Below are 47,935 nucleotides of genomic sequence, written 5' to 3'. Positions count from 1 at the left end.
TACTGTAATGTCAAGTCGATGTTTACAGTAAGTACATTTGCTTCAACATATTTGTACTTACTGTTTTTTTTCTTACATAAGATCGTCACTCTTATACTCAATCAAAATTATATATTAATTTAAATAATGTCAACTATATTCTTATTAAATAAGAATATTTATAGGTTATAGTAAAACTGTGTCAGTTGTACAAAATATAAGGAAATTTTTACAAACTAAGTTTGAAATGGATGCTTCGCTTAGACAAAAATTAATCAAAGATGGTGGCGTCCCTCCCTCAGTAGTGTCAGGGTTAATAAATGAAAGAAAAGTTAACCCTCACTTGATAAGTATAGTGAAAATAGCAGACTATTTTAACTGTTCAATAGCAATGGTGTTAGGTAGTGATAAAAATAATAATAAAAGGTTTGTATATAAGAAGCTTACACAAGATCAAATATCGAATAATTTAAAAGATAATATAAGGGAGCTAATCAAACACAAACAAATTAAGCCTGTTGATTTATCGAAAAACATAGGAATAGCAGAAAATAGTATAAAGGAGTTAATTCAAGTAAACTCCAGTAAGAAACTACTTAGTTTAAAAAGCGTAATTGGTCTATCTAACTATTTAGAAACAACAATAGATGAACTAATAGGAAGAAAGTAGTGCAAATACACACTACAATTGTAGTGCATTATTATACTACAAACTATCTTTTAAAACCCTTATTAACTTATCATTACTAAGATCTTTAGAGTGCAATATTAATGCCTTAATAAGCCTTGACTCACTAATTTTTCTTCCTAATGTAGAACTAATACGATTTTGAGTTCCTTTTAATATATCTAGTGTACATTGGTCTAATCTATAACTCCTAGGATATTCTTTAAAATTTGTCTGTCTAACAATACTTTCATTATATTGAATACTATCTATTTGTTTAATACTAGATAGCTTACTATGTTGTGCTCTATCTACTAACTTAGTCATTGTATATTTATAACCTCATGTGCTAAAGAACTATAATCAGATACTGCTTTACAGGTAGGGTCATATATATGAATTGGTATTTGTGCAATACGAGACTGATTGATAACTTCAAATTTTCTAATCCTTGTTTGTAAAACCTTGTCTTTGAATGTAGATAATTCATTTTCTATGTAATAATTAGTCTGTTTATTACGTACATCATACATGTTACGAACTATGTAATAATTAATATTAGTTCCTTCTTTTATTTCTCTAGCTGTATGTATTAAATCAGCAGTACCATCTAGTGCTGCTTTATCATAAGTTATTGGTATTATTATAATATTAGCAGAATATATTGCATTCACTGTAATAACACCTAAATTAGGAGGACAATCTAAAATAACATATTCATATTTATGCAAATTTTTAATACTATTTATTAAGATTTTTTCACGATGATTACGAAAAGTCACTGATTCTGATGCTTTAGAAAAAAGAATATTGCTATGAATTACGTCAAGATTTTTTATAAATACATCTTTGATTTTGGCTGGATATATAATTTGTTCAATATTAGTAGAAGGCTGAGAAAAAAGATCCTTGATAGTATATTTAATATGTAAATCACTTTTAAAAATCTCGCAACTATGAGCCTGCGGATCCATATCTATAATAAGTGTACTATAATTCAAATATGCAATTGAATATGCTAAGTTTGCACTAATAGTAGACTTTCCAACTCCTCCTTTCTGATTAATTACAGCAATAATTTTCATATTAAATCATTTTATGTTAATACAAATATAGTGCAAAATATACTACATTTGTATTAATATATATTACTACAAAAAATAAAACAAATTAAAAATAAATTCCTATTTAATAAGAATTTTTATTGACATACTTATTCAATAAGTTTACATTATATACATGTAAGTACAAATATGTTGAAGCAAATGTACTTACTGTAAACATCGACTTGACATTACACATATGACACAGAAAAACAAACTAACATGCTCTAGAGGAGCATTCACAGAAGTATTTGAAAAATACAATGTTTTTAACAGCACCCCCCAATACCTAACTCCCGACTACTTCCTATCTAGCAATAGGAGGGAGAGCTACTACAGCAGAAAATATAGCGTCAACAATCTTAAGCCTCAATCTAAACACAGCAAAATAGCACAAGTAGCATCAATAGTATTAGTATCACTAGGTCTTCTTGCGACCGCAGTAGAAGTAGAGGCATCAGATAGTATTGAGTTACAAAAAGAGGCATCATCAGGTAAGAAGAAAGAATCAACATTTGAAGCTATTCACTTAAGTAGCTCTTTACTGGATGTAGTGCCACAACTTCCTCTAGGTGTAGTACCAAATCCTCCGTTGATGCCGTCAGCTCCACCACCGCCACCTACCTTTCAACCTATGCCTGATTTACTAGGGGATAATATTATAAAGCACAATACAGACTTTATGCAGGCAATGAAAGATATAATAAAAGGTAATTTCAAGTTAAATAAAGTAAAGAAAAAGCCAGAACAAGGATTATTAAAACTTAAGGTGAATTTATATGGGGGTCTGCTATGAATCAGGAAAAATGCATATATGCAAAAAGATTAATAGATAAGCTGGTTAGATTTAATAGAAGAGCTACAAAACAAGGAAAAACCCTGGTGGATATTAAGCAAATCAAAGAGGCTATTTTTTTTGCTCAAAAGTATCATGAAGGACAGTTAAGGCATTCAGGAGAGCCATTTTATAGCCATCCGTTAGAAGTGGCATATATGGTATCAGATTACTTATTTAGGACGGACATGATAGTAACTAGCATACTGCATGACACATTAGAAGATACAGAACTAACTTATGAGGAAATAGCAGCAATATTTGGCAGAAATATAGCAGATAATGTGGAGTCTTTAACGAGGATTAAAGAGGATGGTAGCAAAATCAGCAGTTCAGAAATAGTAGAAAGTCTACGTACAAGTGGTAGGGATGAAATATTGCTAATTAAGCTATTTGATCGATTAGACAACATCAGAACTATTTATTACAAGCCAAAATTAAAGATCAGAAAGGCAATAAAAGAAACACGGGAATATTTTGTACCTGCAGCTAGTTATCTAGGAGTAAATGCGGTGTACGGAGAATTATCGTACATCTGCAATAGTTATTAAAGTAATTAAAAAATAAAATTAATCATAGGAGTATCAGAAGATAAAAAAGCAAGAAAAAGAACTTAGAAGAAATGAAGAAGTGTCAGAGTATTACAACGAAGGCAATAGCCTATACGATCTCGGAAAATACGAAGAAGCAATCGGTGTGCCAGGAGAAATCTGGTTGAATAAGGAGGTGATATGTCTCTTTAGCCAAGGAGTAACTAACCGGCTAGAATCGAGTTTTGCAGGTAGCAAAGTAATGTATTAACTGAAGCGTAAACAGGGTGAATGTAGGCCGAAACGAAAGTGAACGACAAGAGAGCCTCGAGAACTTTGATTAATGCCGGAAGCTGACACTGTCGATGATGTGTTAAGCGATATGGTGAGTTTAATACTATTATCCGGCGGGGTATGGGTCGTCAGCATACATGAAACTGTTCAATCAAGGAACCTGGGAGATCCTAAATACAAGGAGTTTGAGCCGTATATCAGAAAAACGGCAGAGCAGCATATTAAGTTACACCATCAGACATATTTAGAAGAAGCAGACGGCGGAAAGGCTTTAAAGGAGCTTGCTGAAATCATGAAGAATATAGGCTGTAAGGGGTTCGAAGCAGAAAATAGTAAGAATAGTGCTAAGTCCACAATGGGAAAAATTAAAGGTGTCTTAATAGCAGGTGGAAAATTTGGTTTTAATGTTGTGTTAGAAAGTTTAAAGCAAGGTGTTTTTAAGAATTATGTAAAACAGCAGGCAATAGAGCAATCTAAAAAAGTAGGCAGATACGTTACGCACTGTATAGCGGATAGATTTAAGAAGCAAGCTAAGTGGTAAGACTGCAAACTGTGACAACAATAGCATTGCTGCTGAAACATTAAAACAAAATGTGATTGGCACTAATAGCACTAAGCCAAAATCTTCAGGGATGGGGCGGTAAATAATAGTCAGAGATTAAACTTCAGTAATTATAAATGTATCAAACAATAGATCATAAGATACACGGAATAATATTTACGACGCGAGAAATAGATATTATTGCGTGTATTATGAATGTTAATGGTCGGAAGAGAATTGCTGACATTTTAAATATATCGCCACGTACTGTAGAAGTGCACATTAAAAATATTCTTATTAAGATAGATGGTAATTCTCAAGATGCCATTAAAGATTTTGTAGGTAAATCAGATAAGTTAGCATTAATACAGCAACATTATATTAGTTTATTACTGAGGAAATTATTTTTAGTACAGATTGCAAAAGTAGCATCGCAGATACAATTTAGAGAAATATTATGCCAAGTAAAATGTGAGGATATAAAGTTTTTAGAAGATATCATTCATTATTTAAAATTAGCAAAAATTAAGATTAGCAATATTGCTGATAATCATGATGCACACAAAAAGCTAACTATAGTAGTTTTAAGGGAAGAACACTTGTTAGAATTAACGAGCGGCAAGAGTTTACATAATAGAATATTTGTATGTTTTGATAAGGGATTAAGGGATAAGTTTTTAGAAAAATTTACTAGCATTAAAATCATAGATTGTTTTGAACCAAATCAAACATATAGTGCAATATTTAAGATAATACAGGTACTAGCACCAGATATTAATTTAAATCAAGATGTTGAGAATTTTAATAAACAAAGTAAGCAAATTATCAATTTAAAAATAGCTTTATCATATGAGGAGTTACAAGAAAATAGGAAACTAGGGAAGAAAACATTAAATAATACTCGGATTATAATTGGAATTTTAATTGTTGCATTAAGTATAGGGATAATATTTGCAATGTTCACACATAAACACAATGTATCAACAGCCATGAGTATCAATTTTTTTCTTCCGGATCAGAAAGTATTACTTAGTAGGAGGACCATAGACAAGCAATTAGAGAATATTTTATCAAGATCCGATGGCATCAATGTAGCTGTGTTGTTAGGGATTGGCGGTGCAGGAAAGAGCACTATAGCAAGACAATATGGCAAGGGTCGTAAAGCCTCTATAATATGGGAAATCAACGCAGAGACAAAGCATAGTATATTATCCTCATTTGAGGCTCTGGCATACGCATTATGTAACAATAATAATGATCGGCAAGAGTTACGTAATATTTTAGATATCAAAGATTTTGTAAAGCAAGAGGAGCAATTATTGCTATTTACGCAGAAGCAGTTAAAGCAATTAGGAAGATGGATAGTTATTTATGATAATGTTCAGTTATTAAAGGATATTTTGGTTTATTTACCATTGAGTCAGGAGTCTTGGGGCGAGGGTAAAGTAATTATTACGACTAGAGACAGTAATATAGTTAATAATGACTTCATAGATGAGAATAATGTTATTAATGTTGGTGAGATAAGTACGTCAGAGAAGATAGAGTTATTTTATAAGGTAATTGGCACTCCATCTATGATATATACTTTTAATGAAAGAGAAATAGAACAATTTTTAGCTGCAATACCATCATTTCCTTTAGATGTGACAACAGCAGCACATTATATAAAATCAACAAATATAGGATTTGCTGAATATTTAGAAGAAATAAAGCTATCAAACGCTGAATTTAATGAGTTGCAAGCTTCAGTATTAGATGAGGTGAGTCAATATAGCAAAACACGTTATAGTATAATAACGCTAGCACTACATGAAATACTGAGATCACATGAAGAATTTAAGGAACTAGTATTATTAATATCTTTACTTGATTCGCAAGAGATTCCAAAAGAGTTATTATTTTGGAATAAAGACAAATATATCACTAATCATTTTATACAGAATTTAAGGAAACAGTCTTTAATTATCAGCACGCATTTTGAAGTACCGGATAATATTCGAAGCTTTTCTATGCATCGTAGTACACAAAATAATATATTAGTAGAAATGATAAATTTGCTAAGTAGAAGTCAAAGAGAAGAATATATAAAGAATATCTTATATAACATCCAGTCATATATATTACATCAAATTGATTTAGAAAACACTGCACGTTTAAAAAATATCATAAGACATTGTAAGGCTTTATTAAGCAAAGAGAATTTACTAAGTACAATATCTATTACTTCACTAAGGAATGATTTGGGTATTATTAGTTACTATTTAGGGCAAGATCAGGAAGCAAGAGAAATATTAGAGGGCAATTTAAGTTTAAATAATAGTTTAGAAGACAGAGCATTTATATTAACTCATTTAGGAGCGATATATAGGAAGTTAGGTCAAAATTATGACAAAGCTATATCATATTTGCAGGAAGCAATAAGGATCTATGAGAGCAGTGTGATAGCGGATACAAGAATAGGTTTAGCATTAATGCATTTGGGTAATACGCATAGGACCCTGGGGAATTTATCTGAAGCAATAAAGATCTTAGGAAGGAGTGTTGCTATTTACCATCAGCACGAAGCGGTATCAGTAGGAGAAATAAGAGCATTGGGATATTTAGGAGTAGCATATCGTGAGGCAGGGGATCTTATTAAGGCAAGAGAATGTTTAGAGGAAGCAAAGAGACTGTATGATCGTTTTAAGTATCCTAAATATAATTCGGTATATGCCGGGACTTTAGCACATTTAGCGATCACTGATAGAATGATGGGACAGTATCATACGGCAAAAGGGTTATTAGAAGAGAGTATAGAAATTTATAAAAATATCAGACCTATAGATCATCCTGATATAGGTAGGAATGTAATGAATTTAGGGATAATTTATGGTGAGTTGCAAGATAATAAAAGATCACAAGAGTTATTAGAGAAAAGTCTTATAGATTATGAACGTAATTATGGCAATGAGCACATAGAGACGGGTAAAGTACTAAATCATTTAGGTCGATTATACATATTGACCAAAGACTTTAACAGAGCAGAAGAGGTATTAACAAGAGCCAGTAATATTTTAGTACGAAATATGCATCCAGAAAGTTATCGGTCTTTTGAATTAATGGGTGATTTAAAGATGCTATTAAGTGAGGATAAAGCTGCCATAAGCAATTATCACAGAGCATTGGAGCTTGCCATGCAATCTTTTTCTAAAAAATCTATGCATATTATTAGAATCAAAGAAAAAATTAATAACATCACTCAATATTTAGAATCTTCCTAACCTTTGTATTGTATCAAACTCTTATTTAAACTGGGATTGCAGGATATAGCGATGCACTAAAAACACATCTTTATATGTAATCTGAAATATAATAAGAATAGCATAATACTACTAAAACGTGTGACGTACGTCATAAAAAAAGCTACGTACGTCGTTATGACGTATATGAAAAATATGGCAAATATGTGATAAGGAATGCAAAGCAAGTAATGGTGTATAAAAAATGATGATATACACACAGAAATGCTAATTAATTTATTGTGGTATGAGTAGAGCAATAAAATATGAAAAATAATTTTAATCAAAAAAGAGTAAAAATTATGCAGAGATTAGATAATAAGAGCAACAAAGGTGCAGTAATAAAATATATGTTAATAGCTGGAGCAGTGATATTAATAGGATTTGATGCAAATGCAGCATGGGATCTAAGTAAGCAGATTGGGGACAGTATCATAACCCCTGTAGCTAAGGCATTTAAAGATTGGGTGTCAGTGATTATCGGTATAGCAGCAGGAGGAGGTTTAGCACTTGGAACACAAGGTGATTTAAGAGAGCGATCAAAAGTAGCCGGTATTGGATTCTTAGGGGGATATGGGGTGATTGAAGTTATTAAAGCTATGAGCGGCATCTAAGATGTGAAGTGGCATTAGGAGTATAAGCTATGAGTGCGCCAAGGAAAGTGCGTAAAAATCAGTTGGTGAAAATCCCACCTATGCAAAGTCTAACCAACAGCATAGAAGCAACTATTGCATTACAGGAGGCGACAAATGTGATGAAGCCAGTAGAAGCGACATACCAGGCTGCAACGCAAGTGAAGGTGTTGAGCCCCGAAATATCCAACATTATAGAGGCCGACGTTTTTCATAGTGCGGAAGGCAGCATGAAGGGTGACGTAATGGTAAGTCACAACTCACTCTATCGGGGTCGGAGTCCGGTGGCATGGTATGAGATGGAGTTTACGTAAACTTGGGAGATCTTCTGTATTCTCGAAAGAGTATGTTGGGACAAGTCAAAATAGGCAAGAACTGACAAATGATACAGAAGAAGTCGGACTGACTGATAGTACTCGGAGTATAGGAAAGCTATGTACATGGGGAAGCGGTCAGCAATGGAAAGCTTGGTTGAGTACCGTTCAAGATAACACGCTGAGGTTATTATAGTGATGCAGGTTAAACTCAATCAAATAGCTAAAAGAGCGAAGCAAGATAAAAGGCTAAAATTCACATCATTAATACATCATGTTAATGAGGCTAATCTTGCAGAATGCTATCAAGTGCTCAAGCGTAATAAAGCTTGTGGGATTGATGGTGAGACAGTGGAAGCATACGGTATTAATCTAGAAGATAGGCTTAATCAATTAGTGGAATCGATAAAGTTGAAGCAATATCGTCCTAAACCAGTAAAGAGGGTATATATCCCAAAAGCTGGTAAGAATGAGAAGCGTGGCCTTGGTATACCATCAGTTGAAGATAAGTTAGTTCAAATTATGCTAAAGCAAATCTTAGAACAGATTTATGAAGCTGAGTTTTTGGATATGTCTTATGGATTCAGACCTAAGTTAAGCTGTCACGATGCAATAAGAGCATTACACAAAACGGTTATGACTAAGCCAATTAATTACATTGTGGAAGTAGATATTAAAGGGTTCTTTGATAATGTTAATCACTATTGGCTACAACGTTGCTTAGAGGAGAAAATTGTTGATCGTAATTTATTGTGGTTAGTAAGAAAATTCTTAAAAGCTGGAGTAGTTGAGGATGGAAAGCAGTTAGTAACGGAGGTAGGCACTCCTCAAGGAGGAGTGATTAGTCCATTACTTGCAAACATCTATCTTCATTATGTACTAGACTTATGGTTTAAGAAAGTTAAATCACAAGCAAAAGGACACATGGAGCTAATACGCTACTGTGATGACTTTGTAGTATGTTGTGAAAGTGAGAAAGATGCAAAGAATTTTCTAGATCTGCTACATGTAAGGTTAGAAAAGTTTGGTCTACAGGTATCAGAAGATAAGACTAGAGTTCTTAAATTTGGACGAAAAGTTTGGAAACATGCTCAGGGAAGTAAAGAAAAAGTAGAAACTTTTACCTTTCTTGGGTTTACGCATTATTGCGGTAAGAGTAGACAAGGGTATTTCGTTATGGGTCATAAGACGAGTAAGGAGAATCTTTGTCAGAAGCTTAAGGAAACTAAGGAATGGTTAAAGAATATACGTAATAAATTGTGTCTTAAAGCATGGTGGCCAGTACTTAAATCTAAATTAACGGGCCATTATAATTATTTTGGAGTGAGTGGTAATTATCGCTGTCTCTATAAATTTTATAAGTCGATCTTTTGGATAGTATTCAAGTGGATAAATCGTCGCAGTCAGAAAAAGAGTATGAATGTCAAAGAGTATCAAAATTATCTACAGTGGAATCCACTACCAACACCGAGGATATGTAATGCAATGTATTAATTCTAGCTTTATAGTAAATGTTTCATTGAGGAGCCGTGTGCGGGAAAATCGCAAGCACGGTTCTGTGGGGGTTACCATAGCATGGAACTAATTTAATTAAAATATGGAGTAAATGTTATGGTTTCTACCCGACCGGAGAGCAATGAGATGAAAGAGCAAGCACAGGAAGAGGATATACTAAGTAGCATTGATGTGGCTAAGTATTTCTCAATTTTGGTGAATAGAGAAGCAGATGATTTAATAACAGTAAAAAAGTTACATAAGCTAATAAATATATGTTATAGATTTTTATAGGTCTGTCAGAAACTTTATGTATTGCCAAAGTAGCTTTTGTTCTAATTTATCTTACATCAACTTAGAAAAACTAAAAATAATTATTTAAGGGAAGAAACTTTTTAATGGACTGTTGCGAGATGAAAAATTTTTGATAATATTATAAAATACATACCCTGAAACCATGATATTTTCGTTCTAAAATTAGAAAATTTTAAACAAAAAATTCACCTCGCAACAGTCCCTTTACTAATGAAATATTACCAGTTAATTGTTGCATAATTTCTCCAGTGACTAAAATTAATTAGTAATTATAATTAATAACACTTAACAAGGAAAATATTATTTAGTTATACTAAATAAGTAAGAAATAATTTACGACAAGTTGATGTCGTTTTTAATGTGGGTATTTACAAATTAAAAGATAATTAAACTTAAGAATTTTATATTCATTAAATAAAACTAGGAGAATGCGAATGAAGAGAATAAGTATAGAGGATTTGAAAAAAGAGCAAGCTGCAAATAAGTTATATAAAGAAGCCAAACAGATATCGCATGAAGCATGGAAATTAGCAATAGCTAAAGCTGATGATAAATATAATAAGGAAGTAGAAGCAAAATTTCAGGAGGTAAAGAATAAATTAGCTGAAGCAGATGCACTCATTCCTAGTAATAGTGAATATCAGAAGTGGACTGTAGTCGAAAGGTTTTTGGCAAGTTCTGTAGCAGATAATGATTCATATTGTGACGTAAAACGTTTTGAAATAAAGAAATGGTTTGAATATCATACACGTTTTCTTAATAAACAGATAAAACACCCAAGTGGTTATATGGTTGAAACTATCTACAACATACTATCTGATAGTGAATGTTGGAATGGTTTTGAGCTTAATAGAACTGCTATTGCAAAAAAATTAATGATATCTAAAAGGTCAGATGGTGAAAAGTTGGAGGGTTTTGAGTTATACCATATTGCTTGTCAGTTTTGCTTAGAAGATGAGATCAATAATATATTTGAGGAAAGTAAAAAAGAAGGATATCCTATAGAAGAATATATACGTAGTGCTACTAAATTACCAAATCTGAAAATTTTTTGGTATTATCATGCAAATGTTATTAATGTTGAAAACCCTAATCCAGAGATGGTTAGTAAGTTTAAGAAACTAGCAGGTGATATAGAAGATAAGCAAGTTTTGTATAGATATGGGATTGATTGTGCAGTAGCACGAGGCAGTAAGGAAGCGGTAGAATTTTTTTGGAATAAACTACCTAATAAGAATCTAGAGATTCTAATAGAGACAGCAATAAATACTAAAAGCAGTAGTTATGCCCCTAGTCATTCTTACATTGCAGCTTTTTGTGTTGAGCAACTAGATTCTTGTGGACAACCAGATATCTTTAGGAAACTTATGAAAGACGATTTGGTAAAGAATACTATATATCATGATAATTATTCTCATGTTATGGCTAGTTTAGAACAAAATTATTTTTATAAACATATAGAAAAAGTAATGAAGCATTTAAAGCCGAGTGATTTTCCTAAGAAAGAGTATGAGGAATTAACTTGGTTTACATGTAAGAATATAGTTTCTGGTCCTAGGGCTGTATTTGATCAAGCAGTACAGTTTTTAACTTGGCTGTGGGATTTACCAGGTTATGAAAGTCATCAACAACATTTTTATGACACTGTAGAGACAACATCTAGTATATTAGGTGATCTTATAAAAATTGGGGTATTAGAACCTGTTCATAAAATCCTTAATTCAATGGATAGTTTTCATACTAAATTATTTACTCTAACGTGCCAAGAAGGAAATAATGTTTGTTACAGTTTATACACTCAAAATGAAGGAAAGTTATTACAAAAACTTTTAAGTTCTATTAAAACTACTGTTAAAAAACCTACTAAAAAGTTTTTAGAAAAATTAGACCAAGATGTACTGCAAAAATTAGAGGGTGTGTTTGATAAGAAACTAGCTTCTTATAAAGGAGAAGGTGATAGTTGTGCAAGTGATGATGTTTCAGTTTCTTTGCAAGCATTTAATTTTTACAAGCAGTATGATAGGCAATCACTAGAAAAGCTATTATGTGATATACTTGGTGATGCTAAGGGAGGGAAAATTTTATATAAAATAGATCAGGCAATGTCAAATAAATTAAGTAATATGATTGCTAATACGCAGAAATCATATAAAGAGTCCCTATTTTATAACTCTAGTGATAGCGATCACCATGATGCTTCACAAGATGATAGTGGTTCATTGGATACTGAAGTATTAGTGATGGGAGAAGGATATAGTGCTGAATTTACTAACAGTTAATAGTTAATAGTAAATAGTTTTAATAATAAGCTTAGCACTGTTATCTCTTTTTTAAGTAGGTTGTGATTTTGTTTTCTTAACTTTAGTAAATATTTTTTTCTTAAAAAATTAAGTTGTACTTTTATAAAATTTATGTGACACTCTCATTAACAAGCAAAATTATTTTTGTTGCATAAAGGTGTGGAGGTAGTTATGAAGACCATGGAGAGTAGTAGCTGGAACAAAAAGTGGCATCTAAAGGAAGGAAACATTGTCAATGATAATAGGAAGTTATCATTAAATCCCACCACAAAAAATAATCTCAATAATGACTTAGAGTTTGCTGAGTCTCCGACACAAGAAAATCCACAAAATCTTATAAGGTATCGCCGTGCCAATGGTGATAACAATCAACCACCAAGCACATTTGTGCCTGTTGATGTACCAGGGGATGGTAGTTGTTTGTTCTGGGCTACTACTTTAGCTTATTTACTGCCAGTTGAAGATAATTCTACTGCTTTTTCAGAGAGGTTTAAAAGATTATTTGGAGAAGAAGAATCTGGGAACATAAAACATATAAGGGAGTTAATTAAAGAATATGATCCATTTTCAAATAATGTTCGTAGTGATAGAATTTTTAATAGGTTAGTGACAAGAGTATTACGTACTAGAATAGTTAATTATATATCGTCCCATGAAAATGATTTCAGAGCTTTTGTTGAAGGTGAAAGTGAACGTAGCTTTAATGAGTACCTGAATTATATGAGGGATCAAAACTCTTGGGGTGGTGAGCCTGAAATAGAAGCAATGGGTCGTATGTTTGGTGCAACCATTGAGGTAGATGCCGGTGGAACAACACATACTCGTGGGAATGGTGACATTCCAATAAGATTATATCATGTAAATGCAGCAAGAAGTGCGAGTCAAGGTAATGAACGTAATCATTATAATTTTGGTTTAGAAAGAAATCTTTATCAACAAATTACTAATGATGTTGTGCCTGAATTAGTGGATCACCTCTTTCAAATAGACGAAAATAATAATTTCAAACAAAGGTTTCAATCATTTTTAGATCAAATACCAAGACCAAGTGGTGTAGGTGCAGCACCAGCAAAGAAAGGATTTTATGTGAATTTTTTTGCTGGGATGTTTACTACTTTAAAAAATACAGAACTTTTTGATAGGTTAGGATTAGCGGAGCTTCATTTTAAGCTTTGTACTATAAGTGATGCTGATGAAGTGCCATTTTTAAAAGTTGTGGCTATTACTGAAGAACCTACTACTAAAAAATTAGAAGAATATGTTTTTGTTATTTCTGAGAAGAGATATAGCAGACAAATTATGGGAGCAATATTTAGTAGAGATGATAGGAGGTGGTTAGAAGAAAGTAGATTACTATTTAGTGAAGGAGATGATACGTATCATCTAAGATCCAGAGCTCACACAAGAGCTGATGAGATAGAATTTAAATCTGGTGCTGTAATAATAATCAGTAAAAGAAATAACAGAGATAGAGTGAATGTAAGAGCAGAACAACTGACAGATCAAGCACTTCCTGAAAGAATGAGAGTTAAATTTAGAAGAATAGAGAAACATCAAAAGCATAAAACAGGTGAGTATAAATCAAATCTTTTAGAAGATGTTATAAAGAATCTTAGTAAAGAGACTGTAAATAATCCTGTTAAAGATATAAAGATTGTACAAGCAATGGAAAGAGATGCTAAGAAACTGTTTGAGTATATATATGATATTAATAGAAAATATCACACAAGATTACCGAATATTCAAGGAGCATTAGAAGCAGCTGATCATGGGTTTACAGCTGGTGCTTTAATAAACTTTAAATATCGCTATAATTTAGAGTTATATTTAGAATTATTATTAGGAATAGAAGGATATATTGATATAGCTTTATTAGTACGTGGAAGTCAGCGTGTTAAGAAGGCTATGCCAATTCTTATGGAAATAAAAACTGGGCAGGAACAAGGTGGTAGGACAAATCCTCAGCAGGCGTTAAGAGAGGCTGAAAGCTATACGCAAGGTTTACGGCAGAATAATAGACCTTTTGTTACACTTGCTGATCGAGTAGTACGTGTTGGTTTTAATATGGATTATGCTAATCCTATTGAAATAAGCATGGCTGAGTTACAACCCCCAGCTCCTATTATTAGGACTATCTTTGAGAGCATCAATAATGGTGATGCTGATGTCATAAGAACGACTATCACAAATCAATTAAAGAAAATTTATAAATTATCACCAGGTGTGCAAGGTTCAAGCGAACCACAATATTTAAGTAGATTGTTTATTGGACATTCAATTCTAAACACGATTGAGAATGATGAAACTAGAATAGATAAGCATGTACTGACCTATAAGAAATTACAGCAAATAACTAGGGGAACACGTCGTAGCCATGATATTACTACATCCGTATTTGTTGAAAGAACAATAGCAGGAAGTAATACAGGAGATAGTAGAGTATTAGTTGTACATTTTCATGAAGGAGGACGTAGTAACGTTGATATTAATGATCCAACACTAAGAGTTCCTCTTAATGGAATAATAAACCAAGCTAATTGTAAGGAAGTAATAGAATTATATGTTGATGCTAGATCTGGCAATGATGGTTCTTTGAATTTTCTAACAGAGGATAATGGTGTAATAATTCAAGATTTTACTAATTCTGTAAATGATTATTTCCAGGCAAATGTTGCTAATCATTGGGAAATACACAATATGCCGGATTTTAATCAAGCTGGCAATCTAAAGAAAGCACTTGATGCAGGCATGAGTTATCAACCTCAAAGAGATCAGAACAATAAAGTAGATTTAGGGTCTTATGGTGATATGTTTGCTAATATAGGAAAAAATCTATTCTCTGTTAAGTCTTTAATTACAAGTGAAGCGTATTTTGCAGCAGTTTTATCTGGATTGCTTAACAGTTACAGTGATATTGAATTTGATCAAGGGGACTTTAAAATTAACGTAAGACCTGAATTTCAAGTAGGGGGTGGTGAGAGAATTGATTTATTCATCAATGTGATGAGCAAGAATCCTGTTGATAGTGATGTGTTAATTGGTTTAGAATTAAAATATGGTGACGGTAGAGCCACTGTAGATAGTATGGAGAGAACACTTGAAAAAGCTGAAAAAGTGCAACTAAGAAGATATGGGATAAGTCGTAATATAAGAGCGATAACTGAAGGAGCCAATTTTTTTATAACGTTACCTGTTGGCTTTGTTAGTCGTGCCGAAACTCCTAATGTTTTAGTAATGACAAGGGAACAATTTGTTGCTTATGATATTGAACGTAGTTTCATTGGTCAGGTTCATCAACTAGGCAGAAGCGTACAGCGAAGTAAACAAACTCTTGAAAGTGTGACGTTACAACAGAATCCTGATTACAGATATTGGTTATCAGATCAAGACATTAGAAGAATTGCTAATTTAGATAATACATATAGCAATATGTTTGATGTACATGCTATGAATAATAACTATGACACTAGTGGCAGAGGACTTGTTGTAGTTACAGATCGTGATCATGACATAAACACTGGAGAATTACGTGAACAGATACGTCAATTTATAGACAATGTTGCTAATAACAGAATAGCACAGCAACAAGGAACAACAGCAACACGAACATTTATTATTAACCAAGGTGGTGACCATTGGACTACTTTAGTTATTGCTCAGCAAAATGGACAATATCATGGATATTATGTGGACTCATTAGGTAGCCAGATACCAGATAATATTCGTCAAATTTTGCAACAAATCCAAGTATCTGATAATAATATCCATGATATTCGTATTCGTCAACAAATAGATGGTTACAATTGTGGTCTTTGGGCACTTGAGAATGCTAGAGACATTAACACTATGTTACGGGAGAATAGGGATTTAGTTTGGCTTAGAGCACAACTAGCTCCTGAAAGACTTAGTAGGAATAGTGAACAATATTTTATAGATAAGAGAAAAGGATTTTCACAAGTTCTACATGATAATCAAGCACAAATAGATAGTTCTCAGAGTAGAAGTACAGATTCTACATCAGACTCACAAGTATCTTCATCGCAATGCTTACATGGAAGCAGGGGTAAAAGAAGTGTTAATGGTTGTCTGTATTCATGGGATGATATAGATGAGTTTAATACAGAACAACAAAATAAAAGAAATATAGATGAGATAAAAATTGATAGCAAAAAGTTTCTAGAATATACCAAAAATATCCAAGATGAAAATAAAAATTCTCAACTGTTAGAGTTAGCTAAGGAAAGACTTGCAATGAGTGATAACAATATTGTTGGTAAGTATAAGTATTTATTAAATAATGTTATGCAAGATGGAGGATATAATAGTTATATTCAAAATGATCGCATGAAATATTTAGCAAGTGATTTTTCAAAGAGTGATGCTCGAAAAATCAATCCTAAATTAAAGCAAAGACTATTAAATGCTGCAGGTAGAATTCAATTAATAAGAGGAATACATAGCACAATTGCTACTTGTCAAGATGGAAGTGAAGGATATTGTGCATTAAGTGTAAGCGGACTTGGTTATTCTTTTCTATCACAACCAATTGAAAATATAATGGTAAAGATTACACCTAAAATCGTAAGTAAAGCTGCAAGTACTGCTGGTAAGCTTGTCCCAAGAGTCTTAGGTTATAACACAAAGTTTGTTATCCAAATAGGAGGAATGAAATATGGTATAAAAATGGCAAGAGGTGCAGCAGGAGTTCTAGCAGGAGCATTTGATATTATTGATATAGTAATATCATCTAATGCTTTAGTACTATGTGCTAATAGAAAAGATAGTAATGATTCCTGTAGCGATAAAGAAATAAGAGATAACATAGCATCCATAACTTTTTCTAGTGTTTCATTTATTGCAGGAGTAGGTCTTACAGTTGCAGGTGCTTCATTAGCAGCTACAGGAGTTGGTTTAGGATTAATGGTGGGTTATGCAATATATAGCGGTGTTAGTAACATTATAGAGTATGAAGAGAAATATGATACGACACATGGTGAAAATTGGAGTATTTTTTGGCGTACTATATTGTTTCAAGATATGGCAAAAGATATACAACATTTAGCAGACAGAACTGAAATGGTTAATAAGATAACTAAAGATGCTTGGAAAAATTTAGAAGCTAGTTCTGACGATATAGTTGCCTATGCTACTGGTTTAGGACAAATAAAATATATAACAAAAAGTTGTAGAGTGGTACCATTATTGTTAATACATAAATGTGATTATACAACTATTATGGATAGTAGTTCTGCAGCTATTCATATGCATAATAAGAGTACTAATACAGAGAACCTTTCACGTGTTTTACCTGATCCTATACAGGGTGCTACAATGATCTGTCTGCCTAAGATTACAGAATATGACTATGAGAAGGGACTAAGCCAATCAAGAGCTGATGCGATTTATGAATGTGATAATGCAGTAGTAATGATTCATGATCAGAGAAAAAACTATAATAATAATCAATGGATTATCTATGATATGAAATATATAAATCAAGGTAAAATACTTGGCAGCAATAAGTTACACAATATTTTTTTACTTTTTGAAGGTAATACAGAAATCGTTGGTGGAGCTAATAAAAATAATAAATTCATTTTTACAGACTCAAATAATGAATTTTCTGGAAATATTTATTTAGGCAACTCTACTAATATATTAAGCACAGCACAATTAGTTAGAAATTCTTTTATTAAGTTAGAAATTACCTATGATTTTCCTATAGTGACAAAAGAATTAATCAGAAGCCATATTGCTAAACTCGGGATGGGACCTTCTCATAGTGATTCGTTCTTTACTACATTATTTCCTCAACCAGTTCCAGTTTTCGCTTTATCAACATCATCTAATAATCTTGTACGTGGTTTCTTTTCTTCATATAATTTTAACCTTTATTACTTTGGTAGAAAGTATAAGATAGATGAAGTAATTTGTCAACGTCGTACTTTTGTCTTCTTAGGTGAGGGTGATATAAGTTATCCAGAGATTTTTATAGATAGTGGTGGTGGACTTAGTAATAATCAAAGAGATTTTATAAGCAATTGTAATAGAGCTACCATTTATCCCTATACTAACATTATAGGTGTAAATAGTACTTACACTTTCTATGTAAGAACTGAAGGATATGAAGGTATAATTTCAAACTCAAGTATTCATGTGAGAGGAAATTGTACTATTATCTTTCCAAAAATTAGTTTATTAGAAGATTGTAAAAAAATCATTTATTCCTCAAAAAAAAGTAAAACGTTATCTTTTGAAATATTACTTCAAAACGGAACTTTTACTCTTGATGTTACAAATTATCTTAGTAGAAACACTAGTTTTGTATTAATGGATAAATATGGTAGTAATATTATCCCTAAACTGGATAACAATTCCACTATTATTAATAGGTTTGAACTGCATGCAAGACATTCTCTGGATAATTTTAACATTGCTAAGGATTATTATAGAAAAATTTCATATACAGAAAAAGATTATCAAATTTTCGGTGTTATTAGTAGTGTGCCAGAAAATAATGGTGAAGAATTCTATAAGATGCTTATTGGTTCCTCTGGCACTGATGTCATTAATCTTGATAAGCAAACTGTATTTGCCGAAGGTGGAGAAGGGCAGGATGTGTATATAGTTAGTAATACTTCAGGTGAGAGTACAGTAACCATTAATAATAAATCAGAAGATAAAAAATTTGATATTTTAAGTGTACGATCTATTGATGATGTTTCCTTAGAACAGGAGGGTGATGATTTAAGTTTCTTCATTGAAAAAAAAGTTAACCATACGACTGGAATAGATACTATTGTAGTAGAGAATTATTTTTTAGGGAATGAATATAAACATCTGCTATTGGTAGATAAAAATCGAAATTCTTTTATACCTTTTGAGTTAAGTAAGGATGTTGTATTAGTACCTTTTTATCATGCTAGCAGTGGTGAGAATGTATTTACGCTACCGGTAAGTGTAAAACAAGCTGTAATTGATAATGATTTAGAAGATATAGAATTCTATAGGGATAGTAAAGATCTTTTATTATTAGAAAAGGATATAGGTGAGAACCCTAATCCTTTAGCTGTAATACTTAAAGATTTTTATTCCAACTTATCTCAATGGAAAGACCATAAGATTTATTCACGTAATAATAATGGTGATTATGATAATTATATTGAGTTGCTACAAAAATCTCGTGAAGCTTTATATTATAAAGAACATGAAAGTGTTGTGAAAGAATACATTATAGATTTTAGGCGTTCTATTGGAATTAGTCACAACCAAGAACCGAATGAAAATGGTACCTTAACTTCTTTAGCATCAGATAAGGAAAAAATAGGAATAATAATACTAAAGAATATTTCTCCAGAACAAATTAGGGTGTTTTTAAGTGGCAACGATTTAGTACTTAATGATAAAGACTCTCGTCGCACTGCAAATATAAAAAATTGGTGTATTTCTGAGAAATATAGAGTTTCTATACTAGAGTTTGATTTAGGTTTGAATCCAATAAGAATTCATAAATTAGATAAAGATAGTTGCTCTTCATCCTCTTTGATAAATAAAATCTCTTATGCTACACAATTATATAAAACAAACAAAGAAATGGAATCTTTGATAAATCCTAATATAGAGTATATTTTGAGATGTATAATATCAATTAATAGCGTAAACATTACTGAAGCTCATATAACTTTAGGTTTTGCCTCATTACAAGATCAAATTAACTTTATTCAAGATTGTAATTTTGAGAAAGACACGTTAACTGAATTAAAACATGTTGTTAAAAATAAAGGTGTTGATTTACTGTCAAAATATTCGAGTAAATTAACTAGTAGTTTACTATTACACGATTATGGGTCTGATTACATAGAAAAATATATGATTATTATAAGAAGCATCTTACTAGAAATACCGATTATTTCTAGAATTGATGAAATAATTCAAGAGAATAACGATACTTTAAATCATGATTACCAAGGAGATGATGTAGGTTATGTGTCTGATGGGTCTGAGTCTAGAATACAACATCATATTAAACACAGTCATTTAGAGGTGCAAGTAGCTGAATATGTGGAAAAGGAAACATCCTACAGTAATTATTTACCATCAATTACAAAAGTAGTGGGAGGTATAGCTTTGGTTATGCTCCCTATTGTTGGTATAGTATGGTATCGGCATCAAAATCGTCCACTTAATCCTGAGTTTTTTTACCATCCTGAGGAAAGAGCAAGAATGATTCCATTACAAGTAATGACTATGGTTGCAGGATCTGCTACCTTATTAGGGGGACAGAACGCAGATGCACAACAGCTATATACTGAATGTGGTAAGTCAGAGTATCTTGTAGATACTTCTGTAGAAGAAGTTGAGGCTGATGAAGATGCGGCAGAATATTTAGTGCAAAATTACTTAGATGACGACTACCTAAGTGCTGAGGGACCAGGATTAAAAGAAACTATAAACGATAGTACTAAGCATCAACGTAATCATCGTGAAATTAATATAGAAAATAACCAGGAACAATCATTATTTTCTTATAAAAATAATGATCATGCTCACCCTATGTCTTCTAGTGTATCTAGATTAGAATTTTGGCCGATTAATTTAGTTAAAAGTACGTGGTCAATAGTGATAGATGCAGTGAATTATTTAAGTTCTAACTCTTTTGAAAAAGGAGCACAATCTTTATCCAACACTAATGATACAACAAAGTTAGGTAACAGTTTTAAACCTTATCCAAGTAACATGGGGAATAACACAAGATCACAACATAATTCTAATAGCCATGAATATGCAACTCCACCATCTAGTACTAAAAATCAAGATGTATATTGTGTGCCTTATAGTTGGGATATTGAGAGTAAAAAATATGTTAGGGATACTATGAGTTGTACATCACTCAGTGGACAAACTAAGGTCTTTAGTAACATTCATCAAAGCTCTAATTTTGTTCAAGATAAAGATTATTCTATAGGAGGTGATAGTTATAAAAATTGTCGTCCTGTCGAGTTTTATGGACGTCCATCAGTATATTGTAAAGGAAATCATACAAACCTAATCTATGCTCCAAATATTCAACCACGTTTGTTTGATAGCTTAGATAGTAATTTGATGTTAGGAAGTGTTATATTGCGTCAAGTAAGAAAATTTTATCAATGGTATCAACCTACTGTAGAAGAGGAAACCAGGTATCATCTTATTGTTGAGATAACTGATCAACAATTGGATGATTGGAATGCTCAAATTAATAAGATTAAAGAATTATTACAATACTTAAAACCTAGCGTAAGTAGCAAAGAGCTACAGTGGGCTGAATATGCTTTAATAGATCACCAAGAAGCAATAAGTAAGTTAAGTAGCCTTTCTACTGCTAGTACTGAAATGATTGAAATATTAAATGAGAACCTTCAAGCATTACTAGAGGATCTAGCAGAATCTAAGGAAGAGAGTCAAGATGAAATAGAAAAAAATATCAATCCAATTCATCATCAGCATGTTAAGCAAAATAACTCTATGAATGTTAATAATAATGATCAGGATAGTGATGATATAATTTCAACAATCAAGGATAATAATTTGAAAATGCTAAAAGCATATCTTGAAGCAGGAAAAGATGCTAATACTTTTTCTCGTGGAGGTATGACTCTGCTTATGAGAGCTGTAAGTAATAATTGTAGTACTGAGTTGGTAAAACTTTTAATAGAGTATGGAGCGGATGTTAATAGAGAAGATAATGATGGAGAAACTGCTATTAATATAGCTTCTTATAATGGGCATTTGGAGTTAATAAAAGTCTTGATATCTGAAGGAGCTATAATAAAAAATAAAACTGCAAGAAATTCTCCTTTCAATAGTGTTGCAGAAAGTTCGATGCCTCAAAATATTAAAGATGAAATAATAAAATTGCTATCTAATAACCTAAGCAGTGTAGATAGCAGTAATAATAAATTAAATAAAGATCATTATGTAATAAGTAATTTAGTAGAACAAATGTCAGCAATGAATAGTAGTAATGGTAACGTTGGATTCTCTAATGCAGAATCTACCAATATAGTGCCATCATATTTAGGCCAGAACCCAAATTATCATAATGAGGTTATTAAAGTATTTGCCTAGGTTTAGATGTTATTAGCAAGCTAAGTAGCATGTGATTTATGTATTACAGATAGTGTAAATAAATAAGAAGTACTGATCTTATTAGATAGGTAATAGTTATAACAAAATGCTGTCAATATAACTTATGATTTATGGGGGTATGACAGAAAATGTAAAAACAGCTATGGCATGTAGTAGGTTACTATTGCAGTTAGTGGGGATTAAGGTTACCGAGGACGTAATTCAGCACTCTAGTCAGAGTAGTGATTTGGGTTCTTCTCAGGCTATCAGCACTAGTTTGACAAAGCTGAGTAAGACTTACAATGTAAAGCTACGACAGAAGAGACTAGTTTATAATAAACTAACTATTAAAAATTTACCATTAGCATTTCTTGCTAATGATGGAGAGTATATAGTACTTGCTAAGATGGATCAAGATAATGCTTTAGTGCAACATCCATTTAAGTCTAATACTGAGTTGTGGTCTAAGGAGCAACTATGCCACCAATGGAGTGGTGCAGTAATTATCTTATCTACTCCATCACTTAAATTCAACATATCATGGTTTGTACCAGTTTTTTGGCAATATCGCTATATCTTAGCTGAAATACTGCTCTTTTCACTAGTATTACAGTTACTGGGATTGGTATTACCTTTATTCTTTCAAATAGTGATGGATAAGGTTTTAGCGTATCAAGTTACAGCTACACTAGATGTATTAGTGTTTGGTTTAGCAGTTACTAGTATTTTTGAGGTTTTATTAAAAGGATTACGAGAATATCAATATAATCATACAGCAAAACGTATTGATATTTTACTTGGTATTAAATTAGTAAAGCATCTGCTTGGACTCCCTTTAATTTATTTCAAAAATCGCTCAGTTGGTTCATTAGTAGCTCGCGTTCGTGAATTAGATAGTATCAGGGAATTTTTAAGTAGCTCACTATTTACTCTATTTGTTGATATTAGCTTTATGGGTGTATTTTTAGCAGTAATGTGGTTAATATCCCCGACATTAACTGTAATAGTACTTATTTCTATACCTTTTTATGTCATAGTAGCTTGGTGGTTTACTAAGCCATTGCAAGCAAAATTAGAGACTCAGTTTCGCTACAGTGCAGTTAATACTGCCTTTCTCACTGAAACTATAGCTGGAGCCGAAACAGTTAAAAGTTTAGCAATAGAGTCACGTTTAACGGGACGCTGGGAAGAGCAGACGCGAAACTTAGTAAGCACTAGTTATCAAACACAAATATTCTCTTCTTTATCTGAACATTTAGTTCAGGGAGTTGGTAAGGTAACAAGTACTCTAATTTTATGGTGTGGAGCTAGAGCAGTGATTAATCTGGAGATTACTCTTGGTCAATTAATTGCATTTAATATGCTATCGCAGCATTTTGCTCAGCCTTTAGCTAAATTAGTTGAGTTATGGCGTAAATTTATCCAAGCACGAGTAGCAATAGATATACTTGGTGACAGTTTGAATTTACCAGTAGAACAAGAATTTGCAGGTAAGAAAACTAATTTACAAGGTGAAATTACCCTAAGGCAAATTAGTTTCCGTTATCAACCAACAGCTCCGTTAGTACTACAAGACATTTCATTATATATTCCAGCTGGTGAGCAAATCGGTATAGTAGGTGAGTCAGGCTCTGGTAAAAGTACACTAGCTCATTTATTATTACGACTCTTTTTGCCAGAACAAGGGCAAATATTATTGGATAAAGAGTTATTAAATAATTTAGATGCATACCATTTACGAAAACAAATGGCAGTAGTACTGCAGGAAAATTACCTCTTTAATAGTACTGTTCGTGATAATATAGCAATATCACAGCCACAAACTCCTTTAGAGGCAGTAATTAGAGCTGCTAAACTTGCTGGAGCTCATGAGTTTATTTTACGTTTGCCACTTGGTTATGATACAGTTATTGCTGAAGGTGGTAGTTCGTTATCAGGAGGACAGCGTCAACGCATTGCCATTGCTAGAGCCTTATTGATTGAACCTAAAATACTAATTTTTGATGAAGCAACAAGTAGTTTGGATGATGAATCACAATCTGTAATCCAAGCTAATATGGCTAAAATAGCTTATGGTCGTACAGTAATTACTATTGCTCATAGGTTAAATACTATTAAGTATGCTAATCGCATTCTGGTGCTAGATCAAGGCATGATTGTCCAACAAGGCAGTCACGCGGAACTATTACAGCAGCAAGGTATATATGCTAAGCTTTGGCACACTCAAACTAATAGTAAACCCATTGTATGAAGTAGTTCATGCAGTGTAGAAGTCAAGGCGGGCTGTTGAAAAAGTTATAAAAAGAAGTAGAAAAGAGTTAATCTAAGGAATAAGCTGTATTTTTATGCTTAAATGAAGGTGTAAAGATGCAGGGTTATAAGCTTGATCAAAGTGTGAGATGTAATAGCCTTAGCTTAAGGCACATGATACCTAATGATCATTTATTAGTGAGGATTCATGAAGCTAAAGAATTAGAGTTTTCTTTTATCTATGAAATAACTAAGAATCGTTATTGTGCTAATTACGGACGTCCATCAATTGATCCTGTATTATTTTTTAGGATGCAAATAATAAGTTACTTATATGGTATAAAGTCAAATAGACGATTATGTAAAGAAATTCAGTTAAATATAGCATATAGGTGGTTTTGTGGTTTAAGTTTAGAGGATAAAGTACCGGATCATTCATCATTAAGTAGGATAAGAGATAGATTTGGGGTAGAACTATTTCAAGAAATATTTATAAGCTTGATTAAGCAATGGTATGAACTAGATATTATAAAAGGAGAAACAATTATTTCAGATGCCTCTTTAGTTGAATCTAATGCCTCTATGAATAGCCTAATATTAAGAAAAGATCAAGGTGATTCACAAAAGAGAGAATTAAAAAAATATGAACGTCGTTATCATGATTTCCGAGAAGGGAAAAAAGTAAGGAAAATATCTAATCAAACTCATGTCAGTAGGACAGATCCTGATTGTAGTCTTGTATCAAGAACTAATGGTTATAAAAAGCTATGTTATAAGACCCACTACTCAATTGATTCAGATTCACGTATTATAATAGATTGTTATGTAAGTACAGGATCACAACATGAGTGTATTGTACTTCCAAGTAGAGTTTGGAATATATTAAATAATTTTTCTTTTAGAGTAAAAGAATGGATAGCAGACAAAGGTTATGGTAGAGGTCCAACCTATGGATATTTTAAATTACTTGGAATTACAACTTATATACCTTTACATGTAGATAATCTTGGTGAAGGAAAAATAAGTAGGGGGGAATTTCAATATGATAGAGAACAGGATAGATATAAGTGTCCACAGGGACATTATCTTTATCCGTATGATAAATTAGATAAAAAACAAATAAAACGTTATCGTATTACAGGAGGGCATTGTAAAAATTGCTCTCTAAAATCAGGTTGTATTTCTGATAATTATAGTAATAGAGGACGATTTATTTATCGTAATCCTTATCAGGATGAAATAGATGAGGTAAAGGTCAGACAGAATAGAATTGATTTTAAGAAAAAACTAATTGAGAGAAAGTGGAAAATAGAAGGTCTATTTGGTGAAGCTAAGGAGAATCATGGTTTACGAGGAGCAAAATTTAGAAGTGTACAGAAAACACAGATTCAAATACTGATGATTGCGATAGTACAAAATTTTAAACGGATACTTAAAATTATTTTTTGGTTTTTTTATCTACTGCTATTAAAGATAAAAAAATATTAAAGTATTTGCAACCTTGTTGATTTTTTCAACAGCCCGTGTCAACTACTACAACATAGGAATAAGGGGTGTACGGAAACGTTCGTTTTTAGACATATAGAGTTTTGCTCTTTTTTACTACTTTTTGCTTTTGTCGTTCTATGTGATGTTTTACTACTTGATTTAATTCTTCACGTCTTTTTTTATAATTGTAGGTAATATTGTTCTCTGTTTTTATATCTGTGTTTTTATCGATGATGCTAGTAGTATCATATGAGCGGGATAATTGCATATTTTAGATCCTAATAATTATTTATGTAAAATACAGATGAAAAGGAACTCTGTAGATGTCAGATAATTAAGATTTTTTAGGTTTAAAGAATTTGTTAGTTTTTGGCGGCACTTCTTCTTTAGTCACTAAAGTAGCAGGGGTGCCATCTAGGTTAAAGCGTTGTTTACCTTCGACTAGTAATTTTTTGTATCTTTTATCAGAGCAATATCTTCTAAAGAATCTGTGAATTTGTTGTTTTGAGAAATTCTCTTTTTCTGTATCTATAATTTCCTTGTGAATACCTATAGCTAAAGGTTTTGCTTTCATTGCGAAACATAGAGGGTATTTTGTTTGTAATAATTTTAAAACTTGTTTGTATTCTTTTTTCCATCGTGTCAGTTTAGCTTGGACAGCTTCTTGTTGCTCAGCAGTTAATGCTTGGACTTTTGCAACTTTATTGTGTTGAGCATTAGGTTTGACACTGTTAGTAGGTTGGGTACTACCAGTTTTTTGCTGTAATGCATGCTTATCGATGACTACTACTTGTTTTTGTGGTAGCTGAGGTAGAATAGCTTGTATCGGTATTTTAAGCTTCAATGTAGATCTTGCAGTTTGCATAACGTTTTACTACTCGTTTCTTAGTTTGTTGATTTCAGCAATAGATAAACCAGTAACCTTGGAAATAAAATCAGGATCAGAGTCAGCTGAAAGCATATTTTTTGCCACTTCTATTGATTTAGTATATTCGCCTTCAGCTTTTCCTCTAGCTTCAGCGGCTTCAATCATGAAATCTTCGACAGCTTTGTTATCCATGATGCGTTTAATTTCCTGCTCATAAGCAAGGAGTTCTGCTTCATTCCAGTTAAACTGATTTAATGCTTCATAAGCACGCCCTACTACAAGATCACTACCTATAATTTTCTGCAGGTCAGCTTCACTTGTGTTAGCAGCATATTTAAAGAAATAGCACCATTTTTCGGTAATAGTTTTTAAGTCTTCAATTTTATCTATATTAAATTTAGGTAGTTCAATAAAGCTAAAAGAGAAATCCTTTAAGTCATGTTCAAAAGTAACTTTATCAAGGATGACATGATGAGAGATATAATCAGCTTTATCAGGGAAGATAATATAATCACTAATAGCAATAAAGATGACTTCCTTAAGGTTAGCATAGAGACCGTCTTGTTTTTGTCCTTGGTATAGTTGTCGGGAATAGGCTTTAGCAGCATAATATTGAGCTCTTTTCTCAAAGCCTTTAGCAGGAGATACTTGCATTTCTACGATGATTTGCGTGCCATTTTGAGCTTTACAAAGGACATCAACAAGAGATTGCTTTTTATAAGCAATATCAGGGTCTTGAATAGGAGTTAAGAAAGTAACATCCTGTATTTGTTCATCACCTTTAAATCCCATGATATCATTGATGAAGTGGATAAGAATATCTTTGTTTTTTTCAGAACCAAAGATTTTCTTGAAGGCGACATCATTTTTAGGATCTAGGAACTTTGAAACTGCCATGATTAGTTACCAATATTTGTATGTGCATTATATTATAACACAAAATATAAGATAAGTAAGTTATAAAAATAATTGCGTAGATGTTGTTGATTGATATTTATATTCCCATCTGCCGTAAAGCAAGGTGCAAGGAACCTTGTATTTAAGTAGAACCCAGAGTATGGGTTCTACTATTTACATTTTTACATTATATAATATAGATTCTTTAAGTTATTGTAATTTTTTTAGCTTTACTTTGTTCTTTTTTCGGTATTTTAATAGATAAGATACCATCCTTAAATTGTGCTTCTATATGTTCTTCATCAATATTAGATGGTAAACTAATAGAACGGTAGAAAGAGCCATAATATCGTTCCTGCATATGATAATTATGATCTTTTTTTTCAGTAGATTGTTCTTTTTTACCTTCAATAGTTAGGATGTTACTGTCGATTTTTAGATCAATATTATCTTGTGTGATGCCTGGTAATTCCATTTCTAGATTATACTCAGAGTCATTTTCCATAATATCAGTTTGCGGTGATAACATTCTTTCATTGTTGTAAGAGGAAGGATAAGAAAAAGAAGCGATTTCATTAAAAAAGTTATTAAAGACATCATCAATATAACTTTTTTTATTAGAGTTATTTTGTAATTCTGATTTATTTCTAATACGTGGTAAATTAAAAGTCATAAAAACCTCCTATTTAAGTTAAATAAAATTAAAAATAAATTAATAATCAAAAAAGTTTTAATTACTCGTTATATTCTCTTTACTGAACAGGTATTTCTTTAGCATTTTGGTCTTTGAGTTCAATTCTAGGCAAAGTAATGGTCAAGATGCCATTTTTTAGCTTAGAAGAAATAGCCTTTTGATCAATATCATCATATAGAGACATAACATAATTAAAGTTTTTATTTAAATGATCAGTAGTACTATTTGCTTTAGTATCGTCAATGTTACCTTCAATAAAAAGCTTATGATTATTTACTTTAAGTTTAATGTGACTTTTATCATAGCCTGGTACTTCTAGGATTAGGATATATTGTTTGTCTTGAGTAATGAATTTACTTTTTATAGTACTTGAGTCATAGATAGATAATCTATCATTAAATATACTATTCCAGTAATAATCAAAGGCAGAGAAAGGACGATTAATAAAATCTAATGGATGACGTAAATAAATAGTATAATGATTATTATTTGATGTTTTTTTATCCTCAGCTGCAATTGTTGGATTAGCCAATAAAATGACAGTAATGCAAGTTATTAAATATAATTTAATATTGTTGTATAACATAATTACCTTCTTTTACTTCAATTTGACTATATAACATATAAATTTAACTTATAGAATCGTAACATAATTATATATCTAAATTAGATATAGTTTTAGAATAGAAAAATTCAAGTAATTATTGCTGACGTTTATATCCTTCTAGGAATCTAATAAGGTGTAGAAATAGATTGATAAAGTCTAGATATAAGTTAAAAGCAGCTACAATAGACATTTTTTGTGCCAAATGATAGTTAGTATTAGTGAAGTAGAAAGATTTAATTTTTTTGAGTATCCCAAGCTATTAGTCCAATAAAGATGATTACTCCTAGAAAAGAAGAAGCAAAATATATAGCAGGACTTTGCAAGAAAAGATTAACAAGTGAAGTAAGAAGTAATCCAATAAGTCCCATTAAAAAGAAAGAGCCCCAAGAAGTGAGATCCTTATTAGTGTTATATCCATATAAGCTCATCATACCAAAGACAGCAGCACAGATAAAGAAAGTTCTAGCAATAGATACAGCAGTATAAATAAGAAATAGGTAAGATAAAGACATGCCCACTAGAACTGCGTATATCCAGAATAAGATTTGTGCCGATTGAATAGATAATTTAGAGAAGCCAAAGAAGAAATATAGAGCAATAGCTAAAGGGGCAAAAGCAACAATAGGGCCAAAAGTAGTATTAAACATTAAGTTTACAAGTGGTGTCCAAGAAATTGTGACAATAGCAGTACTACCAGTTAATAGAAGAGCTGCAGCCATAAGGTTATAAACCTTTAACATAAATTGTCTTAGACCTTCATCATGAGTTTTAGAAGTAGTATGTGTACTAGTAGTGTAATCAATCATAGGCAAAAATTGTTGAATATATGTTTATGGTTTAAATTATAAATATAATAATAAGATTTTTTAGTTTCAAGGTTATTTATTACTCTTTTTATTAGAGCAATAATGTTTAGAGTTAAGGATTAGAAATGTTTATCGAATAGGAATATGAGCAAAGAGATGAAGATACTAAAGAGCAGGCAAGAGGTTAGAGGGCAGAAAAAAGAGAAATTACCTTTTTGAAAGAATAAGTCGCCTGGTAGACGTCCAAGTTTAAGATAAGGGATGAGAGGATAGATAAGTCCAATGGTGGTTATAAATAATCCAAGGGTGATGAAGAATTGCTGCATATAAGAACCTGATAATTATAGTTAATAATTATTTTATAAGGAGTGATTGTCCTTTGATTTTCCATTTATCAATAATTTTAGGGTTAAGTATTAATTGCTCTTTACAATCGAGTAGCATTCCGTAGAGAATATGGGCATTATCTGGGTGTAGATAATCAAGACCTGCTTTGACAAATAATCCCCCAAGCATAATCTTTTTTCTAGTGTCAGATTTACGATCGAAGGCTACTGCTTTTTGTAATTGCATACGAGTATACCATAGTTTTTTTACAATAGATTTAAGTAGTTTTTGAGTTATCTGATTTTGGTTTACTGGGGATTTTAGTTTTTTTTCCAAGCTCTTTAAACTCATTCAAAATAGAATGGTTTTGGTTATCAGGATTTTTCACAAACTTCAGGAAACCAAGCAACAACTTATCGTCTAATGTTAAGGTCCCACAGGCTTGAAACAGATCAAACAACTCTTCTTTGCGTTTTTGTAGCAATTGAGTTTGTTGTTTTAAAAGTTTAGCTTCTATTTCCGCTATACGATCTTTTTTTAGTTGCTGTAGATTTGCAAGTTTCGTACTAATAAACCTGATGTTTGTAATGATTCTTGCTCTATATCAGCTTTTATTTGTGGAAGTACTTCTTTTGTTGCCCCTAAATGATAATTAGTAGTATTTATAATATTAGGTGTTGCATTATATATCTCTGCACATTCAGCTAATTTTTCTATAGGAGTTGTAACTTCACCAGTAAATAACTTTTGATCAATAGCATATTTGATTATTTCTCTTGAACCAGGGCTATCAAAAGTAATAGACTTGTCAAAGTTTAAATTACGTGAATGTAATTCTACTGCTGTTAAATCTGCAATTATTGCACCAAGAGAATGACCACTAGTACCAAAAGTATAATTCTTTGCTTCTTCGATTCCACCTATCTTATTAATTATTTCATTAATAAACTCTTGAGCTACAGGAAGTTTATTAGGAGTATAATTAAACGTAATTAATGCATCATCCCATATATCATTTATATCGGCTTTTGTTCCAGCACTAGCAATATGAATCCTCTTGGTATCTTCATTTATAAATGCTACAGCTTTATAACCATAGGCAGAAGTAGTGGATTTATCACACGAACTAGCTAATATATGCCAACTGCTACCTATTAATTTAGTCCCATCTATTTTTAAGGCTTCTCCAGCATATCTATTAATGTTATCTGTTTTATATGCTAAATTTACTCCTAGGTGAGCAAGTTTACTATAATTAATATGTTTTTTAGGAATTTCTAAAGGTAATAATTCTTCTATATCGAAATTTATGTTTGTATTATCACTCATTACATGAACCTACTTCATTTATAATAAATTATTATAACATATTTTAAATAAAAAAATAGGGTGTTAGTTATTTTTTTGTATTTTTATTATTTGCATGTTCTTTATTTACTGGTTTACCACCTAGTACGTGTACATTACTATCATAAATAGTAACACTGCTTGCTCCAGTAACATTAAAATGTCTTGGAAACTTAGTCGTGACTAAATATGAAGTAACTCCAGATATGATCGCTGAAAATAATACCACTAGACACATACTTTTTAGAAAACTTATGTTGCTACATTCTGTAACATGTGCTGCTCTAGCAGAGAGTTTTGTACTATATTCATCTAGTTTTTTATCCAGTGTGCAGATCAAGTCTCTATTTGCAGATACCGTATCATTATGTGCATTGTTTAATGCTTGCAGCTTTTCCTGATATACAGCATCAATATGTTTTGCCATATTAGGCAGAATATTACTGATTTCTTTTTTAAGCTGTTCCGGCAATATAGTTAAAACTCCAACTTCATTTTGCAGCATCTCATATTGATTTTGCTGTGCAGCAATAGTTCGGTCAAACGTTTTAACCGCATCATTAAGTTGGTCTGCACTACTAGAGAGAATTTTACTCAATTCTTGCTGCTGCTTCTCTAGTGCTTTAGTAGTAAAACTAATCTGATTCTTTAATTTATTCACTGTATCGGTATCAATGCTGTGCTCTGCATTGAGATCAGTTGCTAATTGCAATGATTCTACACTATTTTCTGTATTTTGGGTATTTTCCTCTACCTCTACTATATTTTGTTTTGCCTCTGAAGTTCGGTTTTGATTATTTGATTCTTTTATCATATTTATCCTCATTTTTATTGTTAATATTTATGCTTTAGTTTCATTGCAAAGTGATTTTGCTTGGGCGTGCCTCTTCTAGTTCTTTTGCATACTCTTCATCAGATATTTCATTAATATCGTGACCAGTACTCGCCATAGAACCTAGTTGGGTATTTTCAGCCGCTTGATCATTACTTAGTATTTTGTTTTTTAATTCTTTCTCTAATTCTGTCTCTTCAGGCAAATCCAAAGACACATAGCCTTTGTTGATGCGTGCTACATTTGCAGGCGAAAGTTGTAATTTCGTTATTCTAATTTGCGGATCAGGAAGACCTACAAAACATTCAAGGTCTTTAAGGCTTGCTATATCATTCGTTGTGATTAATGATTTTCTTTTTTCCTGCTCTGTATATGAAACACCATCTCTATGTTCATGTGCTCCATATGAGGTATTTTTTTGTTGTGACTGATATTCAATATTTCCAAAAATATCAGTAATTAAACGAGCAGTGCTTGGATCGGTACTTCTAAACATGAATTTAGTAGCGAACTGATCAAATAAAGTACTGCCGGCATAATGACCATATTTGTCAAAGATTTGATTCAAAGACTGCGTAGCTGCTATCACGCAACCACCATATTTTCTGCTTTCGGCAAGAAGCGTCGAAAGGGAATTTAATCTACCAAGACTTGCAAGCTCATCTATTACAAACCATATACGTCTTTGCTCATTAATGCCTTGCTCAACCAAATAAGAAGCTGCAAGCTCTAATATGCATGCAAGAAGCGGTAGCGTCACTTCTCGCTGTGACGGGCTACTCGATAAGAAAAGCCAGCTATTACTACCGCTTTCTATATTTTGAAAATACTGCTTTAAAGAAAAACACTTCTGAGTATCTTGCAGCAGACAAATTGGTCTAACCGAAGTAGTCATGACAGATAAAATAGATTCTGCAGTAGTATTATTGTTTTTTGAGAAATATCTAGCGGCTCTCGTTCCTTGCAGTAAATTTGCTAAATCTTTCCTATTTACTTTAGTCAATATGTTTTTAAGAGCAGTAATAGTACGATAATCTTTCTTGATTAAACTCTCTACGCATGAGGTAAAAAGTATCTCAGCACTATTTTGCCAAAACTGATCATTACTATTTCCAGTAGCTCGTTTGTCAAAAGAAAATAGTACTTTAGCGAATTTTTCAAGGCATGGGTCTATTTCTCCTACTACTATATTATTAGATGTAGCATCCTGCCAAAAATCCCAAGAATGAGAACGAACATCTAACGGGTTAAAAATAATATCACCTCTGTTTGGATCATAGTACCGCTCTATCATTTCTCCTGTCTGATCCACTATGATAGCCGGATGCTTTACATCTCGTACTTGCGGCAGTACTGTATTAATGAGATTAGTTTTTCCGCTACCAGTGCTACCTGTCACTAAGAAATGTCTAGTTTCTGTGTCCTTGATTAAAGGCATGTCACCAATGCGGAAATTACCTATTAAATTATGCTTTTTAAGATATTTCTTTACTTCTGCTGCAGTTTTAATGGTGCTACCACTTATGTGTTTGGTCGTTCTTGCTGTTTTGCCGAACTTGCTCCATACTACAAACACTAGAAACACTAAAAAGATAGTAGCGCCAGCAGCTAATAACAAGGTAGCTGCTATATATTGTTTAAGCATCATATATGATTGCTTGTATTTTGGCGTATTTAATATAGTTGCAACTTTAACATTACGATATGCTCTATCTACAGACATATCGTATATATCTATCCTTGGCTGTCGCCTCTTTGAATCTTCAGATATTTTAGGCGTAATATCCCAAATGAAGTCTACAAAGGACGCTCTTATATATGTTTTGGCAGCAAACATATTAATTGCTTTGTATTGCGGCAAAGTTATCAAAATCACTAAAAGAGCTGCAATAACAAAAGACCAAAATGTAGATATGCCAATAACCTGTCTAAACATCCTTACTTTATGGATGAATATCTGTCCGCCCCTAGTGTAATCATCTAACATTTTAGTACCTATTTTACCTATGTTGTTTTTTGTTCTATATGTACTTTAATTTTGTTTTAACCATGATACTAATACCGCTTTTGAGTATTTACGGTGATACTAATCCTTTGCAGAGTGATAATACCTTACCGCTTTCTGCCAGCTCTGATGTTTTTGGTGGAGTGATTTGAGTAGCTGAGCGGCATAAATGATATTTTGTTTTGGTGAGAGCATATTATCCAGGTTATTACCAAACTCTTGAGCATGCCATCGCCAGTTAATCTGCATAATACCTATATCAATATTAGTAATACCTTTGGCTAAATACTCCTTGATGATTTTCTTTGCTTCCTCTTTGGAGCTTGATTTAATAGATTTACCTGATACGGCGATCGCATAGGGTTTAAAACCGGACTCAACTTCTGCAATTGCTGCAAGTAATCCGCTTGGGATTTGATGATCTGCTTCTATTTTTTGTATCAGCTGTGGCATATCGGATGCAAAACTGGCATGACAGTAAGCATTGATAGTAAAATATAATAGGCAGTACTTTATTAGTTTGAGTCTACTGGCTAAACAAGGTAAGATATATGTATGATATTTAACTTTTAGGTATGATATGACGAATAGCAAAAAACAATATAGTATCTTTAAAAAACCTATAAGCAAGGATAATTTTTGGAACCTTGTTTTCTGGCTCGGTATGTCTATCGGTTTTAGTTTATCCTTAATTATAAGTAAAGTATTACACTTGCAGTTTCTATCTACTTCCATTATGTGGTTAACATTCATTTTAATACCTTTTATTGTTGTTAGAAATAACCCAGTTAAGTATGACCCTGAAGCAAAAATCTTTTTAAATAGTGAAGGGCAATCATTAAAAAATAAGCACCCTAGTTCTTTAGTATGGCTCGTATTACTAATAGCCTTTGGTGTGATGATAGTTTCTGCTTTTAAAAATAAATATAATTTACCGGAGTTTATTTTTGACACTTTTTGTTCATTCATACTGTTTGCTCCTGCTTGTTTATATTTCGTTGTATTACAATGTCCTATTAGCTGGTTGTTTAATAAAAACATTTGGACTGCTAAACCGCCAAAAGGTCAATACGTCGCGTCATATAGTCGCACCACAAGCATTATTGACGAACATCGCACTAGCCCACGTTATTATTATATGTCTGGCAATAGATATCATTAATTAGCATTCTACTTTTTATTGTCCTGTGGTATAGTTGAGGGGTTTTTAACTCCTCCTATGCCATCATCAAATACTTTGCCACCACTAACTAAATTATTTGCAGTCCATCCCTGCCCTATTCTATCTTCTTCACGTATATTTACTTCTTCCTGCTTTTCCTGAGCAGATTCTAGATTTGCCTCCTGTACAGCTTTATATGTGCCGCTATTTTCATATTGCATCTTTTGAAACTGTCCTTTTAGTTGCTGCTCTTTAGTATTGATATTTTCTTGCATCTGATCATAGCTTATACCTCCCATCTTGTTATAGGCAGTATTCTTAGTAGTAGCGAAATTTTGACCAGCTTGCTTATCTACTTGCTGCTCATAATTACTGCTTGCTGCGTTCAACCTAGCAGATGCACTATCTCCTGTTACTCGGCTATGACCTGCTGCTACTGAAGCTAAAACATCTGCTACCTTATGGTTGATTCGATTCTGCCATAGCTGTCTAAATCTTGGGTCGTTCCGCTCAATCATATCGTGAGCTTCTTTAGAGGATACACCATGCATTCGCTCTAAATCTTTCTGAACTTCATGACGTACATCATTATTAGCACTTGCCGATTGTGTTCTTTGCATATTTTCTGCTCTATGATATTGATCTGCCCTTTCTTGACTAATAGCAAGCTGTCTTTCTGCTCTTTGTTCCTCCATCGATGCAGAGTGTACTCCCTGGCTTAAACTTTGATCTATGCCCTGCTCTCGTGACCAATTCTCATTTGATGCTACTTTAATTAGATTGTTATAATCTTCACTAGTGCTTTGTCCTTTAGAATCACTAACTTTATCTTCTAATGCCTGATTTGTTACGTTAGAGGCGCTTATGCCTCCTTCTGCACTTACTGATATACCACTACCAGTGATCCCCATCAAAGGAGTACTAAAAGAAGCAGAAGCTTTCACAGCAGCCTCAGCGGCTTGACGATTATCATATCCATAATTCTTGGATAAGCTTTGTGCATGATCTATAACCTTTCTTGCCGACTTACCTTGTTCTCCTAATTCCTCAAAATTAAAGTTTTGTCCTTGCTGCATTTTATCAAGCACATTTTGGACATAGTCTGAGGTTCTAGACATTGTCGTACTTTTAGCGTCGCTGTAGCTGCATCTATCTGATTCTGCTATGGTATCCATGAGTTGCGTACCTTGACTGAGCTGTGCTTGGGTGTCATCTGCTTCGCTGAGCTTCCTATTGCCTACTGATGCAGTATAACCACTACCCCCTGAGAATACTTGCTCACCTGATTGCGTAATAAACTCACTTGTACCATCTGCATATTGAGCTCTATTAGTGCCATCAAAATACTGCATACCGGTATCTATTTTGTTAGCATTAGTATTTGCGTATTGCTGGTTACCGCTACTATAATTGTCAAAGCTCTTGTTGTTGGTTGCAACTTCTGATCCAATACCTCCTGATACAGACTGCACGCCTCCAACGATATTGCCTGCTAAATGCATAATGCCGTCACCTCCAAGCTTGGTTAACCAAAATGATAAAAATGGTACTAACATCTGAAGTGAGGCGGCAATAGTCACTATCGTATCTATCTTCTTGTACATTGTAGATATAGCGGCGTAGTTAATTACTTGCCTTGAGCCTTCAGCTAAATCACTATAGGTCTCCATGATCATATTAAGTATTGCATTTAATGCCGGCCATAGCTGCAAGGATACAATAATTACTAGATACGTCATATATTTAGCAAAGCCGCCGCTCATTAAAATCATCGGCACAACAAATATAAATGCTCCATATACAATGCACTTGAATACAACAAGCATTAACGGTAGGTAAATACTTGCCATATCACTTGAAATTAAACTACTACTCTCATGCTGCATGCGTGCTCTTGCGACAGAATATGATCCGCTTTTGAAATTTGATATAGCATTAATCATCATTTGCTGTTTCAATAAATCTTCCGCGCTACCCACGCCATAAGCTTTTTTAATGTTATTTTTGAAATAATGTTTAAGATATAAGCTCGCTTCTAAATCCAGGTTTCTTGGCTGTCCTTTTTCGGCATATGTGAAATACACCCCTTTGTCGTTTGCTTGGTTAAATATTCTATTAGAGAATTTAACTAATATTCTTTCCTCCTCTTGTGGAAACAAATGTTTCTCAAGATACGCCGCTCCTTCTTTGCAAGTCATTGATTCATATTTGCGGGTTACTGGCTCAAATAACTCAACCCTTCTTAGCCCGCCTGCATTGTCTTTAACTAGCTTCCAAATATTATCTGTGGCAAATAACTCTTCTTTAGTGAATCTGTAGCCAATCATCGCAGGCAGTACTACGCATCTTTTAACAAACTCACGCATGTTATTAACATTTACAGGGTCTTTGATGCGGACATTTTTAACTTCCTGCTTTAATCTCTGTCCAAAAAGCAAACCATAATTAAAATAATCAAAGCTCTGATTACTAAATGGTCTAAAAGCTTGCTCAAAACCTCTTGTTATGATATAGCCGAATTCTTCTAGAATCCCGACTGGGACTGCAAAAGCAAGTGGTATATGATCTACTTTTGCTGTATCCTTTGAAATATGATCTTTAATAATCATATGAGTTGATGGAAGTAGCAGTCCGTTGACTATGATGCAAAGCCCAAGCACTTTATAAATATGGCTCTTGAATTGACCAAGATTAGTAGCACCTGCAAGCTGGACCGCATAAAAACACCCCATACAAAACCACACTCCTTGTACCAAGTACCAATAAGCATCACTTTGCTTGAACATTGCAATTGCTTGCATGGTGTTATACATCGCATCAATATAGCCATATGTATGAATCGTTAAATCCATTATTTTGCCTTTATCTCAATAATTAATCTTTATTTGCTTTTTTCTCTATTGTTTGAACTATAAGGTCTAATTCCATTATTCCGCTAATTTGCTATCTTGATCGTATTCTTCAAACTGTACCTGAAAATAACTCTCATCTTGACGTAAGCGCATCTTCATTTGATTAATAAGATCATATCGCTTATATGCTGCTGATTTGGCACTTGCTATACTTCTCATAATTTCTCTTATGTTATTTGCAAATTGCTCGAATATCCCTGTATCAGATATTTGCACATATGATAGTTCCTCTACTGCATCCGCGGTTTTCTTAAGTAATTTAGCAAGATGCGAAGTTACAACGTCGTAACATAGATGAGTTATAAAATCGTGACTTTTAACAGTAATATTCTGACTAGATTTAAAGATCGCAAGATCCATCTCTATTTTACGGATCAGAGGCAAACTCGAGAGATCTATTAAATCCATTTCTTCTTCAGTAAAACCTGGATTTTCTTGATCCTGCTGGATCTTTGTCGTTATTGATTCAAGTAATTTTGATAATTTAGAATGTAGCGTGTCACTGCTTACAAAGGTTTTTGGCTGCTTACTTGGATTTAAACAAAGCTTGTCTTCATCACAAACGTATAAAGTAATTTGACCTGAATTCTTGTGACTTACTCCCATATATTGCTCGATCAGTTCCTGCTGGGCAAGAGAGCTATATACTTTGGGTGGCAAGCCTTTTTGTATGACGATTGTTCCAGATAAACTCATAAGTAACTCTTTAAGTTCTGTAGTACCCGTTTGAGATGCAGACTTACTTAGAGCCTTCCAAACTAAATTGAAATTCTCGCCTAACTGGGTTTTAAGCTCAGGATTATGTGATGTTGGATCAGTATCACTGTCTTTTTTGGCTTTTTGTACTATTTCTGCAGAATCTTTAGAGCTGCCACTTAAATACAAATCTGCTTGACGCTTTGCCTCAGCAGATTTAGCAAGCTTATCCATAGTGCCGGTAATTTTGGTGCCATCATACGCTCACAATTGACGTTTAATATGTCACTAACACTGCGTCCTACCGATTCCATCCATGTCATTAAATTCTCACATTGCGGACACATGGTTTTAACAAGCATGATCCCGCCATATACTGAAGCATTTTGTGCCATTTGCTTCATACTCTCCATCATCTCTTTACTGCTGATATATGAAAATGCTCCCATTCTTAAGTCAAAATGAGCATTACAAGGAAGCCCCCCTAATTTGCAAGTTGGCGGGGTAAAGTGACCTAGTGATATATCATCAATACCAGGCGTCTTGACAATCATAGAACCACCAACTAAATGTCCTCCTAACTGATCCTTAATAAGAGCAGCTTTGCTATTATTGGATAATGTTCCAGACGGCATAACGCTTTTCATTAGGGTTTCAATGCCGGCATATGCTGCAAATGACTGAAGCAATGCAAAAATAATCAAGAATCGTAAAATATTTGTTTTGCCGGCTACTCGTTTTGTTAGATTAGTTGTGATTTTTTTAAATTTACTAATCATTCTTGAACCTCGTGTTGCTGTTTGCCCCTTGCTCTGCTGCAAGCTTTGATATAAGTTCTTGATCTTTTAATATTTCATGAGCAAGAAGCATCTTTTCTTCAAGCTCACTGAAAGATAACGCTCCTCTTGCTATCTCAAATCTAGTCTTGCCGTCCTTAGTTACCAAAATCAAACTTGGTACTGACTCTATTCCAAGCATATTTATTAGCTCCTGATTAAAATGTGTTTTAAAATATTGTGATTTCTCTCCATTAGTGCTAAGTGCCTCTGTCTCTATTTTGTATTTTTGTGCAAACTGGCTTACAACAGGTGCTACCTGCAGGCTATAAGGACAATCACTACTAAATACAAAAAACAATTCTATTTTGTTTGCAAGCTCAGCTATTTTCTCTTCTTTTGCCTTTTGCTCTTCTTGCTGATGGATTTTACGACCGTAGAGATTGACTGGATTTTCTTTATGATTCACGTCGTTTGGATGAAGTAAATTCACAACTCTATATGAATGATCTAATTTTAATGCACTATCTAACATCTCAGCTTCTTTCTTTTTATAGGCATAGACATGGTCAAGATTCTCAGGATATCTAATCATCATATATTTTAAGTCATCTAGCTCTTTGCTGAATGCCTCTACCTCCGCCCTTGCTATTGCTCTTTCTTGCTCTTGTTTTTTTGCTTTCTCTAATTCTTGCTGTATTTCCTCATTTATTTTTTGTTGTTCACGTTCTTCGAACCATAACCAACCTCTATATCTTTGATGAAAAAACTCATTAGCAGATAGCGAGCTAGCCTGCATACAAATAAGCAAAATACACGCTACATTCTTAATTCTGCTGCATCTCATTCCGATTCTTTTACTTGCCATCCACTTGCCTTGTTATCCTGATTTTGTACATTTCCATCAAATTCTTTGATATCAGGCAAACTATTATTAATTTGCTCTTTTAAATCATCACTACTTGGCTTTTTGTACTTTGAGAAGAATTTAACCTTTAAGTCCTCAATAAATTCGGTGAAATCAATCTCATCCCAGTTAATTCTCTGTATTTCTTCAAGTGTTAACCCCCGGCAATCAGGAGTCTTGCCGCTACCAAAACTTATACCTAGCTGCTTTCTCGCTTGCACCTGTACTACCTTATCAAGTAACGTCCCAAAGCAACAATAATGGTGTTTGACAAGAGTCATAATTCCTGCCTTTTTGTTGCTTTCCTTACCTACATAAACACATAAATTCTTTTTTCTCTTCTCTATAAGTAGCTGCTCATTTTTACTGCATTTCGCTCCAATATTACTGCCCCAACCTTTTAAACTAGTCCCGCAGCAATTAGTGTAACTCGTAGCCTTTTTACTGCAATGCTCATTATTCCCCTTAAACAGATTAATATTTACTCCATCCCCTGCCTTCATCTCGCTTACTGCATATAATTTAGAGATAGAATCCATCATCTCACCATTAGTTAAAAATCTATGATCTACGCAATTTCCGTCTATACATGGAATACCCTCGCAAATTATACCCTCCTCCCCTTCTTTCTCCTGTAATCTTAATCTTGCCTTGGTACTTTCTTTCATCACAGGAACCCATCTTTTGCAGGAATATTCCTCCGCTCTATTAACGCAATTACCAAGGCTGTCAGTGAGTAAGCACTCTCTAAGAGAAACGAAATAACAATGTGAATATTTACCACAATCATCTTTACTTGGATAATCACAAATTTTCTCTACCCGGTACTCCCAGCAATCTCTATATACCTCATATTCTCCGATTGTCCTTGTTCCACTTGATATGCACTCTTTTTGTACATCTCTACATGGATAATTTAATTCAAATCTTTCATCAGCACATGCCGTAGATGTAATTAAATATCCAGTAAAAAAGATAAAAAGTAATTGTTTGAACATCATGCTATATTTCATCATTACCTAATTCTTTAACCTACAATGCTCATGCCAGACTTCACTCCATGAAGTACAAATCTTTTTCCAATCTCGGTACTGGTATTTAAAATGATATACATCCCACTTTACTTCATATCTGCGGCACTCACTCACACCACCACTACCTATAGGATTAATACCTATATTTTCATTAATTTGCTCAAACTCCGCTCCTATTTTATCCGCAATAACCGCTCTTAATTGATACTGCACAGAAGAGTCCCCTCTCATATTCATATAAAAATATTTCTTTGTTTTTCGCCCTCTTTTGTCCTTTTTATATAAACTGCCTTGACTAAGCCAATGATGGTGCTGTCTACATATTTCCTCACCTGCTATATCAATTGTTCTATCTTGCCACTGTAACCACTCGCGTCCCTCACTTAAGCATTTTAGGTCCAACGCATCACTACAACTGTAAACATTTCTTAATCGCTCACAAAAATGCTGATCATAAATAGTATCCTTGCTTTCATTATCTACTTCCTTCTTAAGTTCCATGAAATATTCAGGATCTCTCTCGATATTTCCTTTAACTGTCTTACAATCTACTCCTATATCTTTGAGATTCGCTATAATACTCTCTATCATCTTAGAACTTCCTCTTGCTATTTTCTTAGCATCCTCTAAATGTGCCTGCATGCCAGGTCTATTTAAATCCACAAACATCTCATTGTGAAATGGATCTCTTGCAAATTCTGCTCTAGCGATGCTATCTAGCTCCAATGGTTCTAAACTTTCTAGCCTTGTTCTCTCATTTGCAATCTTTCCTGAATCAGCTATAGGCGGCATCATGTTATCACCAATTTTCGCTACCACCCCTTGCTTATCCTGCTCTAGCTCGTTTTTGAACTCTTCGAGATTTGGAACGCTTCGCTCAAATAATGGATCAACTTTATTGATATTAGTCTCAAACTGCTCATCCAAATACTGACCCATAGCAACATTGGTAATAATTTGTATTACTACCAATAACAGCGTTAATACAGTAATAGTTTTTACTTTCATCTTGCTAGCCTTTGCTCTGCTGCTTCTTTCAAGTCTCCATGAATAGCAAATTCCTCTAGAGCGTACTTAACTGATACAGCTCCTTGCATAGAGTCGTATTTAGGGGGAGTGCCCCCCCGTTAAAAAAACTATCTGCTTCTTGACTCAATACTATCATTGGCACTTGCGTAGCTTTAAAATCTTTAAATGCTTCATCATCAATCTCAATACCACCAATCTCGCTGCTTCCTACTATTCTTTGTGCTAACTTTAATAATTCCTTGAAACTTCCATTAGGTAGCCCGTTAAACACTAAATGCCCGCCATATCTTTGAGCCTCCTTATAATAACTACGTAGCAAATTCAAGCTCATAGAACTACTGACTAAAATTCTGAGTTTAGTATTATCCTCTTTCATCATGCCTTGTGTATCCATATCTAAAGTTTTGTTATTGAGAGCAGATTCTGCCTCTTTGGATAGTTGCTCAAATTCTTGATATTTTTCCTTAAGCCCCTTATTTACTGTTTTTTGTAATTGAGCTTGGAGTTTTCCGGCAAATTCTATATCTTTCTCTGACATCACAAAAAAACTCCCAAAAATGGTCGTGCTAAAAACTGTTAAAAATATTAAAATTAAAGACCGCAACAATTTTTTTTCCTCCAAATTAAATAACCAAAATCTTGTCCTTTGTACGGATATTCTCGAAAGCTACTATAAGAAAGGTCAATAAGACCAACCGGCCAACACCCAATATCCTTGCCACCGGTTGTTGCTTTCGGATTCACTATCTGCAACTTGTATTGACTCTTTTTAATCTTTAAATTTTTAGACTTGCGACATAGTGGACCATTCACCTTAGAGCTGCTTGTTGAAGTTACATCCGCAAAACCTAGTCTATGCTGCTTTGCAAGGACTCTTAGCGTTAGTAAACTACTAGACTGCACCCCGCCCTCATGATCTGCATTCGCACCGCTAAAAGGATACATATTCCCAAGACAACCTCCACACCAAAACATGCTATCTATTGGCAATTTAAGGCTTGCAGCAGCACAGTCCATACTGCATGCTGCTTGTGCTATGGGACTGCCAAACAACAAGCCTTCCGGATTTAACAGGCTTTGTAGTTTCGGATCGTTCCAAGTAACATCAAACTCAGACATATAAGAAATATCAAAACTGCCTCTTTCTAAACACACAAAATCGGTAATTAGCTCAAGCCAGTAAATTAATGGATAAGCGTAGTAATGCACATGATAAAAACTATCATGCCTATAGCTGTTATCTGCATAACTCCTATTAAAACTACTGATTTTCTTATTATCGCTGCCAAGTGATATGCCGCCTAAATTGGTTAGACAATATGGCGTTCTTGTCACATCTACTAAACGCACTGGCTCCCAAAAACCTATCGATATTCCTGGCGTTGGAATATTTGCTTTGGTGCACATACAAATAGGACTACTTGGATTCTGAGTGTCTCGCTTTTTAGGCACTACTCCTTTACCAATACTTAAACTTCCTATTGAAATCGGTAATATGCAAGACCAGCATATATCTGTTATGGGATTGACAAACCGTCCCTGACATGTAATATTTGCAGATACTGAAAAAGGCACAAAAATAGCCATTATCAGTATGATTATTTGCTTAATCACCCGATCTTGAAGTCTGCCGGCAAGCTTTCTCTTCAAGATCGGGAATTCCTTAATTCTCATCTTATTTTACTGACCTCTATTTAATCTTCATCCTTACTTCCTTTGATTCTCAAATCTTTAGACAATTCTTCTTCTAATTCCTCAATAGTTGGTAATATTGTTTGAATATTTGCGGGTAAGCTCTTCATTAGTTGATATTCAGATATACCTATAGGACTTTCTACTCTTTTTAATGCATATTCTGCTATAATACGATCCTTACGTTCACAAAGTAATATACCTATTGTTGGTCCATCTTCCGGCATTTTTAATTGTTCATCTATTGCTGATAAATAAAAATTTAGTTGTCCAGTATGTTCAGGTTTGAAGTCTCCTCGTTTAATTTCTATTACCACATAAGAATGTAATTTTGTATTATACATTAACAAATCAATCTCGAATCTTCTATGAGACACTATTACCGGATAATTAGTGCCATATAATGCAAAACCTTGTCCTAATTCCATTAGAAACTGCTTCACATGATTTAATAACCCTTTATGTATTTCTTTCTCGTGAGCATCCTCTCCTATTGTCAGGAAATGAAACTTGTATGGATCCTTTAACATCTCTTCAGCTAATGCTGATGTAGGCAGCTTTAATTTTTCTTTGAAGTTTGTTGTTTTTATACTTAAATTTGATTGCCTTTCATATAATTCAGCTTTTATATTTTCTTTTAGTTGTCTATAGGACCAACCATTTTCTATGACCTTTTGTGCATACCATTGTTTCTTACTAAAATCTTCTTTATTTATACTCTGTAATAATACTATATGATGCGTCCAAGTTAATTGGTCAGGCAACGCCTGACTAATTGCAAATCTCTCGTAATGTGAGGCAAACATATACATATTTTTTAAATTAGTTTTTGAAAAACCTTTATTATCCGGAAAGCTTTTACTTAAATCTGCAGACAATACCTCAAATAGTTTGTCGCCCCATTTTGCTTTTTTCTGCTGTTCGATTATTAATTTTCCTACTTCCCAATAAAAATTAACTAGTTCGACATTAACACTTATATTTGCTCTTAATTGAGAGCTTTGTAACTTTAATTTTATTTCTTGAAGTAATATTTTATAACTTTCATTTAATGATAGTGCTGTATGAGAATTATTAGATGTCATATTTTTGTATTAGTTATTTTAAAATTCATTACTGTTCTTTTCATACTAGTTTCCGATTAAACTTTACTGCAAAAATGTCACGTAGTGTGTGATGAATTTGCTTTGTGTTACCTTTTATATTCATATCTTTATTTCTCTTATCTTTAACTTCTTTCCATCCTGCACAACTAACGCCGGTACTTGCTCAATACCGAACTTACTTGTTAGTTCTCCTGCTTGATCAAAATATAGAGTTCTTCCTATATCCTCTTGTAATTCTAATATCTTACCACCTACAAGGATGATCCGAATCTCTAAATTGTCACCTAGTTCCCTGCTTTCTTGTGTGTTATCCTCTTGCGTATTATTATCTACTTCCTTCTTTTGTTTGTTCATCTTTAATCGCTGCTTGAGCCACTCTATTTGCTCCGAGCTTCTGCCATCGATGAATATTAATTCCCGATCAAAATCCATATGATCCAGCGGATTCACTTTAGTTCCTGCCTTATGTAGTACTTTACCGTCCGGCAACTTAATATCCTCAGTAACTAGCAAACTTGGATCATACCAAAATTCTCTTGGCTCATTTGTAGCTCTTATGCCAAGAACAGGCTCCGGCTCTAGCACTTTCTTTGTTGCAATAGTTCGCATCTCTTCTTGATATTGCTGCAGATCAATAGCGGCTAAACGACTCTTGACCATCGCAACAAATCCTTCCTCTGCTACCTCATATGTCGCTGCTTGCTTGCCAAAATCTACCCCTAGCACCGAGCTACTCAATACTAATATTACAAATCCAAATATTAATCTCACTTTTGCCTTCAGTAATTAAACATATTACCTACTATTGCCCTTGATAATTATCGTTTTTACTAACAGTAGAAATACAAAGATACTGCTCGGTACTAACAACCACATTACGCCGTAGTGCACCACTGCCCACAAACCTATAGATTTACATAATAATAGACTCATCATTGACAATAACATGCTTGCAGCACCACATATTCCTACCTGATCTAATGCTTCTTGTTTTTGCTTCACATAACTTGCGATGACACTGCCACCACTAAAAAACATAATATAAGAAAACATACTACTTGCTCGGTCATATCCTGTATTTGCAAACGGTACATAACAAAATATGTACCATATTATTACAGTAAGTAGTATTAGACTGAAGTTATATGGAGTATTTAATATCTTATTCATAATTTGACATTGTTTGTTTTCTTGCATTTGTTTTACCTCCTAATTGACTCATTACTTTTACATATACTATTTTACTAATAGATTTAGTATTTTTGCCTTCTACATAATTATCACCGACAAATATTAAACGATGATAATCATCTTCATAATTAAAAGCTTCCTTGCGAATTAAATCAATTGCTTTGTTAATCTTGCCAAAAAACATTCTACCTTCAGGATCTTGTTCCCGCTCAAGTCTTGCTTTTTCTAAATCCATTATTTCACTGCGAGATACATACACAACTTGCATTCTATCTAAGTCATTCCCAAACACATGCGTACTAAAGTAACCAGTGCAGCAACCTATTAGGAATATCGATAATAATATTGCAATCATTATAACATTAACTTGACGTTTATCTTCTGCTGTGCTTAATAATTCTACTTGCGGTGCTACCTTAAATTCGTTCTGTAATCTCTGATCCTGACTCATGTTAAAATTATCTCCTCTCTACCGCTTTTGTGCTCTATGCCACTACTTCCTACTTTAAATGCCGGTAGCTTCTTACCTTTTCTTTTTATTAACTCTCTAATTGCCGTATCCTTATCTAAACCTCTGATTCTACATTGATGCAAAAACCCATAATCCTCATTCTCGGTCGAATACAAACACTCACTATACGGATCTACCACCAGCCTTCCAACAACACGCAAGTTACTGCCCATAATCATAATCTCTGAATATTTATTCTCGGCATCTTTAGTTAGCGTCTCTATTAATGGCACGCAGTGCTTGAATTTCTCAGAATTTCTCATTTGACCAATGCCACTAGGTTCTTGACGCAGCACGGCCGTCCAGCTACTGTTATTTAATATCGCTTGATGCTTTGGTCCATTATCTAAATCTTTGAACTCTTGAACGCATGTTATTAAACTACCGCCATATTTCCGGACGGTTC

Annotated in this window: 40 protein-coding genes and 2 pseudogenes (1 of these 42 running past the window's edge); 14 read left to right on the top strand and 28 right to left on the bottom strand. The window is 33.3% G+C overall.

Annotation, left to right across the window (positions count from 1 at the left end; genetic code table 11):
* Positions 1-178 precede the first annotated feature (178 nt).
* Positions 179-649: a helix-turn-helix domain-containing protein gene (locus ACIAS7_RS07620; RefSeq protein ID WP_473199490.1), complete on the top strand. Its 471-nt coding sequence runs from the start codon at positions 179-181 to the stop codon at positions 647-649.
* A gap of 36 nt (positions 650-685) precedes the next feature.
* Here the strand turns inward: ACIAS7_RS07620 and ACIAS7_RS07615 are convergent, their stop codons facing one another.
* Together ACIAS7_RS07615 and ACIAS7_RS07610 are read right to left on the bottom strand one after the other, a co-directional pair.
* Positions 686-973, bottom strand: coding sequence for a hypothetical protein (locus ACIAS7_RS07615; RefSeq protein ID WP_473199489.1), 288 nt, complete (start codon positions 971-973; stop codon positions 686-688).
* Positions 970-1,731, bottom strand: coding sequence for a ParA family protein (locus ACIAS7_RS07610; protein ID WP_473199488.1), 762 nt, complete (start codon positions 1,729-1,731; stop codon positions 970-972). Before ACIAS7_RS07610 ends, ACIAS7_RS07615 begins: the two co-directional genes overlap by 4 nt.
* A 217-nt stretch (positions 1,732-1,948) precedes the next feature.
* On the opposite strand from ACIAS7_RS07610, the gene ACIAS7_RS07605 reads away from it, so the two are divergent.
* The 12 genes from ACIAS7_RS07605 (at position 1,949) to ACIAS7_RS07550 (ending at position 26,130) form a co-directional block, all read left to right on the top strand.
* A complete protein-coding gene (locus ACIAS7_RS07605; RefSeq protein WP_473199487.1) occupies positions 1,949-2,545 on the top strand; it encodes a hypothetical protein in 597 nt (198 codons plus the stop codon).
* Complete coding sequence (locus tag ACIAS7_RS07600) at positions 2,542-3,135, top strand: HD domain-containing protein (protein WP_473199486.1); 594 nt, start codon at positions 2,542-2,544, stop codon at positions 3,133-3,135. The genes ACIAS7_RS07605 and ACIAS7_RS07600 overlap by 4 nt, the downstream gene beginning before the upstream one ends.
* Before the next feature lie 322 nt (positions 3,136-3,457).
* On the top strand, positions 3,458-3,949 hold the full coding sequence (locus tag ACIAS7_RS07595) for a hypothetical protein (RefSeq protein ID WP_473199485.1): 492 nt from the start codon (positions 3,458-3,460) through the stop codon (positions 3,947-3,949).
* Between the two features lie 137 nt (positions 3,950-4,086).
* Positions 4,087-7,212 (top strand): tetratricopeptide repeat protein, encoded by a 3,126-nt coding sequence (locus ACIAS7_RS07590; protein ID WP_473199484.1) that lies wholly within the window; start codon positions 4,087-4,089, stop codon positions 7,210-7,212.
* A gap of 320 nt (positions 7,213-7,532) precedes the next feature.
* Entirely contained in the window at positions 7,533-7,844 is a 312-nt protein-coding gene (locus ACIAS7_RS07585) for a hypothetical protein (protein ID WP_473199483.1), read from the top strand.
* A 312-nt stretch (positions 7,845-8,156) separates the two neighbouring features.
* The gene (locus ACIAS7_RS07580; protein ID WP_473198443.1) at positions 8,157-8,372 is read left to right on the top strand and encodes a hypothetical protein; all 216 of its coding nucleotides are present in this window, start codon (positions 8,157-8,159) and stop codon (positions 8,370-8,372) included.
* Positions 8,373-8,374: 2 nt separating this feature from the next.
* A complete protein-coding gene (gene ltrA / locus ACIAS7_RS07575; RefSeq protein ID WP_473198444.1) occupies positions 8,375-9,670 on the top strand; it encodes a group II intron reverse transcriptase/maturase in 1,296 nt (431 codons plus the stop codon).
* A 117-nt stretch (positions 9,671-9,787) separates the two neighbouring features.
* On the top strand, positions 9,788-9,964 hold the full coding sequence (locus ACIAS7_RS07570) for a hypothetical protein (RefSeq protein ID WP_473199482.1): 177 nt from the start codon (positions 9,788-9,790) through the stop codon (positions 9,962-9,964).
* A 455-nt stretch (positions 9,965-10,419) separates the two neighbouring features.
* The gene (locus ACIAS7_RS07565; RefSeq protein WP_473199481.1) at positions 10,420-12,264 is read left to right on the top strand and encodes a hypothetical protein; all 1,845 of its coding nucleotides are present in this window, start codon (positions 10,420-10,422) and stop codon (positions 12,262-12,264) included.
* Between the two features lie 201 nt (positions 12,265-12,465).
* The gene (locus ACIAS7_RS07560; protein ID WP_473199480.1) at positions 12,466-22,392 is read left to right on the top strand and encodes an ankyrin repeat domain-containing protein; all 9,927 of its coding nucleotides are present in this window, start codon (positions 12,466-12,468) and stop codon (positions 22,390-22,392) included.
* A gap of 139 nt (positions 22,393-22,531) precedes the next feature.
* The gene (locus tag ACIAS7_RS07555; RefSeq protein ID WP_473199479.1) at positions 22,532-24,643 is read left to right on the top strand and encodes a peptidase domain-containing ABC transporter; all 2,112 of its coding nucleotides are present in this window, start codon (positions 22,532-22,534) and stop codon (positions 24,641-24,643) included.
* 116 nt (positions 24,644-24,759) lie between these two features.
* Positions 24,760-26,130: a transposase gene (locus tag ACIAS7_RS07550; protein ID WP_045803565.1), complete on the top strand. Its 1,371-nt coding sequence runs from the start codon at positions 24,760-24,762 to the stop codon at positions 26,128-26,130.
* A gap of 85 nt (positions 26,131-26,215) precedes the next feature.
* On the opposite strand, the gene ACIAS7_RS07545 is transcribed toward ACIAS7_RS07550, so the two are convergent.
* The 13 genes and pseudogenes from ACIAS7_RS07545 to ACIAS7_RS07485 all read right to left on the bottom strand — a co-directional run bounded on the left by ACIAS7_RS07545 (position 26,216) and on the right by ACIAS7_RS07485 (position 34,966).
* Positions 26,216-26,398 (bottom strand): hypothetical protein, encoded by a 183-nt coding sequence (locus ACIAS7_RS07545; protein ID WP_082068330.1) that lies wholly within the window; start codon positions 26,396-26,398, stop codon positions 26,216-26,218.
* A 66-nt stretch (positions 26,399-26,464) separates the two neighbouring features.
* Positions 26,465-26,995, bottom strand: coding sequence for a ProQ/FINO family protein (locus tag ACIAS7_RS07540; protein ID WP_082068329.1), 531 nt, complete (start codon positions 26,993-26,995; stop codon positions 26,465-26,467).
* Between the two features lie 9 nt (positions 26,996-27,004).
* The gene (locus ACIAS7_RS07535; RefSeq protein ID WP_057700429.1) at positions 27,005-27,895 is read right to left on the bottom strand and encodes an Rpn family recombination-promoting nuclease/putative transposase; all 891 of its coding nucleotides are present in this window, start codon (positions 27,893-27,895) and stop codon (positions 27,005-27,007) included.
* A gap of 205 nt (positions 27,896-28,100) precedes the next feature.
* Positions 28,101-28,568, bottom strand: a complete 468-nt coding sequence (locus tag ACIAS7_RS07530) for an Hsp20/alpha crystallin family protein (protein ID WP_473199478.1) — start codon at positions 28,566-28,568, stop codon at positions 28,101-28,103.
* A gap of 79 nt (positions 28,569-28,647) precedes the next feature.
* On the bottom strand, positions 28,648-29,160 hold the full coding sequence (locus ACIAS7_RS07525) for an Hsp20/alpha crystallin family protein (protein ID WP_473199523.1): 513 nt from the start codon (positions 29,158-29,160) through the stop codon (positions 28,648-28,650).
* 130 nt (positions 29,161-29,290) lie between these two features.
* A pseudogene (locus ACIAS7_RS07520) lies at positions 29,291-30,002 on the bottom strand (Bax inhibitor-1/YccA family protein).
* A gap of 119 nt (positions 30,003-30,121) precedes the next feature.
* On the bottom strand, positions 30,122-30,328 hold the full coding sequence (locus ACIAS7_RS07515) for a DUF2905 domain-containing protein (protein WP_473199477.1): 207 nt from the start codon (positions 30,326-30,328) through the stop codon (positions 30,122-30,124).
* Positions 30,329-30,356: 28 nt separating this feature from the next.
* Positions 30,357-30,575 (bottom strand): conjugal transfer protein TraD, encoded by a 219-nt coding sequence (locus ACIAS7_RS07510; RefSeq protein WP_473199476.1) that lies wholly within the window; start codon positions 30,573-30,575, stop codon positions 30,357-30,359.
* Between the two features lie 31 nt (positions 30,576-30,606).
* A complete protein-coding gene (locus tag ACIAS7_RS07505; RefSeq protein WP_473199475.1) occupies positions 30,607-30,813 on the bottom strand; it encodes a hypothetical protein in 207 nt (68 codons plus the stop codon).
* Between the two features lie 104 nt (positions 30,814-30,917).
* Positions 30,918-31,658, bottom strand: a pseudogene (locus ACIAS7_RS07500) (secreted effector lipase Rlip); the annotation flags it as partial.
* Positions 31,659-31,725: 67 nt separating this feature from the next.
* A complete protein-coding gene (locus tag ACIAS7_RS07495; protein WP_473199474.1) occupies positions 31,726-32,490 on the bottom strand; it encodes a viral A-type inclusion protein in 765 nt (254 codons plus the stop codon).
* Between the two features lie 40 nt (positions 32,491-32,530).
* Positions 32,531-34,495: a type IV secretion system DNA-binding domain-containing protein gene (locus ACIAS7_RS07490; protein ID WP_473199473.1), complete on the bottom strand. Its 1,965-nt coding sequence runs from the start codon at positions 34,493-34,495 to the stop codon at positions 32,531-32,533.
* 99 nt (positions 34,496-34,594) lie between these two features.
* Positions 34,595-34,966, bottom strand: a complete 372-nt coding sequence (locus ACIAS7_RS07485; RefSeq protein WP_473199472.1) for a transglycosylase SLT domain-containing protein — start codon at positions 34,964-34,966, stop codon at positions 34,595-34,597.
* 127 nt (positions 34,967-35,093) lie between these two features.
* Between ACIAS7_RS07485 and ACIAS7_RS07480 the strand changes: the two genes are divergently transcribed.
* Positions 35,094-35,675, top strand: a complete 582-nt coding sequence (locus ACIAS7_RS07480; RefSeq protein ID WP_473199471.1) for a hypothetical protein — start codon at positions 35,094-35,096, stop codon at positions 35,673-35,675.
* 8 nt (positions 35,676-35,683) lie between these two features.
* Here ACIAS7_RS07480 and ACIAS7_RS07475 read toward each other — a convergent pair whose 3' ends face one another.
* The 13 genes from ACIAS7_RS07475 to ACIAS7_RS07415 form a co-directional block, all read right to left on the bottom strand.
* Positions 35,684-38,527 (bottom strand): conjugal transfer protein TraG N-terminal domain-containing protein, encoded by a 2,844-nt coding sequence (locus ACIAS7_RS07475; RefSeq protein WP_473199470.1) that lies wholly within the window; start codon positions 38,525-38,527, stop codon positions 35,684-35,686.
* Between the two features lie 75 nt (positions 38,528-38,602).
* Complete coding sequence (locus ACIAS7_RS07470; RefSeq protein ID WP_473199469.1) at positions 38,603-39,517, bottom strand: conjugal transfer protein TraH; 915 nt, start codon at positions 39,515-39,517, stop codon at positions 38,603-38,605.
* Positions 39,463-40,062 carry a conjugal transfer protein TraH gene (locus ACIAS7_RS07465; RefSeq protein ID WP_473199468.1) on the bottom strand — a complete coding sequence of 200 codons (600 nt, stop codon included), beginning with the start codon at positions 40,060-40,062 and terminating at the stop codon, positions 39,463-39,465. Before ACIAS7_RS07465 ends, ACIAS7_RS07470 begins: the two co-directional genes overlap by 55 nt.
* A complete protein-coding gene (gene traF / locus ACIAS7_RS07460; protein ID WP_254170333.1) occupies positions 40,055-40,927 on the bottom strand; it encodes a conjugal transfer protein TraF in 873 nt (290 codons plus the stop codon). The genes ACIAS7_RS07465 and traF overlap by 8 nt, the downstream gene beginning before the upstream one ends.
* Positions 40,903-41,982 carry a conjugal transfer protein TraN gene (gene traN, locus ACIAS7_RS07455; protein ID WP_473199467.1) on the bottom strand — a complete coding sequence of 360 codons (1,080 nt, stop codon included), beginning with the start codon at positions 41,980-41,982 and terminating at the stop codon, positions 40,903-40,905. The genes traF and traN overlap by 25 nt, the downstream gene beginning before the upstream one ends.
* A 3-nt stretch (positions 41,983-41,985) precedes the next feature.
* Entirely contained in the window at positions 41,986-43,008 is a 1,023-nt protein-coding gene (locus ACIAS7_RS07450) for a hypothetical protein (RefSeq protein ID WP_473199466.1), read from the bottom strand.
* Between the two features lie 55 nt (positions 43,009-43,063).
* Entirely contained in the window at positions 43,064-43,567 is a 504-nt protein-coding gene (locus ACIAS7_RS07445) for a TrbC family F-type conjugative pilus assembly protein (RefSeq protein WP_473199465.1), read from the bottom strand.
* A 53-nt stretch (positions 43,568-43,620) separates the two neighbouring features.
* Positions 43,621-44,703: a conjugal transfer pilus assembly protein TraU gene (gene traU / locus ACIAS7_RS07440; protein WP_473199464.1), complete on the bottom strand. Its 1,083-nt coding sequence runs from the start codon at positions 44,701-44,703 to the stop codon at positions 43,621-43,623.
* 20 nt (positions 44,704-44,723) lie between these two features.
* Positions 44,724-45,806, bottom strand: a complete 1,083-nt coding sequence (locus ACIAS7_RS07435; protein ID WP_172686796.1) for a PDDEXK nuclease domain-containing protein — start codon at positions 45,804-45,806, stop codon at positions 44,724-44,726.
* Between the two features lie 120 nt (positions 45,807-45,926).
* Positions 45,927-46,553: a conjugal transfer protein TraW gene (locus ACIAS7_RS07430; protein WP_254170329.1), complete on the bottom strand. Its 627-nt coding sequence runs from the start codon at positions 46,551-46,553 to the stop codon at positions 45,927-45,929.
* A 69-nt stretch (positions 46,554-46,622) separates the two neighbouring features.
* Positions 46,623-47,024: a hypothetical protein gene (locus tag ACIAS7_RS07425; protein ID WP_473199463.1), complete on the bottom strand. Its 402-nt coding sequence runs from the start codon at positions 47,022-47,024 to the stop codon at positions 46,623-46,625.
* Positions 46,990-47,469: a hypothetical protein gene (locus ACIAS7_RS07420; protein ID WP_172686794.1), complete on the bottom strand. Its 480-nt coding sequence runs from the start codon at positions 47,467-47,469 to the stop codon at positions 46,990-46,992. The genes ACIAS7_RS07425 and ACIAS7_RS07420 overlap by 35 nt, the downstream gene beginning before the upstream one ends.
* On the bottom strand, positions 47,466-47,935 hold the 3' portion of the coding sequence (locus tag ACIAS7_RS07415; RefSeq protein WP_172686793.1) for a TraC family protein. The gene runs 2,311 nt beyond the window's last position; only the last 470 of its 2,781 coding nucleotides appear in the window; the start codon falls outside the window, past its right edge; the stop codon is at positions 47,466-47,468. Before ACIAS7_RS07415 ends, ACIAS7_RS07420 begins: the two co-directional genes overlap by 4 nt.

The organism is Rickettsia sp. 109562A South Dakota, assembly GCF_055791265.1.
This window is presented reverse-complemented; position numbering and strand designations above follow the sequence as displayed.

What these genes read in the sequence shown, in the direction of transcription:
- ACIAS7_RS07590 (WP_473199484.1), top strand. Translation starts at nt 4,087, where the DNA reads ATGTATCAAACAATAGATCATAAGATACACGGAATAATATTTACGACG.
- ACIAS7_RS07610 (WP_473199488.1), bottom strand. Translation starts at nt 1,731, where the DNA reads ATGAAAATTATTGCTGTAATTAATCAGAAAGGAGGAGTTGGAAAGTCT.
- ACIAS7_RS07465 (WP_473199468.1), bottom strand. Translation starts at nt 40,062, where the DNA reads ATGATTAGTAAATTTAAAAAAATCACAACTAATCTAACAAAACGAGTA.
- ACIAS7_RS07600 (WP_473199486.1), top strand. Translation starts at nt 2,542, where the DNA reads ATGAATCAGGAAAAATGCATATATGCAAAAAGATTAATAGATAAGCTG.
- ACIAS7_RS07480 (WP_473199471.1), top strand. Translation starts at nt 35,094, where the DNA reads ATGACGAATAGCAAAAAACAATATAGTATCTTTAAAAAACCTATAAGC.
- ACIAS7_RS07565 (WP_473199481.1), top strand. Translation starts at nt 10,420, where the DNA reads ATGAAGAGAATAAGTATAGAGGATTTGAAAAAAGAGCAAGCTGCAAAT.
- ACIAS7_RS07490 (WP_473199473.1), bottom strand. Translation starts at nt 34,495, where the DNA reads ATGTTAGATGATTACACTAGGGGCGGACAGATATTCATCCATAAAGTA.
- ACIAS7_RS07495 (WP_473199474.1), bottom strand. Translation starts at nt 32,490, where the DNA reads ATGATAAAAGAATCAAATAATCAAAACCGAACTTCAGAGGCAAAACAA.
- ACIAS7_RS07435 (WP_172686796.1), bottom strand. Translation starts at nt 45,806, where the DNA reads ATGACATCTAATAATTCTCATACAGCACTATCATTAAATGAAAGTTAT.
- ACIAS7_RS07485 (WP_473199472.1), bottom strand. Translation starts at nt 34,966, where the DNA reads ATGCCACAGCTGATACAAAAAATAGAAGCAGATCATCAAATCCCAAGC.
- ACIAS7_RS07595 (WP_473199485.1), top strand. Translation starts at nt 3,458, where the DNA reads ATGCCGGAAGCTGACACTGTCGATGATGTGTTAAGCGATATGGTGAGT.
- ACIAS7_RS07470 (WP_473199469.1), bottom strand. Translation starts at nt 39,517, where the DNA reads ATGGATAAGCTTGCTAAATCTGCTGAGGCAAAGCGTCAAGCAGATTTG.
- ACIAS7_RS07550 (WP_045803565.1), top strand. Translation starts at nt 24,760, where the DNA reads ATGCAGGGTTATAAGCTTGATCAAAGTGTGAGATGTAATAGCCTTAGC.
- ACIAS7_RS07420 (WP_172686794.1), bottom strand. Translation starts at nt 47,469, where the DNA reads ATGAGTCAGGATCAGAGATTACAGAACGAATTTAAGGTAGCACCGCAA.
- ACIAS7_RS07570 (WP_473199482.1), top strand. Translation starts at nt 9,788, where the DNA reads ATGGTTTCTACCCGACCGGAGAGCAATGAGATGAAAGAGCAAGCACAG.
- ACIAS7_RS07450 (WP_473199466.1), bottom strand. Translation starts at nt 43,008, where the DNA reads ATGAAAGTAAAAACTATTACTGTATTAACGCTGTTATTGGTAGTAATA.
- ACIAS7_RS07475 (WP_473199470.1), bottom strand. Translation starts at nt 38,527, where the DNA reads ATGGATTTAACGATTCATACATATGGCTATATTGATGCGATGTATAAC.
- traN (WP_473199467.1), bottom strand. Translation starts at nt 41,982, where the DNA reads ATGATGAAATATAGCATGATGTTCAAACAATTACTTTTTATCTTTTTT.
- ACIAS7_RS07580 (WP_473198443.1), top strand. Translation starts at nt 8,157, where the DNA reads ATGAGATGGAGTTTACGTAAACTTGGGAGATCTTCTGTATTCTCGAAA.
- ACIAS7_RS07555 (WP_473199479.1), top strand. Translation starts at nt 22,532, where the DNA reads ATGACAGAAAATGTAAAAACAGCTATGGCATGTAGTAGGTTACTATTG.
- ACIAS7_RS07585 (WP_473199483.1), top strand. Translation starts at nt 7,533, where the DNA reads ATGCAGAGATTAGATAATAAGAGCAACAAAGGTGCAGTAATAAAATAT.
- ACIAS7_RS07615 (WP_473199489.1), bottom strand. Translation starts at nt 973, where the DNA reads ATGACTAAGTTAGTAGATAGAGCACAACATAGTAAGCTATCTAGTATT.
- ltrA (WP_473198444.1), top strand. Translation starts at nt 8,375, where the DNA reads ATGCAGGTTAAACTCAATCAAATAGCTAAAAGAGCGAAGCAAGATAAA.
- traF (WP_254170333.1), bottom strand. Translation starts at nt 40,927, where the DNA reads ATGGCAAGTAAAAGAATCGGAATGAGATGCAGCAGAATTAAGAATGTA.
- ACIAS7_RS07445 (WP_473199465.1), bottom strand. Translation starts at nt 43,567, where the DNA reads ATGTCAGAGAAAGATATAGAATTTGCCGGAAAACTCCAAGCTCAATTA.
- ACIAS7_RS07510 (WP_473199476.1), bottom strand. Translation starts at nt 30,575, where the DNA reads ATGCAATTACAAAAAGCAGTAGCCTTCGATCGTAAATCTGACACTAGA.
- ACIAS7_RS07530 (WP_473199478.1), bottom strand. Translation starts at nt 28,568, where the DNA reads ATGACTTTTAATTTACCACGTATTAGAAATAAATCAGAATTACAAAAT.
- ACIAS7_RS07540 (WP_082068329.1), bottom strand. Translation starts at nt 26,995, where the DNA reads ATGCAAACTGCAAGATCTACATTGAAGCTTAAAATACCGATACAAGCT.
- ACIAS7_RS07560 (WP_473199480.1), top strand. Translation starts at nt 12,466, where the DNA reads ATGGAGAGTAGTAGCTGGAACAAAAAGTGGCATCTAAAGGAAGGAAAC.
- traU (WP_473199464.1), bottom strand. Translation starts at nt 44,703, where the DNA reads ATGAGAATTAAGGAATTCCCGATCTTGAAGAGAAAGCTTGCCGGCAGA.
- ACIAS7_RS07515 (WP_473199477.1), bottom strand. Translation starts at nt 30,328, where the DNA reads ATGCAGCAATTCTTCATCACCCTTGGATTATTTATAACCACCATTGGA.
- ACIAS7_RS07545 (WP_082068330.1), bottom strand. Translation starts at nt 26,398, where the DNA reads ATGCAATTATCCCGCTCATATGATACTACTAGCATCATCGATAAAAAC.
- ACIAS7_RS07425 (WP_473199463.1), bottom strand. Translation starts at nt 47,024, where the DNA reads ATGCAAGAAAACAAACAATGTCAAATTATGAATAAGATATTAAATACT.
- ACIAS7_RS07605 (WP_473199487.1), top strand. Translation starts at nt 1,949, where the DNA reads ATGACACAGAAAAACAAACTAACATGCTCTAGAGGAGCATTCACAGAA.
- ACIAS7_RS07535 (WP_057700429.1), bottom strand. Translation starts at nt 27,895, where the DNA reads ATGGCAGTTTCAAAGTTCCTAGATCCTAAAAATGATGTCGCCTTCAAG.